At 61.9% G+C, this 56,893-nt stretch carries 51 protein-coding genes and 1 tRNA gene (1 of these 52 running past the window's edge); 42 read left to right on the top strand and 10 right to left on the bottom strand.

Annotated features, from left to right (window positions below; all coding sequences use genetic code 11):
- The 5 genes in view from CAF63_RS07210 to CAF63_RS07230 are tightly spaced (at most 48 nt apart) and all read left to right on the top strand, a layout consistent with a single transcriptional unit that may run on beyond the window.
- A protein-coding gene (locus CAF63_RS07210; protein WP_085684336.1) for an Ig-like domain-containing protein crosses the window boundary here: on the top strand, positions 1-6,050 show its 3' portion. Its footprint begins 343 nt before the window's first position; the window shows 6,050 of its 6,393 coding nt (coding positions 344-6,393); its start codon lies beyond the left edge, outside the window; it ends in the stop codon at positions 6,048-6,050.
- A 48-nt stretch (positions 6,051-6,098) separates the two neighbouring features.
- Positions 6,099-7,613, top strand: coding sequence for a TolC family protein (locus CAF63_RS07215; RefSeq protein ID WP_007957681.1), 1,515 nt, complete (start codon positions 6,099-6,101; stop codon positions 7,611-7,613).
- On the top strand, positions 7,597-8,202 hold the full coding sequence (gene cysC / locus CAF63_RS07220) for an adenylyl-sulfate kinase (RefSeq protein WP_085684334.1): 606 nt from the start codon (positions 7,597-7,599) through the stop codon (positions 8,200-8,202). Before CAF63_RS07215 ends, cysC begins: the two co-directional genes overlap by 17 nt.
- Positions 8,199-8,984 (top strand): aspartyl/asparaginyl beta-hydroxylase domain-containing protein, encoded by a 786-nt coding sequence (locus tag CAF63_RS07225; protein WP_085684332.1) that lies wholly within the window; start codon positions 8,199-8,201, stop codon positions 8,982-8,984. The genes cysC and CAF63_RS07225 overlap by 4 nt, the downstream gene beginning before the upstream one ends.
- Positions 8,972-9,946 (top strand): sulfotransferase family protein, encoded by a 975-nt coding sequence (locus tag CAF63_RS07230; RefSeq protein WP_085684330.1) that lies wholly within the window; start codon positions 8,972-8,974, stop codon positions 9,944-9,946. The genes CAF63_RS07225 and CAF63_RS07230 overlap by 13 nt, the downstream gene beginning before the upstream one ends.
- On the opposite strand, the gene CAF63_RS07235 is transcribed toward CAF63_RS07230, so the two are convergent.
- Both CAF63_RS07235 and CAF63_RS07240 read right to left on the bottom strand, forming a co-directional pair.
- Complete coding sequence (locus CAF63_RS07235) at positions 9,912-10,670, bottom strand: slipin family protein (protein ID WP_085684328.1); 759 nt, start codon at positions 10,668-10,670, stop codon at positions 9,912-9,914. The two genes, CAF63_RS07230 and CAF63_RS07235, sit on opposite strands and share 35 nt — an antisense overlap.
- Before the next feature lie 2 nt (positions 10,671-10,672).
- A complete protein-coding gene (locus tag CAF63_RS07240) occupies positions 10,673-11,200 on the bottom strand; it encodes an NfeD family protein (protein ID WP_085684326.1) in 528 nt (175 codons plus the stop codon).
- Positions 11,201-11,396: 196 nt separating this feature from the next.
- Here CAF63_RS07240 and CAF63_RS07245 point away from each other — a divergent pair, with 196 nt between their 5' ends.
- From CAF63_RS07245 to pgaD, 14 genes are all read left to right on the top strand, one after another.
- Complete coding sequence (locus CAF63_RS07245) at positions 11,397-11,858, top strand: aminoacyl-tRNA deacylase (protein WP_085684324.1); 462 nt, start codon at positions 11,397-11,399, stop codon at positions 11,856-11,858.
- 129 nt (positions 11,859-11,987) lie between these two features.
- The gene (locus CAF63_RS07250; protein ID WP_085684321.1) at positions 11,988-12,233 is read left to right on the top strand and encodes a DUF2789 domain-containing protein; all 246 of its coding nucleotides are present in this window, start codon (positions 11,988-11,990) and stop codon (positions 12,231-12,233) included.
- A gap of 101 nt (positions 12,234-12,334) precedes the next feature.
- On the top strand, positions 12,335-13,810 hold the full coding sequence (locus CAF63_RS07255) for a Fic family protein (protein WP_085684319.1): 1,476 nt from the start codon (positions 12,335-12,337) through the stop codon (positions 13,808-13,810).
- Between the two features lie 130 nt (positions 13,811-13,940).
- Positions 13,941-14,369, top strand: coding sequence for a MarR family winged helix-turn-helix transcriptional regulator (locus CAF63_RS07260; protein ID WP_011331882.1), 429 nt, complete (start codon positions 13,941-13,943; stop codon positions 14,367-14,369).
- Positions 14,366-16,429, top strand: a complete 2,064-nt coding sequence (locus tag CAF63_RS07265) for an FUSC family protein (RefSeq protein ID WP_085684317.1) — start codon at positions 14,366-14,368, stop codon at positions 16,427-16,429. Before CAF63_RS07260 ends, CAF63_RS07265 begins: the two co-directional genes overlap by 4 nt.
- Positions 16,426-16,635: a DUF1656 domain-containing protein gene (locus CAF63_RS07270; RefSeq protein ID WP_007957657.1), complete on the top strand. Its 210-nt coding sequence runs from the start codon at positions 16,426-16,428 to the stop codon at positions 16,633-16,635. The genes CAF63_RS07265 and CAF63_RS07270 overlap by 4 nt, the downstream gene beginning before the upstream one ends.
- Positions 16,632-17,519, top strand: a complete 888-nt coding sequence (locus tag CAF63_RS07275) for an HlyD family secretion protein (RefSeq protein ID WP_085684315.1) — start codon at positions 16,632-16,634, stop codon at positions 17,517-17,519. Before CAF63_RS07270 ends, CAF63_RS07275 begins: the two co-directional genes overlap by 4 nt.
- Complete coding sequence (locus CAF63_RS07280) at positions 17,516-18,958, top strand: efflux transporter outer membrane subunit (protein ID WP_085684313.1); 1,443 nt, start codon at positions 17,516-17,518, stop codon at positions 18,956-18,958. Before CAF63_RS07275 ends, CAF63_RS07280 begins: the two co-directional genes overlap by 4 nt.
- 93 nt (positions 18,959-19,051) lie before the next feature.
- Positions 19,052-19,687 carry an NADH:ubiquinone oxidoreductase subunit N gene (locus CAF63_RS07285; RefSeq protein WP_085684311.1) on the top strand — a complete coding sequence of 212 codons (636 nt, stop codon included), beginning with the start codon at positions 19,052-19,054 and terminating at the stop codon, positions 19,685-19,687.
- Positions 19,688-19,886: 199 nt separating this feature from the next.
- On the top strand, positions 19,887-21,392 hold the full coding sequence (locus CAF63_RS07290) for a YdgA family protein (protein WP_085684309.1): 1,506 nt from the start codon (positions 19,887-19,889) through the stop codon (positions 21,390-21,392).
- A gap of 259 nt (positions 21,393-21,651) precedes the next feature.
- On the top strand, positions 21,652-24,132 hold the full coding sequence (gene pgaA, locus CAF63_RS07295; RefSeq protein ID WP_085684307.1) for a poly-beta-1,6 N-acetyl-D-glucosamine export porin PgaA: 2,481 nt from the start codon (positions 21,652-21,654) through the stop codon (positions 24,130-24,132).
- Between the two features lie 12 nt (positions 24,133-24,144).
- Complete coding sequence (gene pgaB / locus CAF63_RS07300) at positions 24,145-26,142, top strand: poly-beta-1,6-N-acetyl-D-glucosamine N-deacetylase PgaB (protein ID WP_085684305.1); 1,998 nt, start codon at positions 24,145-24,147, stop codon at positions 26,140-26,142.
- Between the two features lies 1 nt (position 26,143).
- On the top strand, positions 26,144-27,499 hold the full coding sequence (gene pgaC / locus CAF63_RS07305; protein WP_085684303.1) for a poly-beta-1,6-N-acetyl-D-glucosamine synthase: 1,356 nt from the start codon (positions 26,144-26,146) through the stop codon (positions 27,497-27,499).
- On the top strand, positions 27,496-28,029 hold the full coding sequence (pgaD, locus tag CAF63_RS07310; RefSeq protein WP_085684301.1) for a poly-beta-1,6-N-acetyl-D-glucosamine biosynthesis protein PgaD: 534 nt from the start codon (positions 27,496-27,498) through the stop codon (positions 28,027-28,029). The genes pgaC and pgaD overlap by 4 nt, the downstream gene beginning before the upstream one ends.
- Here pgaD and CAF63_RS07315 read toward each other — a convergent pair.
- Entirely contained in the window at positions 28,022-29,551 is a 1,530-nt protein-coding gene (locus CAF63_RS07315) for an FAD-dependent oxidoreductase (RefSeq protein ID WP_085684299.1), read from the bottom strand. The genes pgaD and CAF63_RS07315 overlap by 8 nt on opposite strands.
- Positions 29,552-29,690: 139 nt before the next feature.
- Here CAF63_RS07315 and CAF63_RS07320 point away from each other — a divergent pair, with 139 nt between their 5' ends.
- From CAF63_RS07320 to CAF63_RS07340, 5 genes are all read left to right on the top strand, one after another.
- Complete coding sequence (locus CAF63_RS07320) at positions 29,691-30,251, top strand: YbhB/YbcL family Raf kinase inhibitor-like protein (RefSeq protein WP_085684297.1); 561 nt, start codon at positions 29,691-29,693, stop codon at positions 30,249-30,251.
- An 88-nt stretch (positions 30,252-30,339) separates the two neighbouring features.
- Positions 30,340-32,031 (top strand): VWA domain-containing protein, encoded by a 1,692-nt coding sequence (locus tag CAF63_RS07325; RefSeq protein WP_085684295.1) that lies wholly within the window; start codon positions 30,340-30,342, stop codon positions 32,029-32,031.
- A gap of 29 nt (positions 32,032-32,060) precedes the next feature.
- Entirely contained in the window at positions 32,061-32,642 is a 582-nt protein-coding gene (locus CAF63_RS07330; RefSeq protein WP_178081277.1) for an RNA polymerase sigma factor, read from the top strand.
- The gene (locus tag CAF63_RS07335) at positions 32,639-33,241 is read left to right on the top strand and encodes a hypothetical protein (protein ID WP_085684291.1); all 603 of its coding nucleotides are present in this window, start codon (positions 32,639-32,641) and stop codon (positions 33,239-33,241) included. Before CAF63_RS07330 ends, CAF63_RS07335 begins: the two co-directional genes overlap by 4 nt.
- A 20-nt stretch (positions 33,242-33,261) precedes the next feature.
- Positions 33,262-33,531, top strand: a complete 270-nt coding sequence (locus CAF63_RS07340; RefSeq protein ID WP_256574496.1) for a hypothetical protein — start codon at positions 33,262-33,264, stop codon at positions 33,529-33,531.
- 67 nt (positions 33,532-33,598) lie between these two features.
- Here the strand turns inward: CAF63_RS07340 and CAF63_RS07345 are convergent.
- Positions 33,599-33,675: transfer RNA gene (locus CAF63_RS07345), tRNA-Arg, on the bottom strand.
- 198 nt (positions 33,676-33,873) lie between these two features.
- On the opposite strand from CAF63_RS07345, the gene CAF63_RS07350 reads away from it, so the two are divergent.
- From CAF63_RS07350 to CAF63_RS07375, 6 genes are all read left to right on the top strand, one after another.
- Positions 33,874-34,101 carry a RebB family R body protein gene (locus CAF63_RS07350; protein WP_085684289.1) on the top strand — a complete coding sequence of 76 codons (228 nt, stop codon included), beginning with the start codon at positions 33,874-33,876 and terminating at the stop codon, positions 34,099-34,101.
- The gene (locus CAF63_RS07355) at positions 34,101-34,640 is read left to right on the top strand and encodes a hypothetical protein (protein ID WP_085684287.1); all 540 of its coding nucleotides are present in this window, start codon (positions 34,101-34,103) and stop codon (positions 34,638-34,640) included. Before CAF63_RS07350 ends, CAF63_RS07355 begins: the two co-directional genes overlap by 1 nt.
- Before the next feature lie 43 nt (positions 34,641-34,683).
- The gene (locus CAF63_RS07360; protein WP_085684285.1) at positions 34,684-35,001 is read left to right on the top strand and encodes a RebB family R body protein; all 318 of its coding nucleotides are present in this window, start codon (positions 34,684-34,686) and stop codon (positions 34,999-35,001) included.
- 317 nt (positions 35,002-35,318) lie between these two features.
- On the top strand, positions 35,319-36,761 hold the full coding sequence (gene gabD / locus CAF63_RS07365) for an NADP-dependent succinate-semialdehyde dehydrogenase (protein ID WP_011331898.1): 1,443 nt from the start codon (positions 35,319-35,321) through the stop codon (positions 36,759-36,761).
- Between the two features lie 186 nt (positions 36,762-36,947).
- Positions 36,948-38,225: a 4-aminobutyrate--2-oxoglutarate transaminase gene (gene gabT / locus CAF63_RS07370; protein ID WP_085684283.1), complete on the top strand. Its 1,278-nt coding sequence runs from the start codon at positions 36,948-36,950 to the stop codon at positions 38,223-38,225.
- 141 nt (positions 38,226-38,366) lie between these two features.
- A complete protein-coding gene (locus CAF63_RS07375; protein WP_085684281.1) occupies positions 38,367-39,578 on the top strand; it encodes a response regulator in 1,212 nt (403 codons plus the stop codon).
- A gap of 138 nt (positions 39,579-39,716) precedes the next feature.
- Here the strand turns inward: CAF63_RS07375 and CAF63_RS07380 are convergent, their stop codons facing one another.
- Both CAF63_RS07380 and desA read right to left on the bottom strand, forming a co-directional pair.
- The gene (locus CAF63_RS07380) at positions 39,717-40,706 is read right to left on the bottom strand and encodes a sensor domain-containing diguanylate cyclase (protein ID WP_085684279.1); all 990 of its coding nucleotides are present in this window, start codon (positions 40,704-40,706) and stop codon (positions 39,717-39,719) included.
- 146 nt (positions 40,707-40,852) lie between these two features.
- Complete coding sequence (gene desA / locus CAF63_RS07385; RefSeq protein WP_085684277.1) at positions 40,853-42,037, bottom strand: delta-9 fatty acid desaturase DesA; 1,185 nt, start codon at positions 42,035-42,037, stop codon at positions 40,853-40,855.
- 146 nt (positions 42,038-42,183) lie between these two features.
- On the opposite strand from desA, the gene dibA reads away from it, so the two are divergent.
- The 6 genes from dibA (at position 42,184) to CAF63_RS07415 (ending at position 48,483) form a co-directional block, all read left to right on the top strand.
- The gene (gene dibA, locus CAF63_RS07390) at positions 42,184-44,103 is read left to right on the top strand and encodes a phosphodiesterase DibA (protein ID WP_085684275.1); all 1,920 of its coding nucleotides are present in this window, start codon (positions 42,184-42,186) and stop codon (positions 44,101-44,103) included.
- Between the two features lie 190 nt (positions 44,104-44,293).
- Positions 44,294-44,476 carry a sulfur starvation response protein OscA gene (gene oscA / locus CAF63_RS07395; RefSeq protein WP_039772974.1) on the top strand — a complete coding sequence of 61 codons (183 nt, stop codon included), beginning with the start codon at positions 44,294-44,296 and terminating at the stop codon, positions 44,474-44,476.
- A 139-nt stretch (positions 44,477-44,615) separates the two neighbouring features.
- On the top strand, positions 44,616-45,629 hold the full coding sequence (locus CAF63_RS07400; protein ID WP_011331904.1) for a sulfate ABC transporter substrate-binding protein: 1,014 nt from the start codon (positions 44,616-44,618) through the stop codon (positions 45,627-45,629).
- Positions 45,630-45,785: 156 nt separating this feature from the next.
- Entirely contained in the window at positions 45,786-46,604 is an 819-nt protein-coding gene (cysT, locus tag CAF63_RS07405; protein WP_007952818.1) for a sulfate ABC transporter permease subunit CysT, read from the top strand.
- A gap of 13 nt (positions 46,605-46,617) precedes the next feature.
- Positions 46,618-47,490 carry a sulfate ABC transporter permease subunit CysW gene (gene cysW / locus CAF63_RS07410; RefSeq protein ID WP_085684273.1) on the top strand — a complete coding sequence of 291 codons (873 nt, stop codon included), beginning with the start codon at positions 46,618-46,620 and terminating at the stop codon, positions 47,488-47,490.
- A 3-nt stretch (positions 47,491-47,493) separates the two neighbouring features.
- On the top strand, positions 47,494-48,483 hold the full coding sequence (locus CAF63_RS07415) for a sulfate/molybdate ABC transporter ATP-binding protein (RefSeq protein WP_085684271.1): 990 nt from the start codon (positions 47,494-47,496) through the stop codon (positions 48,481-48,483).
- Between the two features lie 95 nt (positions 48,484-48,578).
- Here CAF63_RS07415 and CAF63_RS07420 read toward each other — a convergent pair whose 3' ends face one another.
- Complete coding sequence (locus tag CAF63_RS07420; RefSeq protein WP_085684269.1) at positions 48,579-49,103, bottom strand: DUF962 domain-containing protein; 525 nt, start codon at positions 49,101-49,103, stop codon at positions 48,579-48,581.
- 85 nt (positions 49,104-49,188) lie between these two features.
- On the opposite strand from CAF63_RS07420, the gene CAF63_RS07425 reads away from it, so the two are divergent.
- Positions 49,189-49,872, top strand: a complete 684-nt coding sequence (locus CAF63_RS07425; protein ID WP_085684267.1) for a Crp/Fnr family transcriptional regulator — start codon at positions 49,189-49,191, stop codon at positions 49,870-49,872.
- A 122-nt stretch (positions 49,873-49,994) separates the two neighbouring features.
- Here the strand turns inward: CAF63_RS07425 and uraH are convergent, their stop codons facing one another.
- Together uraH and CAF63_RS07435 are read right to left on the bottom strand one after the other, a co-directional pair.
- Positions 49,995-50,405 carry a hydroxyisourate hydrolase gene (gene uraH / locus CAF63_RS07430; protein ID WP_085684265.1) on the bottom strand — a complete coding sequence of 137 codons (411 nt, stop codon included), beginning with the start codon at positions 50,403-50,405 and terminating at the stop codon, positions 49,995-49,997.
- Positions 50,406-50,421: 16 nt separating this feature from the next.
- Entirely contained in the window at positions 50,422-50,904 is a 483-nt protein-coding gene (locus CAF63_RS07435) for a heme-binding protein (protein WP_085684263.1), read from the bottom strand.
- A 136-nt stretch (positions 50,905-51,040) separates the two neighbouring features.
- On the opposite strand from CAF63_RS07435, the gene CAF63_RS07440 reads away from it, so the two are divergent.
- From CAF63_RS07440 to CAF63_RS07455, 4 genes are all read left to right on the top strand, one after another.
- Positions 51,041-51,721, top strand: coding sequence for a heavy metal response regulator transcription factor (locus CAF63_RS07440; protein ID WP_085684261.1), 681 nt, complete (start codon positions 51,041-51,043; stop codon positions 51,719-51,721).
- Positions 51,711-53,099, top strand: coding sequence for a heavy metal sensor histidine kinase (locus CAF63_RS07445; RefSeq protein ID WP_085684259.1), 1,389 nt, complete (start codon positions 51,711-51,713; stop codon positions 53,097-53,099). The genes CAF63_RS07440 and CAF63_RS07445 overlap by 11 nt, the downstream gene beginning before the upstream one ends.
- Before the next feature lie 114 nt (positions 53,100-53,213).
- Positions 53,214-53,462 (top strand): helix-turn-helix domain-containing protein, encoded by a 249-nt coding sequence (locus CAF63_RS07450; RefSeq protein ID WP_011331913.1) that lies wholly within the window; start codon positions 53,214-53,216, stop codon positions 53,460-53,462.
- On the top strand, positions 53,455-54,678 hold the full coding sequence (locus tag CAF63_RS07455; protein ID WP_085684256.1) for a type II toxin-antitoxin system HipA family toxin: 1,224 nt from the start codon (positions 53,455-53,457) through the stop codon (positions 54,676-54,678). The genes CAF63_RS07450 and CAF63_RS07455 overlap by 8 nt, the downstream gene beginning before the upstream one ends.
- 15 nt (positions 54,679-54,693) lie before the next feature.
- Here CAF63_RS07455 and CAF63_RS07460 read toward each other — a convergent pair whose 3' ends face one another.
- Positions 54,694-55,698, bottom strand: coding sequence for an AraC family transcriptional regulator (locus tag CAF63_RS07460; RefSeq protein ID WP_085684254.1), 1,005 nt, complete (start codon positions 55,696-55,698; stop codon positions 54,694-54,696).
- A 100-nt stretch (positions 55,699-55,798) separates the two neighbouring features.
- Between CAF63_RS07460 and CAF63_RS07465 the strand changes: the two genes are divergently transcribed.
- Positions 55,799-56,875 carry a fatty acid desaturase gene (locus CAF63_RS07465; RefSeq protein WP_085684252.1) on the top strand — a complete coding sequence of 359 codons (1,077 nt, stop codon included), beginning with the start codon at positions 55,799-55,801 and terminating at the stop codon, positions 56,873-56,875.
- Positions 56,876-56,893 lie beyond the last annotated feature (18 nt).

Below are 56,893 nucleotides of genomic sequence, written 5' to 3' on the forward strand. Positions count from 1 at the left end.
TCGATGCGGGCAAGGACGGTTTGCAGCAGATCGCCGATTACCTCGACCAGCATCAGGGCGTGAGCTCGGTGCAGATCATCGCCCACGGCAACGCCGGTGACCTGTGGCTGGGCAACAGCTATCTGTCGGCCGACAACGTTGCCCAGCGCAGCGCGATCCTGGCGGAAATCGGCAAGGACATGAACGTCGGCGGCGACATCCTGATCTACGGCTGCTACACCGCCGAGGGCGATCGTGGCTTGAGCTTTGTCGATTCGCTGGCGCAATTGACCGGCCGCGACGTGGCCGCTTCGAACAATCGCACCGGGGTGGGCGGCGACTGGGAACTGGAGATCGCCACCGGCACCATCGAGAGCGCCAATGTGCTGTCGACCAAAGCGATGAGCGAATACCAGTGGGGCCTGGCCACCTGGACCGCCACCAACAATGCGAATACCGGGGTCGGCTCGTTGCGCGCAGCGCTGGCGTCGGCGCAGAACGGCGACATCGTGACCTTCAGCTCCGGCATGACGGTGCAGCTCACGTCCGAATTGCTGATCAACAAGAACATCACCGTCGATGGCGACCTGAACAACGACGGGGTTGCCGACGTCACGCTCGATGGCCAATACCGGACGCGGGTGGTGGAAATCACCTCCGGCAGTACGGTGACCCTGGATGGTCTGGTCATTACCCGGGGCCTGGTTTCGGGCAACGGTGGTAATGGCGGCTACGGGGCAACCGGCGCCATGGGCGGCGGGATTTTCAACGCCGGTATCCTCACATTGAACAACGTCTCGGTTACCAGCAACGCGGCGGCCGGTGGTGGTGGCGGTGGCGGTGTTACCAGTACCTACTCCGGCGGTGCTGGCGGTGGCGGTGGTGGTCTCGGTGGCCAGGGCGGCGGTCACGGCGGTTCTACCGGATCGGGGATTGGTACTTATGGTGGTCAGGCCGGTAGTGGCGGGGTCGGTGGTTATGGCGGCGGCTTCGATGCAACGCACATGGGCGGGCGTGGAGGCTCCAGCACTGGCGGTGCTGGTGGGCTGGGTACTTACAACTACAGCAATGGCGGCAACGGCGGCACGGCCAGCAACGGCACGATTTCCATCGGTGGCGGCGGTGGCGGCTCGGGGTGGGACAAGGTCGGCGGTGCGGGCGGTAATGCCGCTGGCGGCATTTACAATGCCTCGACCGGCACCCTGAAAATCGTCGGCACTTCGGTGATCAGCAACAACCTCGGCGCCGGTGGCGGCGGGGGTGGTGGTGGCGGTTTTGGCAGCAACGCTTCCAACGGCGGCATCGCCGGGCGCGGCGTCGGCGCGATCTGGAACCAGGGCGGCACGGTGCTGATTACCGCCGCCAACTTCGCCGCCATCAGCGGCAACGCCGCCGGCAGCGGTGCCGGTGGTGTGGCATTGGGCGGCGGCACGAACGGTACGTCACCGACCGCTGTCGCGGCGATTTTCAACAATGGCGGCACGCTCAACACTGCCTACGTGGAACCGCCGACCGCGACCATCGTGATGTCGGACACGGCCCTGAAAATCGGCGAAACCTCGCTGGTGACCATCACCTTCAGCCGGGCAGTCACCGGGTTTACCAACGCCGACCTGACCATCGCCAACGGCACGCTGACATCGGTCAGCAGCAGCGACGGCGGCCTGACCTGGACGGCGACCTTCACCCCGACCAACAACATCACCGACGCCACCAACCTGATCACCCTCGACAACACCGGAGTGACCGCAATCAGCGACGGCGTGGCGGGCGTCGGCACAACCAACTCCACCAACTATGCGATCGATACCGTACGGCCGACCGTGACCATCGCGATGTCCGATACGGCGTTGAAGATCGGCGATACCTCGACGGTGACTTTTACCTTCAGCGAAGCGGTGACCGGTTTCACCAACGCCGACCTGACCATCGCCAACGGTACGCTGAGCGCCGTGAGCAGCAGCGACGGCGGCATCACCTGGACGGCGACGTTCACGCCGAGCGCCAGTATCACCGACACCACCAACGTCATCACTCTGGAAAACACCGGTATTGCCGATCTGGCCGGCAACGCCGGCAGCGGCACCACCGACTCGACCAACTACGTGATCGATACGGCGCGCCCGACCGCGACCATTGTCGTCGCCGACAGCAATCTGGCGGCGGGCGAAACCTCGCAGGTGACCATCACCTTCAGTGAAGCGGTCAGCGGTTTCACCACTGCCGACCTGACGGTGGCCAACGGTACGCTGACCGGCTTGAGCAGCAGCGATGGCGGCATCACCTGGACCGCCACGCTCACGCCGACCACCAACATCACCGACACCACCAACCTGATCACTCTGGACAACACCGGGGTCGTCGATCTGGCCGGCAACGCCGGCAGCGGCACTACCAACTCCAACAACTACGCCATCGATACCGTACGCCCGACCGCGACCATCGTGGTGGCGGACAACGCCCTGAAAATCGGCGAGACCTCGCTGGTGACCATCACCTTCAGCGAAGCGGTCAGCGGTTTCACCAACGCCGACCTGACGGTCGCCAACGGCACATTGACGGCGGTCAGCAGCAGCGATGGCGGCATCACCTGGACGGCGACGTTCACGCCGACCGCCAGCATCACCGACGCGACCAACCTGATCACGCTGAACAATACCGGCATTGCAGACCTGAACGGCAACACCGGCAGCGGGACCACCGACTCCAACAACTACGCCATCGATACCGTGCGCCCGACCGCGACCATCGTGGTGGCCGACAACAACCTGCGGATCGGTGAAACCTCGCTGGTGACCATCACCTTCAGCGAAGCGGTCAGCGGTTTCACCAACGCCGACCTGACGGTCGCCAACGGCACGTTGAGCGCGGTCAGCAGCAGCGACGGCGGCATCACCTGGACGGCGACGTTCACGCCGAGCGCCAGTATCAACGACACCACCAACCTGATCACCCTGGACAGCACCGGCGTTGCCGACCTGGCGGGCAACGCCGGCAGCGGCACCACCGATTCCAACAATTATGCGATCGATACGGTGCGGCCAACCGCGACCATCGTGGTCGCCGACAGCAACCTCACTGCTGGCGAAACCTCGCTGGTGACCATCACCTTCAGCGAAGCGGTCAGCGGTTTAACCAACGCCGACCTGACGATTGCCAACGGCACGCTGACGGCGGTGAGCAGCAGCGATGGCGGCATCACCTGGACGGCGACCTTCACGCCGAACCTGGGCGTCAACGACGCGACCAACGTGATCACGCTGGCCAATACCGGCATCGCCGATCTGGCCGGCAATGCCGGCAGTGGCACGACCAATTCCAACAACTACACCATCGACACCGTGGTGCCGACTGCGACCATCATCGTGTCCGACTCCAGTCTGAAGATCGGCGAAACCTCGCTGGTGACCATTACCTTCAGCGAAGCGGTCACCGGTTTCACCAATGCCGACCTGACGATCGCCAACGGCACGTTGAGTGCGGTCAGCAGCAGCGACGGCGGCATTACCTGGACCGCCACCTTCACGCCGACCAGCAACATCACCGACACCACCAATGTGATCACCCTGGACAACAGCGGTGTCCAGAACCTGTCCGGCAACGCCGGTGTCGGCACCACGAATTCCAACAACTACGCCATCGATACCCAGCGCCCGACCGCAACCATCGTGGTCGCCGATACCGCACTGGGCGTCGGCCAGACCTCGCTGGTGACCATCACTTTCAGCGAAGCGGTGACCGGTTTCACCAACGCGGACCTGACCATCGCCAACGGTACATTGAGTGCAGTCAGCAGCAGTGACGGCGGTATCACCTGGACGGCGATCTTCACGCCAGCGGCGGGGATCACCGACACCACCAACCTGATCACCCTGGACAACACCGGCATCACCGACCTGGCGGGCAACGCCGGCAGCGGCACGACCGACTCCAACAACTACGCGGTCGACAGTCAGCGCCCGACAGCCACGATTGTGATGAGCGACAGCGATTTGCGCCCCGGTGAAACAGCGCTGGTGACCATCACCTTCAGCGAGGCCGTGACCGGTTTCGACAACGCCGATCTGAGCGTCGCCAACGGCACCCTGAGCAATGTTTCGTCGAGCGACGGCGGTATCACCTGGACGGCCACCTTCACGCCGAACATCGGTGTCACCGATCTCACCAACCTGATTGTCTTGAACAATACCGGCATCGCCGACCTGGCCGGCAACACCGGCACCGGCACCACCAGTTCGGCCAACTATCAGGTGCAGACCCAGGTGCCGACCGCCACCATCGTCGTGGCCGACACTTCGCTCAAGGCCGGGGAAACCTCGCTGGTGACCATCACCTTCAACGAAGCGGTGAGCGGCTTCGACAACAGCGACCTGACCATCGCCAACGGCACATTGAGCAACGTCAGCAGCAGCGACGGCGGTATCACCTGGACCGCGACATTCACCCCGACGGCCAATGTCACTGACGCTACCAACCTGATCAGCCTGAACAATGCCGGCGTGACCAACGTCTCAGGCAACAGCGGTATCGGCAGCACGGATTCCAACAACTTTGCCATCGACACCGCGCTGCCAACCGCCACCATTGTGGTTGCCGACAACCGCCTCGGTATCGGTGAAACCACCACCGTTACCATCACCTTCAGCGAAGCGGTGATCGGATTCGATCTGGGGGACATCAGTGTCGCCAACGGCTCGTTGTCGAACCTGGCCAGCAGCGACGGCGGCGTGACCTGGACCGCGACCTTCACGCCGACAGCCAACGTCAACGACCCGACCAATCTGATCCTGATCGACACCGCTGGCGTCCAGGATCTGGCCGGCAACCTCGGCACGAGCATCGCGATCTCCAACAACTACATCCTCGATGCGACCCGGCCGACGGTGAGCATCGTGGTCGCCAACCCGCACCTGGGCATCGGCCAGAGCACTACGGTGACTTTCACGTTCAGCGAGGCGGTGAGCAATTTCGACCTGTCCGACTTGAGTGTGACCAACGGTGACCTGAGCAACCTGACCAGCAGCGACGGCGGCAAGACCTGGACCGCGACCTTCACGCCGAACGCGAATGTCACCGACCCGAGCAACTTCATCGCGCTGGACACCAGCAACGTCACCGACCTGGCGGGCAACGCCGGCAGCACGGTGGCGGTGTCGAACAACTACGCCCTCGACAGCGAACGGCCGACCGCCACGGTGGTGATCGCCAATCCGAACCTGGGCGTCGGCCAGACCTCGCAGGTGACCATCACCTTTAATGAAGCGGTAAGCGGTTTCGACCTGTCGGACCTCAGCGTGGCCAACGGCACCTTGTCCAACCTGAGCAGCAGCGACGGCGGCAAGACATGGACCGCGACCCTGACGCCGAACGCCAACGTCAACAGCGCCAGCAATGCGATCAGCCTCAACACCGCCGGGGTCAGCGACCTGTCGGGCAACAGTGGCAGCAGCGTCAGCAGCTCCGGCAATTACGTGATCAACACGGTGCCGCCGGTTGTGCCTCCGGTGACACCGACTTCTCCGCTGATCGTGGTAACACCGGATCCGGAATTCCGCAGCAGCGATCCGGTCGCGCCGACACCACCGCCGAACATCCCGCTCCAACCGGTCGTCTTCACGCCGCCCACCGGCGACCTCGGTTCACCGCTGACTTTCGCGCCGTTGTTCGAGCAACGGGTGATCGGCAACGGCATCCGTCCGCTGGGGGATATCTTCATCAACCGCGGTGCGCTGAGCCCAAGCTTCATTGCCCAGGTCTTCACCAGCAGTGACAACGGCGGTGACGGTTCCGGTCATGGTTTCCTCGGATTTGGCGGCGGCGATGGCGGAGTGTTCGGCAGCAGCACGCTGTCGAGCCTGTTCAATCAGGACAGCAGCACCGAGCGCGACTCGCTGAACGCCTTCGACCGTCACTCGATCAAGGGCGGTGATATTTCCCAAGGCCTGCGCGGTGTGTTCGGCGCGCCGACCCTGGGCCAGCAACTGCAACAGATCAAGGACAGCGAGCAGCACCGGGTCGACAACCTGGCGGCAGCACTGCAACAGGTTGGCATCAGCGAAATGCCGGCCTGACAACACACAACAACTCACATATGTGCGGGACCTAGGGGCGATCCAGGGATGAAGAAAAGTCAGAAGTTGTTCGGCGCCAGCTTGCTGGCGCTGGCGATCAGCGGATGTGCAGTGACCAGTGAACCGATCGAACGCAGTGTCAGTGAACAACGGGCCCGGGCCGACTTGCAAAGCATGTACAAGGGCCAGGAACCGCTGAGCGGTCCGCTGACCCTGCACCAGGCCATGGCCCGCGCGGTGAAATACAACCTCGAAGGTCGCTTGAAAATCATGGAGGAAGCGCTGGCCAAGCGGCAGCTCGACCTCGCCAGTTTCGACATGCTGCCGCGCATGGCGCTGGACGCCGGTTACGTCGGGCGCAACAACGTCAGCGCCTCCAGCAGCCAGAGCGTGCGCACCGGCACCCAGTCCTTGGAACCGTCGACCTCCCAGGACCGCGACCGCGACGTCGCCGACCTGACCATGGTCTGGAACGTTCTCGATTTCGGCGTCAGCTACATCAGCGCCAAGCAACAGGGCGACCAACGCCTGATCGTTCAGGAACGCCGGCGCAAGGTGATCAACACCATCGTTCAGGACGTGCGCTCGGCCTATTGGCGGGCGATGGCCGCCGAACGCCTGCTCAAGCAGATCGACAGCCTGATGGCGCGGGTCGACACCGCCCGCCGCAACAGCGAAAGCATGAGCGAACAGCGCATCGGCGATCCGGTGCAGTCCCTCGGTTATCAGCGTTCGCTGATCGAAGCGACCCGGCAACTGGAAGAACAGCGCCGCGCGTTGTCGCTGGCGAAAACCGAACTGGCGACCCTGATCAACCTGCCGCTGGGCACCAACCTGACCCTGGCCACCGATGACGGTTATCAGATCCCGGAACTCAAGGTCGATCTGAGCAAACTCGAACAGGAAGCCCTGACCAGCCGTCCGGAACTGCGCGAGCAGGATTACCAGACCCGGATCAGCGCCGCCGAAACCCGCAAGGCCATGCTGCGTCTGCTGCCGGGCCTGGAGTTCTCCGCCGGCGGGCATTACGACAGCAACTCGTTCCTGGTCGAGCAGGGCTGGGCCGACTATGGCGTCAAGGTCACCTGGAACCTGTTCAACGTGATCTCTGCCCCGGCGGCCATTGATGTGGCCAAGGCTGGCGAAGAAGTCGCTGCTGCGCGGCGTCAGGCGATGTCGATTGCGGTGCTGGCGCAGCTCTACGTGGCCAACGCCAACTATCAGGAGGCGCTGCGCCAGTTCAAGACCAACCAGCAACTGTCGGACATCGACGGGCAAATCGTCGGTCAGTTGCGTAACCGTCGTCAGGCCGACGGCATTGGTGAGCTGGATCTGATTCAGGGCGAACTCAATACCTTGCAGGCGGATCTGCGGCGCGATCTGTCCTACGCCGATCTGCGCAATGCTTACGGCCAGATTTTCGCCAGCGCTGGTCTCGACCCGCTGCCGGATCAGGTGCAGTCGACCGAAGTGCAGTCGATCGCCACTGCGCTGGCCAATCGCGAAGCGGCGTGGGCCTCGGGGAATATTTCGGTTCCGGTGGCCCATGCCTCCGCGCAGTGACGTATTGGCGCCGACCGCCAGCATCAGCCGTGCCCAACGCGAGGCCCGCAACGGCCATCGCGGCACGGCGATGCTGCTGACCGGCTTGCCGGCGGCGGGCAAATCGACCCTTGCCCAGGCGTTACATGCCGAGTTGTTCAGTCGCGGTCTGCAAAGTGTGGTGCTCGATGGCGATGGCCTGCGCGTCGGGCTCAACCGTGACCTGGGTTTTACCGATGCCGACCGCCTGGAAAACATCCGCCGTGCCAGTGAGCTTGCAACGTTGCTGGTGGAGAACGGGCAGATCGTGATTCTGGCGATGATCGCGCCGCTGGCGGAGCTGCGCGAAGTGTTTGCCCGCCGTTTGGGCGAAGACTATCGCGAGGTCTGGTGCAGCGCTGCGCTGGCGGTGTGCGAGCAGCGCGATCCGAAAGGGCATTACGCCCGGGCCCGACGCGGCGAGCTGGCCGGGTTCACGGGTGTGTCGGCGCCTTACGAAGCGCCGGCCCAGGCTTCGCTGGTGCTCGACACCGGCACGCTGACGGTCGAAACCTGTCTGGACCGCTTGCTGACCTGGCTCGGAGAAACAGCGGTGTTGCCCAAGGTATGAGCCGACCGGCGTTCTCGCGGTTGCCGGTGACGGTTGACCTGCCGTTGCTGTTGCAGGCGCTGTCGGCGATTGACGACGCTGCCTGGCGCGGCCATTTCAACACCGCTTATTTCGCCGGCGACTGGAGCGGCGTGGCGCTGATTTCCGCCGCCGATGCGCTGACCGAATTGTCCCCCGGCAGCGCCGAACCCGTCCAACGCGCCCCTTGGCTGAATGATGAGCGCTGGCAGCAGGCCCTGCGGGATCTGCCGCTGGAAATCGTCAGTGCGCGGTTGTTGCGACTGGGGCCCGACGGGCAGATTCATGAGCATCGCGACTACGATCTTGAGGGCCCGGACGCCGATTTGCGCCTGCACATTCCGCTGCTCAGTCCGCCCGCCGTGGACTTCTGGCTCGACGGCCAGCGGATGCCGATGACGGCGGGGGAGTGCTGGTTTCTCGATCTCGCCCGACCGCATCGGGTCGACAATCGCGACCGCACGGCTCGGGTACATCTGGTGCTCGATTGCCGCCCTGCGCCCTGGCTGGAGCAGATGATCGCTGACGGTTTGCCGAGTACTCCGCTGCCTGATGGCGCGGAGACGGCGCTGCAGCGATTTCAACGGTTGCTGGTCACGGATCCGTTGCTGTCCGCAACGTTGCAGGCACTGCACGACCCTGAAGCATTCACCGCTCAGACGCTGACGCTGGCCGCTGAACGCGGTCTGCATTTTTCCCGTGAAGAATTGCTTGCGGCGATGCGCAACGGTCGCCGGTCATGGAACGAACAATGGCGTCTGTGAATTTCGACGGCTGGTTGCCGATCCGCATCTGGAAAACCGCCGGGCAATGGCAGGTCGACTGGTGCTGGTTTGGTGACACACCGCTGCATCAGCCGTTCTTTCGTGAGGCCGTCGAAGACGCGTTGCGTCTGCCGTTCAATCAGGCGTTCCGCCGGCAAACACCCTTGTCGGCGCTCATGGATTGGCAAGCGCTCAGTCCGGGTCTGCCGCCGAGTGCCTTCATCCTGCACGCCTCGCGGTGTGGTTCGACGCTGATCAGCCAGATGCTTGCCCGGCTCGACGATCACATCGTGGTCTCGGAGCCGCCGCCCCTTGATGCCTTGCTGCGCAGCGATCTGCCGGACGAAGAACGCCGCACGGCCATCGCCGGGCTGCTCTCGGCGTACGGTCAGCGCCGGCGCGATACGGAGCAGCGGCTGGTGATCAAGCTCGACGCCTGGAACATCGGCGAATGGCCGTTGCTGCACGAGTGTTTTCCCGATACGCCGTGGCTGTTTGTCTATCGCGATCCGCTGGAAATTGCCGTCTCGCACCTGCGCCGTCCCGGCCTGCACATGGTGCCGGGTGCGCTCGGCGATTGTGTGCTGGACGATGATTTGCCGTTCGAGGGCCGTGAGGATTTCATTGCCCGGCGGCTGGGGCGCCTGCTGGAGGCGGGGTGGGTGCATTGCCGTGATTCTGCCGGGTTGGTGCTCAATTACAACGAATTGCCCGACGCGATGAGCGGGCGGCTGGCGCGGTTTTTCAAGTTGAGTGCCGCGCAGAGTGAACAGGCGTTGGCGGCGACGGCGCAGCACGTGAAGCAGCCGTCACAACCCTTTGTCGTCGATGGCGAACACAAGCGCCGCGAGGCTTCGGTGCTGTTGCAGGCACGGGTTGAACATTGCGCCCGTGCCACTTACGTTGCGCTGGAACGCTTGCGTGCGCTCACGATTTCGCCGACAGATCCGCCATCCCCTTGAGCAGTTCGATCGGCAACGGAAAGACGATGGTCGAGCTCTTGTCGCCGGCAATCGAACTCAAGGTCTGCATGTAGCGCAACTGCATGGCACCGGGCTGGCGGCCGAGCATTTCGGCGGCCTGCATGAGTTTTTCCGAGGCCTGCAATTCGCCTTCGGCGTGGATCACCTTGGCGCGCCGTTCCCGCTCGGCTTCGGCCTGCCTGGCGATGGCGCGCACCATCGACTCGTTGAGGTCGACGTGCTTGATCTCGACGTTGGCAACTTTGATCCCCCAGGTGTCGGTCTGGGCGTCGAGCACTTGCTGGATGTCGATGTTCAGGCGTTCGCGCTCGGCCAGCAATTCGTCCAGCTCATGTTTGCCGAGCACTGCGCGCAGGGTGGTCTGGGCCAGTTGGCTGGTGGCCATGAGGAAATCTTCGACCTGGATGATCGCTTTCTGTGGGTCGAGCACGCGGAAGTACAGCACCGCGTTGACCTTGACCGAGACGTTGTCGCGAGTGATCACGTCCTGTGGCGGCACGTCGAGGACGATGGTGCGCAGATCGACCCGGACCATTTGCTGTACCACCGGGATCAGCAGGATCAGCCCCGGCCCCTTGACCTGCCAGAAGCGTCCGAGCTGGAACACCACGCCGCGCTCGTATTCGCGCAGGATGCGGAACGTCGAGCCGGCCAGGGCGATCAGCAACAGCAGCAGCGCGACAAAACCGATTTGCAGACCCATGATCACTCTCCGAGCGGTGCCGCGTCAGTCGCGGCCACTTGCAGCAACAGGCCCTTGCGCCCGACCACCCGCACCGGTTGCCCGGTGTGCAGCGGCGTGGCGCTCAGCACCTGCCAGCGTTCTCCCTGCAATTGCACCCAGCCGTTGCGGCTGTCTTCCGGTTGCACCACCGTCACCGCCGTCACACTGCCAAGCAAGCCGGCATCGCCGCTGACCGGGTGGCGCGGTCGGGTTTTCAGGGCGCGGATCAGCAGCGCGATCAGCAGCAGGGCGCTGACCAGGCCAAGGCCGATCATCATCGGCACCGGCAGTTCGGCGTTGCTCAGGATCAGTGCGCCGATCACAAACATGACGATGCCGCCGAGGCCGATCACCCCATAGTTGGGCAGCGCGGCTTCGGCGATCAGAAACGCGATGCCCACGGTGATCAGCCACAGACCGACCGGGCTGACAGCGGTAAACGGGGTGTCCGCCGCAACCACCGATCCACTCAGCAGCAACAGGGCAAACGCACAGCAACGGATGTTCACGTGACCCTCCGCGAGAGTCAGGGCTTGTTCTTACAGTCTAGGTGAGGCTGTGGCTGGATGAATTTTGATCAATTCTCCCGCCCCGCCAGTGGGCGGATTTCCCGGTGCTCGCGGCTCGCCGGACTAGACTTTCAAGGACAGCCACAGCGTTTCATTACCGTCCGCCGCGCAGCGTCGGCGGGCACCGAGGTGCATCATGCGTATGGCCAAGAAAGTGCAGAGCAGCCTCAACCGGGCGCAATGCGAATATGACATCGTCACCCACCCGCACTCGTCCAGCAGCCTGGAAACGGCGCGGGTCTCCGGAATTGCCGCAGAACGGGTGGCCAAATCGGTGATCCTGGACGACCGTCACGGGCACTACCTGATGGCGGTGCTGCCCGCCAGCCGCCACCTGGACTTGAGCAAGGTGCGCAGCAGCGGCGAATGGCAAATCACTCGCGAAAGCAATCTGGCGCATATTTTCGACGACTGCGAACGCGGCGCCGTACCGCCACTGGGCGATTCCTACGGGTTGGACATGGTCATCGACCCGCTGCTGACCCGGCAGAAAGACATCTACTTGGAAGCCGGCAACCCCAACAACCTGCTGCACATGAGCATGCCCGAATTCCTGAAGATGGTGCCGCATGCGCAGGTGCGGGAGTTGAGTCAGTAGCTTTTTTAGCGTCTGTGCCGACGCCAATCGCGAGCAAGCTCGCTCCCACAGATTCTGCGCTAAACCTGTGGGAGCGGGCTTGCTCGCGAAAAATCTTTCACACCCTATAAATCTCGCAGGAGTTCCGACATGGAAAACCCGACGCACAGCCTCCCATCCCTGTTCAAGCAACTCGGCCTGGACAACGACCCGGTCAGCATCGACCAGTTCATCGCCACCCATTCCCCGCTCAAACCCGAACTGCACCTGTGCGACGCGTTTTTCTGGACCAAGAGCCAGGCAGATTTCCTGCGCGACGAGATTCTCGATGATGCGGATTGGGCGGAGGTGGTGGATCAGTTGGATGTGATGTTGAGAAAAGGAAGGAATGTGTAAAAAAATCTGTGGGAAATGGCTGAAATGTAAAAAAAACATGCGTCCAGTAAAAAAAACTGAGCTTTAATCGCCTCAGTGAATTTTTCCTGAGGATGTTTCCCATGCCGACTGTTGGATATGCGCACCTGCATGAGGCGCTGAACATCCAGGCGCTTGTGCCAAAGCGAACTGCAATGGTGAAGCCCGTCACCCGAATCACCTTGATCGGAGATTGCTTGGCTGTTCCACAGACTGTCGCCCCCGCCCAAGGCTCTACACTGGAGCACATCCTCTTTGCCCTTAAACACGAGGGTATCAATTTGGGCATTCTGGCTCAGGCGCTTGAAACTGTAGCGGCTGAGCAATTGCTCGCAGAATTGGCCAAATCACCAAACGGCGTTTTTATTCGAAAAGCATGTTTTCTGTGGGAAAGCTTTACGGGTCAGCAACTGGAATATCAGGTACCGGTTCGGGGGAGCGTCGTTGCACTTTTCGACCCAAAACTCTACGTCACCGGACCGGCGATACGAAACAGTCGTTGGCGTGTCGATTTCAATGGCTTGGGTTCGTTGCGCTACTGCGCAACCGTCGAAAGAACTGCAGAGCTGCAGGCCTTGCTTGACCTAGACATTATTGGCCGAGCGCAGGCATTCATGGCGACACTCCCGCCGGAGATGATGGATCGCGCCATCAATTGGGCTTACCTCCACGAAACCCGTGACTCCTTTGCCATCGAGAAAGAAGAGCCCAGCGAAGAGAAATCCCGCCGGTTTGTTCATTTGCTGCGCCAGGCTCATGAGCGAACCGAGTTGAGCGAAGACTATCTGGTCGAGCTGCAGAACAGCACTGTTTCGAACCCGTTCGACAAAGCGGTGTTGTTTCGTCATGAGCAAAATCATCTGCATAACGGTTTGAGAGGGGCCGCTGGGGTCAGCTATGTCCCACCGGCGCCGGATTTGTGCCGTGAGTTGATGGAGGAACTCATGCGTTTTGCCAATCAGTCTGCCCGGCAAGTCGACCCACTGGTTGCGGCTGCCGTCGTGGCTTTCGGTTTTGTCTTTCTCCATCCGTTTATGGATGGCAACGGCCGTCTTTCACGTTTCCTTATTCATCAGACGCTCTGTCATTCAGGTGTCCTGCAGAATGGTTTGCTGTTGCCTGTCTCCGTGGCGATGAAACACGAAGAGTCAGGTTATCTGGAGGCCTTGAAAGGCTTTTCAAAACCTGCACGCGAATTCTGGAATGTCACTTGGCTGGACGCCGATCTGATGGCATTCGAGTTTGTGGGGCACCCGTCAATCTATCGCTACTGGGATGCCACCCAATGCGTCGAATTCACACTGCAAATGGCTCGTCGGGCCCTTGAGGTGGAGCTTCGCGAAGAAACGCAGTTTCTAGAGCGGTATGACATTTTGGTTAAGGCGGTGAACGACCGATTTGATGTGCGAGGAAGTGATTTGTCCAAACTGGTAATGATGTGTCTGGACAATGAGGGCAAGGTTTCAAAAAACCGGCGCAAGCAGTTTCAGTACAGCGTGCCCGAGCAGGTGTTTGAGTTTATTGAGCAGCTTGCCGCTGAACTCGGGCGAGAGTCGTAAGCTTTACTTTGTCCGGGAGCATGAATTTGTTTCAAAACTTGACTGAATTTCCCCACCAATGCGATATTGATAGTTAGCAAACTAACAGTGTGTGCATTCCCTCGTGCCGAATAACCTCGACGCTCTCCAGATGAACATCAGCAGTGCCATGGTGGTGGCCGCCAGGCATTGGCGGAAGATCTGCCAGACCACGCTGGTCAACTATGGAATTTCCGAAGCCTGCGCCGTCCCGTTGTTGATGATCGGGCGGCTGGGCGAGGGTGTGCGCCAGGTACAGGTGGCGCAGGCGGCGGGGATGGAGTCGCCGTCGCTGGTACGCCTGCTCGATCAGTTGTGTCACGCCGGGTTTGTCTGCCGCACCGAAGATGCCCAGGACCGTCGCGCCAAATGCCTGAGCCTGACCGACACCGGCCGTGAGCTGGTGCAAGCGGTGGAGGCGCAACTGGTGCGTCTGCGTCATGAAGTGCTCGAAGGCATCGACCAGCGCGATCTGGAGGCTACGCTTCGAGTACTCAGAGCTTTCGAGGCGGCCACTCCGCCAACGGTGATCAATCCGTGAACGGGTTCTTTTCCGGCATGCCCCCCGCGCGCGACTGGTTCTACGGGATCCGCACGTTCGCGGCCTCGATGACCGCGCTGTACATCGCCTTGCTCATGCAGATGCCTCGTCCGTACTGGGCGATGGCCACGGTGTACATCGTTTCCAGTCCGTTCCTCGGCCCGACCAGTTCCAAGGCGCTGTATCGCGCGATCGGCACGTTTCTCGGTGCGGCGGCGGCCGTGCTGTTCGTGCCGATGTTCGTCCAGAGCCCGTATGTGCTGGTGGTGGTCATCGCCTTGTGGACGGGGATTTTGCTGTTCCTGTCCCTGCATCTGCGCACGGCCAACAACTACGCGCTGATGCTGGCCGGCTACACCTTGCCGCTGATTGCGCTGCCGGTGGTGGATAACCCGCTGGCGGTATGGGACGTGGCCGAGTCGCGGACTGAAGAGATCTTCCTCGGCATCGCCGTGGCGGCGGTGGTCGGTGCGATGTTCTGGCCACGACGCCTGGCGCCGGTGTTCAACGATGCCGTGGGCAAATGGTTCGCCGACGCCACGACCTACAGCCTTAAATTCCTAAGCCGTGACGTGCAGCCCGAAGAAGTCACCGCCCTGCGCATGGCCATGGTTGGCAGTTTCAACAGCCTGGAGTTGATGATCGGCCAGTTGCCGCACGAAGGTGCGCGGCCGCAAACCGTGCGCAACACCAAGGAACTGCGCGGGCGGATGATCCACCTGCTGCCGGTGATCGATGCCCTCGAAGATTCACTGTACGCCCTCGAACGGCGTACGCCGGAGCTGGTGGAAAAGTTCGCGCCGCTGCTCACCGCGACGCGCGAATGGCTCGGCCACAAAGACGCCGATCTCGGCCGCTGGCAAGCCCTGCGGGATCAGCTCGAAGCGCTGCAACCGAGCGCCGAAGCCCTGGAAGATCGCAAGCAGTTGCTGTTTTCCAACGCGCTGTATCGCCTCGGCGAGTTCATCGATTTGTGGCAGGACTGCCGCAGCCTGCAGGACGCGATCCTGTGCGAGCGCCAGGACAGCTGGCGCGCGGTGTATCGTCACTGGCGCCTCGGTCGCCTGACGCCATTCATCGACCGTGGGCTGATGCTGTATTCGGTGGTCTCGACCATCCTGGCGATCATCGTCGCCTCGGTACTGTGGATCCTGCTGGGCTGGACCGACGGCGGCAGCGCGGTGATTCTGGCGGCGGTGTCGTGCAGCTTCTTCGCCTCGATGGACGACCCGGCGCCGCAGATCTACCGGTTCTTTTTCTGGACCGGGATGTCGGTGCTGTTCGCCAGCCTTTACCTGTTTCTGGTGTTGCCGAACCTGCATGACTTCCCGATGCTGGTGCTGGCGTTCGCGGTGCCGTTCATCTGTGTCGGTACCCTGACGGTGCAGCCCCGTTTCTACCTCGGCATGCTGCTTACGCTGGTCAACACCTCGTCGTTCATCAGCATTTCCGGTGCTTACGACGCGGACTTCTTTGCCTTCGTCAATTCCAACCTGGCGGGCCCGATTGGGTTGTTGTTCGCGTTTATCTGGACGCTGATAGCCCGGCCGTTCGGCGCGGAACTCGCGGCGAAGCGCCTGACCCGTTTCAGCTGGAAAGACATCGTCAGCATGACCGAACCGGCCAACCTCGCCGAACACCGGCAACTGGGCGTGCAACTGCTCGACCGCCTGATGCAGCACCTGCCGCGTCTGGCGCTGACCGGTCAGGACACCGGCATCGCCATGCGCGAAGTGCGCGTGGGGCTGAACCTGCTCGACCTGCTCGCCTACACACCACGGGTGACGGGCGCGCCGAACGCGTTGCTGAAACAAGTGGTGGCAGAGGTCGGCGAGTATTTCCGGGCCTGTCTCAAGGCCGGCGAACGCCTGCCGGCGCCAAGCGCCTTGCTGATGACCATGGATCGCACCCGCCGCGCGCTCAACGGCCACGGCGATGAAGAAACCCGACTAAACCTCTTGCACGCCTTGAGCGGTTTGCGCCTGGCGCTGTTGCCCGGCGTGGAATTCGTCTCCAACGCAGAGCCCGAAGAACCGCTGCCCGAAGGAGCGCCCCTATGATCGGTGATCTGGACATCAGCGGCATTTTCCTGCCGACCCTGCTGGTGTTGATGGGCATCACTTATGTGCTGTTTGTGCTGGTACACGGCGTGCTTACACGCCTGCATTTCTACCGTCTGGTCTGGCACCGGGCATTGTTCAACGTGGCTCTCTACGCCGTGATGCTGTACGGCGTGGATTCACTCAGTCGATACCTGATGACATGAAAAAACCGTTTCTGACCCTCGGTCGCGTCGTCCTGACGCTGCTGATCGTGACTTTCGCCGTCGTCGTGGTCTGGCGCATGGTGATGTATTACATGTTCGCGCCCTGGACCCGCGACGGCCATATTCGCGCCGACATCGTGCAGATCGCCCCGGACGTGTCCGGGCTGATCCAGCAGGTCGAAGTGAAGGACAACCAGCTGGTGAAACGCGGCCAGGTGCTGTTCAGCATCGACCAGGACCGTTTCAAACTGGCGTTGCGCCAGGCCAAGGCGGCGGTCGCTGATCGCGAAGAAACCCTCGCCCAGGCGCAGCGTGAAGCCAAGCGTAACCGTGGCCTGGGCAATCTGGTGCCGGCCGAACAGCTGGAAGAAAGCCAGTCGAAAGTGGCCCGCGCGCAATCGGCCCTGGCCGAAGCGCTGGTGGCGGTGGACAGCGCTCAGCTCAACCTCGACCGCTCGGTGATCCGCAGCCCGGTGGACGGCTACGTCAACGACCGTGCGCCGCGCTCGCAGGAATTTGTCACCGCCGGGCGTCCGGTGCTCTCGGTGGTCGACAGCAATTCGTTCCACATCGACGGCTATTTCGAAGAGACCAAACTCGACGGTATCCACATCGGTCAGTCGGTGGATATCCGCGTGATCGGCGACCGCGCCCGCTTGCGTGGGCATGTCGAAAGCATCGTCGCCGGTATCGAAGACCGTGACCGTTCGAGCGGCAGCAACCTGCTGCCCAACGTCAACCCGGCGTTCAGCTGGGTGCGCCTGGCGCAACGGATTCCGGTGCGCATTGCCTTCGACGACGTGCCGGAGGACTTCCGCATGATCGCCGGGCGTACCGCCACCGTGTCGATCATCGACGATCAACCGCAGGAGCCCGCGAAATGAGCAGGGCTCTGATGATCGCCGGTTTGGGCATGATGCTGTCGGCCTGCTCGATGGTCGGGCCGGACTATCACGTGCCCGAAGACGCGGCGATCCAGCGCAAGGATTTCCAGGGCGATCTGGCGGTAGCCGGCAAACCGGTGGTGTCGGCCCCGGTGCCGGCGGACTGGTGGCGGCTGTATCAGGATCCGCGTCTGGATCAACTGGTGCAGCAGGCCATGGCGTCCAACACCGATCTGCGGGTGGCGGCGGCGAACCTGTCGCGGGCCCGTGCGCAGGTCGATGAAGCCGAAGCGGCCGGTGGCTGGAGCGGCGGCGTGAAGATGGGCGCGCAACGCTTGCAGGAATCCGGCGAGGCATTCCTGCTGCCGGAGAAAGTGCCGGTGGCCAACATCGGCGATATCGGCATCAGCGCGTCCTACCAGTTCGACCTGTGGGGCACGCTGCAACGCGGGATCGAAGCGGCGAAGGCCAACGCCGACGCGACCCAGGCCGCTGCCGACACCGCGCGCATCACTCTGGTCGCCGACGTGGTGCGGGCCTACACCCAGGTCTGCGCGGCGAACGAGGAGCGGGAAATCGCCCAACATTCCCTCGACCTGCAATCCCAGAGCACCACCCTGATTCAGCGCCTGCGCGACGCCGGGCGCGGCGATGAAACTCAGGTCACCCGTTCGCAGACCCAGTTCAAATCCCTGCGCGCTGACATGCCGCGTTATGAGGCGGCGCGTCAGGCCGGGTTGTTCCGTCTGTCGATGCTGCTGGCCAAGCCTGTCGATCAATTGCCGGCCGGCACCGCGACCTGCGCTGAACTGCCGAAAATCGCCCAACTGGTGCCGGTCGGCGATGGCGCCGCGCTGCTCAAGCGCCGGCCGGACATCCGTCAGGCCGAGCGACGTCTGGCGGCCGCGACGGCTGGAATCGGCATCGCCACCGGCGAGCTGTACCCGGACATCAGTTTCGGTGCGACAATCGGCACCGTCGGTATTCTGGATAACCTTGGCAAACCGTCCACCAATCGCTGGGGCTTCGGCCCGTCGCTGAGCTGGAGCGTGCCGACCAACGGCGCCCGGGCCCGCATCCGCGAAGCCGAAGCCACGACCCAGGGCGCGCTGGCGCATTTCGACGGCGTAGTGCTCAACGCCATCCGCGAAACCCAGACCGGCCTGTCCCAGTATTTCGCGCTGTTGCAACGTCGCGATGCGCTGGCCGATGCCGAGCAATCGGCGAAACTGGCTGCGGACCAGACGCACCGCTTCTTCCAGGCCGGCCGCGAGTCATTCCTCGCCGACCTGCAGGCCACCCGCACCTACACCGACGTCACCGCGCAACTGGCCGCCGCCAACACCCAGGTTGCCATGAGCCAGATCGATTTGTTCCTCGCCCTGGGCGGCGGTTGGGAAAGCGGACGAACGCAAGCCTCGAGCGCCAGCAAACCCTGAGGCCGTTGCTATGCTTTGAAGTATTGAAAGGGCGCCCCGAACCAGGCGCCTTTTCAGTGCACATCGCTAGCGCAGGTCTAGGGGAAACCAATAATGAAAAACCCTTACGCTCTCGGCTTCTGGTGCGCCCTGGTAGCCCTGGTGCTGCTGTCGGCCACCTATTTCTACGGCATCATGCTGGCCCACCAGATCGACAAGGCAATGGTCTTCCTCGACAGCACCGTGGCGCTGATCGCGGTCATGGCGATCGTGGTCGTGGCGTCGGCCCTGGTGCAAAGCCAGCGACTCAAGAAACGCCAACTCGAGCAAAGCAAGACGCTGCTGCTGATCTGGGACACCAAAGTCGCGCTGCGCAAAGTCGAAACCGTGTTCGACCGCTACTTCTGGGGCAGCTACTGGCAACCGGGGCGGACCTTCGCCGAAGTCATGGGCGAACTCACCGGCACGCCGCTGGAAAAAAGCCTCGAAGCCCTGAAAAAACAATGCCTGGCGCTAGACCGGCAAGTCGCCGACGACGGCTGGCACTGGCTCAACAATGCCCGCGAACTGTCGGACGTCGCTAACGCCATGGCCCGCGAGCGTTATCAACTGGACTTCTGCGACCCGCGCAGCGACGGGCCGGGCGGGGCAGTGATCGACCGGGATTTCGAAGTGCTGGTGTACACCTGGACCGCACGGCTGAAAAGCTTCGACCATCAGCTCGATGAGATCGAGGTGCAATATTCCTGATCCTTAAAAGATCGCCGAACCCGGCGATCTTTTTGTTTGTCCATGACTTGTCGACACTCTTTAACCTTTAATCGTTGGGCCGCGTCGCACTGCCAGTGCTAATCTCCACCGCTAAATTCAGCGGAGTCGCGCCACGGCCCGGTCACGGGTTCAGGGAAGACGACCACACTTTCAGCCACGGAAATCGATCAGGTCATTCATGAATAAATCAGCAGGCGTGCTTCTCGGAATTGTTGTGGCCATTGGCGCCATCAGCGTAGGCGGGGCCTGGTACACCGGCACCAAAATCGAAGGCGTGCTGAACAACGCCGTCGCCAACGCCAACAGCGAGTTGCAGACCGCCATGGCCGGCTCCAACGGCAGTGCGTCGCTGGAACTGGTGTCGCTTGAGCGCAACACCTTCAGCAGCACCGCGCACTATCGCCTCAAGGGCGAGGGTGAAATGTTCGGCGAGGCGCCGGTCGAGTTGCTGTTCGTCGACCATATCGAACATGGCCCGCTGCCGTTTTCGCGTCTGGTGTCACTGAAATGGCTGCCGGTCATGGCCACCAGTCACTACGAACTGGAAAAGACCCCGATCACCGAAAAATGGTTTGCCGCCACCAAGGGCGCCGCGCCGCTTAAAGGCGTAGTCAACATCGGTTACGACCAGTCGACCACCGGCAACCTTGAGCTACTGCCGCTGGAAGCCGCACTGGATGACAAGTCGAGCCTGAAGTTTTCCGGCCTGAACATGGACATTTCCGCCAGCGCCCAGGCCCAGAAGGTCAAGGCCAACGGCTACATGGACAGCCTGCACCTGACCACGGTCGCTGAAGATCAGGCGCCGGTGCAGATCGAACTCAATGGCCTGACCCTGGCCAGCAACCTCGCCAAGAGCACCTACGGCTACTACACCGGCGAAAACACCCTGGAACTGACCAGCAGCAAGACCACCTTCGGCGCCAAACAGTCGGTGCTGGGCGTGAAGAACTTCGAAATGAAGAACCGCACCGAAGAGAACGGCAGCAACGCTTCCGGCCGTGCCGACTACAAGGTCGGCGAAGTGACCCTCAACGACAAGAAGATCGGTTCGGCCAACCTGGCCATGAGCCTGAAAAACCTCGATATCCCGTCGGCCATGTCGCTGATGCAGATCTACCAGACCAAGCTGCAGCCGTACGAGAAGGCCGCTGCCGAAGCCACCGCCGCCGGCCTGCCGGCTCCGGAGCTGAACCTCACCGAGGCCGAGTCCACCCAGGTCAAGGCCGACCTGCAGAAACTGCTGGCAGCCGGGCCGCAACTGGCGCTGGAAGACCTGTCGCTGAAAACCGCCAACGGCGAAAGCCGCGCGAGTCTGGTGCTCGACCTGACCAAGCCTGCGTCGATGGACCTGCCACCGGACCAGTTGAGCAAACAGCTGATCGCGCTGCTTGACGTCAATGTGCTGGTGTCCAAACCGATGTTGGTCGATCTGCTCAGCGTGCAGGCGCAAATCGACGGTCAGACCGATGCCAAAGCCATTGTTGACCAAGCCAGCGCTGGCGCCGACATGTTCGCCGGCATGGCCGTCGGTTCGCAGTTGGCGACGCTGGATGGCACCAACGTTGTCACCAAATTGCATTACGCCGCCAATCAGGTGGAATTCAACGGCCAGAAGATGACCGTCGAGCAGTTCGTCGGCTTCCTGATGAGCAAGTTCGGCAGTATCGAACAGCCTCAGTAAACGCCCCGCGCGACACCGAAACGCCCGGCCTCTGCATACCGCAGACGCCGGGCGTTTTGCTGTCTGGTGTCCGGGCTTGCGGCTCGCCGGGAAAGTCTTCGTCACGAATCTGAACAATTATTGTGTTCTGAATATTGGTCTACGCTTGCGTGCAAGACTGCTTGGATAAGCTTGGCTGAGCGTTTTTTGCTTGGCCTCCGTCACGAAATGGGCAAGGGGGAGCACTGCTACCCGGCTGGCCATGTAAGGATGCTGACGAATGCCGCGTATTGATGTTCCCGTATTACATCGTGGTTTACGCCCTTTGTTTCGAGTCGCGCTGTGCAGCCAGTTGCTCTGGCCGGCGCTCGCGTTCGCCGATACGGCCTACGATCAAATGGTGCTCGACGCCCGGGCCGGGCATTACACGCCCGCGCTGACCGTTTTGCGGCAGGTGCCGCCGGCCCAGGCCACCACCGGCCAGGTCAGCGATCACCTGCAAATCGCCGGCTGGGCCGGGCTCGACGCTGAAGTGGTGCAGGTCTACGAGACCCAGGGCCTTGGCCGGGCATTGCCGGTTCAGGCGCTGACCGCCACCGCCCGGGCCTATCGCAATCTCAAGCGTTGGGAGCAGGCGATCCAGGTCTACAACAAGGCCCTGATGCTGGAGCCGGACAACGCCGACCTGCAACTCGGTCTGGCGCTGACCCAAGCCGACTCCAGCAAACCTGATGAAGGGGTGATCCGCGCCCGTTCGCTGGTCGCCGCCAAACCCGATGATCCTTCCCGCCGACTGGCGCTGGGCTACGCTCTGAATCGCGCCGGCAAGCCGTACGACGCGCTGTTCGAGTACGATCAGGCCTTTATTCGCGCCGGCAACAAACCGGAAGTCGCCCGCGAATACGTGGTCGCCCTGCAAAAGGCACGTCTGCCGGAACCGGCGCTGCGTCTGGCGAAGCAGCGTCCGGGGCTGATCGATCCTGTCACCTTGCGACGTCTGGAAGGCGATCTGGCCGCCGAACGCGTGCGTCTCGCCGAACTGGCCACCCGCAGCGAAAAAGAACGCTACGTGATCGCCGATCGTGCCCTGGCCGACTACGACCAGTTGCTCGCCACCTGGACCCCGGACGCCACTGCCCACGACGACGTGACCCGCTGGCGCATCGACCGCATGGGCGCGCTCAAGGCGCGGGCGCGCACCGCCGAAGTCATCAGCGAATACCAGAAGCTCCAAGCCGAAGGCGTGAAGATTCCGACCTACGCCCTGCGCTGGGTGGCGGCGTCCTATCTGGACCAGCGCCAGCCGGAAATCGCCACTGATCTTTATCGTCAGGTGCTGGCGGCGCCGGACGCCGATGTCGGCGACCGACTCGAAGACACCACGGCGCTGTATTACTCGCTGCTGGAAAGCGATCGCGCCGAAGAGGCGCGCAAGGTTGCCGAAGATCAGGCGAAGACGCAGAAACCGCGCATCGAACTCAAGGGCCTGCCGATCGGCAACCCCAACGACGAATGGATGGACGCCCAGCAACTGGCGGCGCAGGCCGGCACCTACGGCTCCGACCTGCCTCACGGCGAAGAGCGCTTGCAGACCCTGGTGGATCAGGCGCCGGGCAACATCGGCCTGCGCCTGGCCCAGGCCGATCTGTACCTGGCCCGCAACTGGCCGCGCCGTGCGGAAAACCAGCTCAAGGAAACCGAGAGCATCGCGCCGCGCGACATGGGTCTTGAAGTCGCGCAGGCCCGCACCGCCATGGACCTGCAGGAATGGCGGCAGATGGACGCGCTGACCGATGACGTGGTGGCGCGTTTCCCCGACAACCGTCAGGTCCAGCGTCTGGCCCGTGAGCGCGAAGTGCACGACATGTCCGAGCTGCGCGTCGAAGCCTACGGCGGCAAGGCCAACGGCGGCAGCGGTGGCGATGCCGGCGCGGTCACCGGCAGCCGGGATTTCGGCATCCAGACCACCCTCTACAGCCCGCCGATCGATGAGGACTGGCGAGTGTTCGCCGGGGCCGGATACGCCACTGGCGATTTCGCCGAAGGCACCGGCCACCATCGCTTCCAGCGTGTCGGTCTGGAGCGTCGCACCCGCGACATGACCCTCGAAGCCGAAGTGTCGAATCATTCCTATGGTTTTGGCGACAAGCAGGGCGCGCGTCTGGCGATTGCCCGCGACATCGACGATCACTGGCAATACGGCGGCAGCCTCGAATACCTGTCGGCCGAGACCCCGCTGCGGGCATTGAACAGCGACATCAAGGCCAACGGCGGCAGCGGTTTCATCCGCTGGCGCGCCAACGAGAGCCGCGAGTGGCGGCTGGCGGTGAGCCCGTCGCACTTCAGCGACGGCAACAACCGCGTCGAAGCCTTGCTGACCGGAAAAGAGGGCGTCTACAGCGCGCCGAACCTGCAAGTCGATGCGGGCCTGGAAGTGAGCACCAGCCACAACTCCAAGTCCGATGACGTGCCGTACTTCAACCCGAAGTCGGACTTCAGCGTCATGCCATTGCTGAACGTCAATCACGTGCTGTACCACCGCTACGAAACCGTCTGGAGCCAGCAGTTCCAAGCCGGTGCGGGTACTTACAGCCAGCGTGATCACGGCACCGGCGGCATGGCATTGCTCGGTTACGGCCAGCGCTACGCCTGGAACGACGTGTTCGAGGTGGGCGGTTTGTTCAGCGTGATCAACCGGCCCTACGACGGTGACCGGGAAACCGATCTGCGTCTGCTCGTCGACCTCACTTTCCGCTTCTAGAAGAGTTTGAAGATGCCTTTGATTTCGCGTTTCATCCTTCTGCTGGGAGTGCTGCTGGTCAGCGCCTGCGCCCAGCAAGCCCCGGCCTTTGTGCCGCCGTCCGAGCGACCGGTGGCAGCCAATGAAAAGCCCTGGCCGAAAAACCACGTGCTGGGCATTGCCTACCACGACGTCGAAGATCGTGACCCCGATCAGGCGGTGGTGGCGGTGCGCACCGAGCGCCTGCTCGAACAGCTCGCCTGGCTGCGGGAGAACAACTACAAACCGGTGACGGTCGATCAGATCATGGCCGCACGCAAGGGCGGACCGGAACTGCCGCCCAAGGCGATCCTGCTCAGCTTCGACGACGGCTACTCAAGCTTCTACACCCGCGTGTTGCCGGTGTTGCGCGCCTATAACTGGCATGCGCTGCTGGCGCCGGTTGGCACCTGGATCGATACGCCGCTGAACCAACCGGTGGACTTCGCCGGCACGCCGCGTGCGCGCTCGGACTTCCTGACCTGGGCTCAGGTGCGAGAAATCTCGCAATCGGGCCTGGTGGAAATCGCCGCCCACACCGACGCCAGCCACAAAGGCATCCTCGCCAACCCGCAAGGCAACATGCAGCCGGCGGCCGCGACCCGACGTTACGATCCGGTGAGCAAACGCTACGAATCCGAAGCCGACTTCCAGGCGCGGATCCGCACTGACGTGCAGGCGATCTCGGAGAAAATCCGCAAGAACACCGGTAAAAAACCGCGCATCTGGGTCTGGCCTTACGGGACGGCGGACGGCACGTCGCTGACCGTGGTCAGCGAAGAAGGCTATGAAATGGCCCTGACCCTCGATGACGGTCTCGATGCCCTCGACAACCTGATGAGCGGGCCGCGTTTCCTGGTGGCTTCCGACCCTGACGGCGAGCACTTCGCCAACAGCGTGGTCGGCGTGCAATCGGATTTCACCATGCGCGTCGTGCATGTGGACCTGGACAACGTCTACGACCCGGATCCAGCGCAGCAGGAAATTAACCTCGGCAAACTGATCCAGCGCATGGCCGACATGGGCGCCAACACGGTGTTCCTGCAAGCGTTCGCCGATCCGAAGGGCGATGGCCTGGTGCATTCGCTGTATTTCCCCAACCGTCATCTGCCGATGCGCGCCGACCTGTTCGACCGCGTCGCCTGGCAATTGCGCACCCGGGCTCACGTGAAGGTCTTCGCGTGGATGCCGGTGCTGAGTTTCGAGCTGGATTCGAAGCTGCCACGGGTGACGCGCTGGGATCCGAAGACCGGCACGACCGCTGTCGACCCGGATCAATACAAACGCTTGTCGCCGTTCGATCCTGAAGTGCGGCGGATCATCGGCGAGATCTACGAAGACGTGGCACGCTTGACTTCGGTGGACGGCATTCTCTACCACGACGATGCGGTGCTTTCGGACTTCGAAGACGCCGGCCCTCAGGCGCTGAAGGCCTATGCCGCGAACGGCTTGCCGGGCTCGATTGCCGCCCTGCGTGATGATCCGGCGGCGATGCAGCGCTGGACGCGGTTCAAGAGCCGTTACCTGATCGACTTCACCAACGAACTGACCGCCAAGGTGCGCGCGATTCGTGGCCCGCAAGTGCTTACCGCACGCAACATCTTCGCCGAGCCGGTGCTCAATCCGCACAGCGAAGCGTGGTTCGCGCAGAACCTGGACGACTTCCTCGTGAGCTACGACTGGACGGCGCCGATGGCCATGCCGCTCATGGAAAAACAGACCCATGCGCAATCTGGCCCGTGGCTCGAAGAGCTGGTGGCGAAGATCAAACAGCGCCCCGGCGCGCTGGATCGCACGGTGTTCGAACTGCAGGCCCGGGACTGGACGAAAAAGGAACAGGCTGACATCGACGGTGCGCAACTGGCCGACTGGATGGGCCGCCTCAAGCGTCAGGGCGCCACCAGTTTCGGCTATTACCCGGACAACTTCCTCGAGAACCTGCCGGACCTGAAAACCGTGCGGCCTGCGCTCTCCAACAAATGGAACCCATGACATGCTGGATAGACTGCTGGCCCTGCTTGTTCTGGCGATCGTTCTCGGCGTTCCGCTGGGGCTGATCTTCCTGGTCACCGGGCAATTCCTGATGGACTTCGTGTTCTTCTACCCGCTGTTCATGTCCGGGTTGTGGATTTCCGGTGGCCTGTATTTCTGGCTGCACTGGGAACGGCACTGGCCGTGGAAGGACGACACCCTGCCGCCACCGCTGGAAGGCGAACCGCTGATTTCGATCCTGATTCCTTGCTACAACGAGGGCGACAACGCCGCCGACACTATCCACGCGGCGCTGGCGCAGCATTACCCGAACATCGAAGTCATCGCGATCAACGACGGCTCCAAGGACAACACCGCCGAAGTGCTGGATGCGCTGGCCAAGGAAGATCCACGACTGCGGGTGCTGCACCTGGCCGAAAACCAGGGCAAGGCCGTGGCCCTGCGCATGGGCGCCATCGCTGCGCGCAGCGAATATCTGGTGTGCATCGACGGTGACGCGCTGCTGGCGCCGAACACCGCCGCTTACCTTGTGGCGCCGATGCTCGACAACGCACGACTGGGTGCGGTGACCGGCAACCCACGAATCCGCACGCGTTCGACCCTGGTCGGGCGCGTTCAGGTTGGTGAGTTCTCGTCGATCATCGGACTGATCAAGCGCACTCAGCGGGTGTTCGGGCGGATCTTTACGGTGTCGGGTGTGATCGTCGCGTTCCGCCGCACGGCGCTGAACCGGGTTGGCTACTGGAGCCCGGACATGATCACCGAAGACATCGACATCAGCTGGAAGCTGCAACTGGACCACTGGAGCATCTTTTACGAGCCCCGTGCCCTGTGCTGGATCCTGATGCCGGAAACGCTGCGCGGTCTGTGGAAACAGCGCCTGCGCTGGGCCCAGGGCGGTGCCGAGGTGCTGTTCAAGAACATTCGCGGGATCTGGCAGTACCGCCACCGTTACCTGTGGCCGCTGCTGTTCGAATACTGCCTGTCGACCGGTTGGGCGTTCACCTTCCTGTTGTCGGTGATCTTCTGGGCCGTCGGCAAGTTCGTGGTCATGCCCGAAGCGATTGCAGTGCATCACTTGATGCCGCCGGCGTTCACCGGGTTGCTGCTGGCGTTTGTCTGCCTGGTGCAGTTCGCGGTCAGCATCATCATTGACCGGCGCTACGAGCCGGGCCTGGGCAAGACCATGTTCTGGGTGGTCTGGTATCCGATCGCGTTCTGGTTCGTCAGTCTGCTGACCACGCTCGTCAGTTTCCCCAAAGTACTGTTCGGCCAACACCAGAAGCGTGCGCGCTGGGTCAGTCCCGACCGGGGTATCAAGCCGCTCGGAGACGATGAAGAGGAGGTTATCAAATGAAAATCATCCGGACCCGCCAACGGCCGTTTCTGGTGGTGGTCGATGCGTTCTTCACCGTGCTGGCCTGGATCGGTCTGCTGTATCTGCTGGCGCGCGGTTTATGGCCGCTGATCGAGACCCATGAAGGCGGGCCGCGTATCGACAACTCGGCATTCGAAGCCCTCGGCACCTTGCAGATTTACCTGTGGGTGGCATTGGTCAACGCGGTGATCCTGATCGGCTGGGCGCGCTATCAGCAACGCAAGAGCCGAAGTTTCGCCCAGCGCCGCTTGCCGTCCCCGGTGGTCGACGATGAGGGGCTGAGCCGCAGCTTCAAACTGTGCGACGAGCGCTTTCAGAAACTGCGCGGGCCGGGCGTGATGACCATCCACAACGATCCGGACGGTGACGTCAGCCACGTGGTGCCGCATTTGTGGCCGGTCCAGCCGGAAGAACTGCCACCACCGCTGGCGCCACTGGAGCATCCTCGGGTGATTTTTTTGCACGCCGAGGACGACGACAATCGCGAGCCGCTGAAACCGCTTACCTGAAAGACCGGATCAGCCGCCAGGCTTCTTCCATCGGCAGCGGCTGTTTCATGCGTTCGGCCAGCAGCGCCATCGCCCGTTCCTGTTCACAGGCCACCGCTGCCACCACGACACCCTTGCAACCGAACAGCCCGATAAACGGCGGCTGTTCGGGTTCGCCGATAAATTCGACCGCATCCCACGCCTCGGCGTGACCGAGATAGTCGTAGTTGCGGCCGAAATGCCAGGTCCAGAAGTACGGCACGTCAAGGTAATGCTCATCGCCACCGAGCAGGTTCGCGGCGGCAATCCGCGCGTGCTGCTGGGCCAGGCGCCAGTGTTCGATTCGCTGTGGCTCGCCGTTCAACGGGAAGGTGGCGATATCGCCAATGGCCCACAGGCTGTCGGCGACGCGCAGGCTGGCATCGACCAGCAGTGATTGATCCTCCTCGCGCGGCAGATTGCCGAACGCTTCGGTGGCCGGGTGTACGCCGATTCCCGCCAACACCAGATCCGCCGACAGGCGCAGGCCGTTGTCGAGCAACACCGCCTCGACCTTGCCGTCGCCAGTGATCTCCCTGGCTTCGTGTTCGGTGATGAATTTCACGCCGTTTTCTTCGTGCAGCGCACGGATCGCCTTGCCGACGGCTTCACCGAATTGCGCCGCGAAGGGAATCGCATGCCGCGCCAGCACCGTCACCTCGAGACCGTGCTGGCGCAGGGCCGAAGCGCATTCGAGGGCAATGAAGCTGTCGCCGATGATCACCACGCGCTGGCCCGGTTGTGCGGCGTCCATGATGGATTGCGCCTGGGCTTTGGAACGCAGGACAAACACCTGGGGCAAGTCGGCGCCAGGCAGTTCCAGCATGTTCGGCGTTGCGCCGGTGGCCAGCACCGCCGCGCTGTAATTCAGTGTGCGGCCATCGCTCAGGTGAAAGGTTTTGGTATCGACATCAAGCCTGCTGACCTCGCCCGAAACTCGGTTGATGTGTTGTTCGCGGTAAAAGTCGTCTTCGCGCAGGGGCGGGGTTTCCGGCGTCGGCATTTCCCCGGACAGCACGAATTTGCTCAGCACCGTGCGGTCGTAGCCGGCGTCCGGTTCGCGGTCGATCAGCACGATCCGCCCGCCGAAGCCTTTCTCCCGCAGGGCGGCGGCACAGGCGGTTCCCCCGGCACCGGCGCCGACGATGACAAAGGTGCGCGGATCGTCCTGGGGCGGGGTGTGCGGATCCGGCAGCGGCTGGTCATCGACCCACACCTCGTCGCCGCGCAATTCCAGCGGATAACGCTTGAGACTGTCCAGCGCCGGAGGCTCGCACAACGCGCCGTCCTCGGCACGAAAGGCTGCCTTGTGCCACGGGCAGATCAGTCGACCATGGCACAACGCGCCTTCCGCCAGCGGCGCGCCGGCGTGCGGGCATTTCCCCTGAAAGGCGCGCAACTGGCCGGCGGCGCGCAGCAGGACGATCTTGCAGTCGCCGATCTGCACCTCCAGCCCACGGTCTTCAGGCACATCGGCGAAACGGGCGACACGGTGCAGGGTCATGGTCGTGCTCCTCACAGGCATTTCTCTTACGAGTTTGGGCCGCATTGCGAGGTTCAGCCATTTCCCACTGCCACGGCACGAACGGTACGGCTATAGTTTGCAGGCCGACGAAGGCCCAACTGCACAAGGTGCTCCCGGAATGACCCGATTGACCTCTCTAAACCCTTGGCTGGCGGCCGTTGCCGTCGCCCTTTGCGTGCAGTTTCCGGCGCAGGCCCAGGAGCGTTTCACCCTCAGCATTCCCGGTGTGTCGGATAACCGTCTGTTCACCTCGGCGGCGGCCAGCGATGCGGCCGGCTGCGGCGGCAAGAACCAGTCGCCGGCCCTGAGCTGGAACGCAGGACCCAGCGGAACCCTGAGCTACGCCATCGTCATGCATGATCCGGACGGCCAGAAAGGCGCGGGCGTCGATCACTGGATTCACTACGGGATCAAGGCCACGACCCGGCAGATTCCGGCCGGTGTCGGCGCCAAATCGGCCCTTGAAGGTGTCGGTGGCACCAACAGCAAAGGCACCACCAGCTACATCGGCCCGTGCCCGCCGGTTGGCGACAGCGCGCACCACTACATCATTCAGATCTACGCCCTGGATCTGGCCCCGGACGCCTTGCCCGCCGGCCTGACCCGCACCCAGCTGATGGAAAAGATCAAAGGCCACGTGCTGCGCAACAGCAGTGCGGTACGGCGTTATCACCGCTGAAAAAATTTTCGGCGAGGTTTAACCCGAACTGAAAGGGCTGCCCGTCTCAGGGGATGAATGGATCAATTCTTCCCCGAGGTCAGCCCCCATGTCCCTTCCTTCCACGCTTCTGCGACCCCTTGCTGCCAGTGTGTTGCTGGCGGTTGCCGGTTGCGGTGTTTCATCCAGCCCGGAAACCACCGTCGCGCCGCCTCCGGGGCAGACCGAACTCAAATCCTCCGTGCAGCCCGAAGCGGTCATGGCCGATAGCGCGATGGCCAAGCGCAGTGCACTGGCGGCGCCGATCGCCCGTTTTGCACCGATGCCGGCCGGTGAAAGTTATCCACAAGGCTATCGCGACGAACAGCGCGAGCAGTACGCCAACCTGGCCGACAACCCGATCCACAGCGTCGCCGAAACCCCGGTCTCAACCTTCAGTGCCGACGTCGACACCGGCGCCTACGCCAATGTGCGACGGCTGCTCAATCAGGGTCGGCTGCCGCCGGATGGCGCGGTGCGGCTGGAAGAGATGGTCAATTACTTTCCCTACGACTACGCGCTGCCGAGCGATGGCTCGCCCTTCGGCATGACCACCGAACTGGCCGCTTCACCGTGGAACCCGCACACCCGCTTGCTGCGTATCGGCATCAAAGCCTCCGACCGCGCAGTGGCGGAACTGGCCCCGGCCAATCTGGTGTTTCTGGTGGATGTGTCCGGCTCGATGGACCGCCCCGAAGGCTTGCCGCGGGTCAAAAGCACCCTGAAGTTGCTGGTCGATCAATTGCGTGAGCAGGATCGAGTGTCGCTGGTGGTATATGCCGGCGAATCCCGAGTGGTGCTGGAGCCGACCTCCGGACGGGAAAAAGCGAAAATTCGCACGGCCATCGAGCAATTGACTGCCGGTGGCTCGACCGCCGGCGCTTCAGGCATTGAGCTGGCTTATCAGATGGCGCAGCAGGCGTTCATCCCCAAAGGCATCAACCGCATCCTGTTGGCCACCGACGGTGACTTCAACGTCGGCATCAGCGACTTCGACAGCCTGAAACAAATGGCTGTGGATAAACGCAAGACCGGTATCTCCCTGACCACCCTGGGTTTCGGTGTGGATAACTACAATGAGCACCTGATGGAACAACTGGCCGATGCCGGTGACGGCAACTACGCCTACATCGACAACCTGCGTGAAGCGCGCAAGGTGTTGGTGGATCAACTCGGTTCGACCCTCGCCGTGGTGGCGAAAAACGTCAAGTTGCAGGTCGAGTTCAACCCGGCGCAGGTCAGCGAATACCGGCTGCTCGGCTACGAAAACCGCGCGTTGAAGCGTGAGGACTTCAGCAATGACAAGGTCGATGCGGGTGAAATTGGTGCAGGCCACACGGTGACGGCGTTGTATGAAATTGTCCCGACAGGCGAGAAGGGCTGGCTGGAGCCGCTGCGCTACGGAAAAAACGACGCGGTTGTTTCCGAGAAGAAAGGAGAATTGGCAATGCTGCGTGTGCGATATCAAAAGCCTGAGGGTGGGAAAAGTCTGCTGATCGAGCGGCCGATTGCCAGTCAGGTTGCGCCGGCCAGTGAGGATCTGCGTTTCGCTGCCGCCGTCGCCGCGTTTTCCCAACAACTCAAGGACGGCCGCTACACCGGTGATTTCAGCCTCAAGGACACCGAAACCTTGGCGCGAGGTGCCCGTGGCGATGACCGCTTCGGCCTGCGCAACGAGTTCGTGCAACTGGTGGAGCTGGCGCAGAGCCTGCGTACGTCCACCGCCTCCAACGCACTTTCCACTGAGCGACGGATTGAATAGTGAGCCGCCTCAAAGGCTTCATCACACAGCTGTTTGCTTCTGCAGACAGCCTCGAGGCCAGCAGCGACGAATCGCTGCTGGTCCGTTATCGCGAGGGTGACAGCAAGGCGTTCGAGATCCTGTACGCCCGTCATCGCCAGAGCCTGTACCGGTTTCTGCTCGGGTTGAGCGGCAAGCCTGAGCTGGCCGATGAGGTTTTCCAGGAGACCTGGTTGAGCCTGATCCGCAGTGCCAGTCAGCCACAGGGCCGGGCGACCTTTCGTACATGGCTGTTCCAGATTGCCCGCAATCGCCTAATTGATCACTGGCGCAAACACGGGGCCCGGCAACCGCTGCATGACAGTTACGACGAGCAAACCCACGCCATCAGCGACGACGCCTCCGATCCCGAGCAACTGCTAAACCTCAGCCGCGACAGCCAGCGCCTGGAAAGCGCTCTGCAATCCTTGCCCGCCGACCAGCGCGAAGTGTTCCTGCTGCGCGCCCACGGCGACCTCGACCTGGCGCAAATCGCCAGCCTCACCGAAACACCGCTGGAAACCGTCAAGAGCCGCTTGCGCTACGCCCAGCAAAAACTGCGTCGGCTGCTGGCCGAGGAGGTACTGACATGACGGACGCCCGCCCGACACCCGAAGAGCAAGTGCTCAAGCACGTGCGCGAACAGCACACCGCCGAACCGCCGGCGCATCTCGATGCGCTGATCCTCGACGCCGCCCGCCGTGAAACCTCGGCACCACGGCAGACTCTGTGGCAACGCTGGCTCAAGGCCTGCCAGCAACCGCGCTACCAGGTGGCTTTTGCCAGTCTGGTCGGCATCGCGCTGATGCTGTCGCTGGTGCAACGCGCGCCGGAACCCGTGGCTCAATACGATTTCGCCCCCGCCGCGAAACCGGCTGCGCCAGTGGCCCGCCAAGAGGCCCGATCATTGTCGGCGCCCACCGGCGCGCTTTCTGCGCCAGCTCCCGCGCCAATGGCGGAAATCGCCGCACCAATGCAGAGCGAGTCGATCAGCGCCGACACGGCGGACGAAGCCAAGGTCAGCAAGCGCGCCGCCGCGCCGGTCAACGGTCTCGACGAGCAACTGCGCGAAGTCCTGCGCCTGCGCGAGTCCGGCCAGTCGCAAGCGGCCGACAGCCTGTTCAACAACCTGCACAAGCGCTACCCGAACGTGAATCTCGACCTGCGACTGGAAAAAATCCGCAAGAACTGACCGTATCAGCCATCCGCCATTTGGCATTGACCCGCAAAAACGCGCACTATCGGGTCATTGCCGATGCGCTGGAGGATGCCGTGGCCCAAAAAATCGACCGCATCGCCCAAATGCTCAACTGCCCGGTGAAGGGTGAGGAACTGCGGCGGGCAGTGACGGAGAGTCGCAAGGAGTTTCTTCTGGCCAAACAGGCCGAAGGGGATCTGGAGGAAGACGTTCTCGATGATGACTTGATCGAGGACGAAGAAGACGATGATGAATATGACGAGTTTGACTGGACGACGGAGTGAGTCGCCAGTCGGCAGGTACAAAAAAGCCCCGGACCATCACAGTCCGGGGCTTTTTCGTTTAAATCAATGGCGCACCAGGCGGGATTCGAACCCACGACCCCTGCCTTCGGAGGGCAGTACTCTATCCAGCTGAGCTACTGGTGCAGCGGGCGACATCATACCTAGGTCGGCTCGGGGCGTCCATGCCGGTTTTTGCCGGGTCATTGTCAGTGTTTGTGTCGGTGCAGGGCGCATTCCAAAAGGCTGTAACGTCCTGCAAAACGCTCTCGTGGCAGTTTGGCGCAGCTGTTCTATTGTTTTCCTGCGGCGGGTTCCTCGATCGTCTTATTCAGGGAGAAAAGCATGAGCGTCGTCAATCCTCAAATCACCGACTCTGTCACCCAATCGACCGTGCAGGTCGTCGGTTCTGCACCGGCCACGGCCATTGCTACGCTGACTCAGGTCAGCAGTCATGCGGTCAGTCTGGCGTTGCAGAACGCGGTCAGTCATCAGCAGGCGCTGAACATCATCGGCAACGCCACCGTGGCGGCGGCCGTGCAGCAGATTCTGGCGGTGGGAGGGCGATCCTGATGGCCAGGGAAAAGGCGCAGACCGACGGTGCGCAACAGCCGGCCGTTGATCCGGCCGCCGCTGCGGCTTCATTGCTCGAATCACTCAACGAGCATCTGCTCCAGCAATCGTCTGAGGGCGTGGGTGCCGACGCCTTGAACCGACAGATCGTCGAAGCGGTGAACCTGCTCAACACTCAGTTGGCGGCCAATGCGCCCGCACTGGCGTCGCTGGGTTCGGAGCTGTTGATTCGTCAGGCCAGCGGATTGGTGGCGCAGTCGGCGGCGAGCTACTTCGACGGTGTCACCAAGCTCGCTCTGGCTTCTCAAGGTGTGCTGCTGCGCAAGATGACCGAGAGCATCATCAAGGATGACCTCGACGCCGCCACCGAAAGTGCGCTCGGCGCGTTGAATACCCATCTGCTGGTGGGCGGGGCCGCAGCGGTGGTCGCGGCGAGTGGGGTGCTGGACGCCGACGGAGTGGACCAGGCACTTGAGCGAATCAATCAGAGCATTGCCCAGTTCAGCGCCAGCCAGCCTGAGCGGTCGTCCGGCGCCTGAGCAATATTTGCAACACCCACTGTCCCTTGAAAGGAGTCGGAACATGGCAACCGTGAATGATCAGATTACCGATGCAGTCACCCAGACCAGCGTCAAGGTTGTGGCCGAAGCGCCGGCCATGGCGATGGGCAGCCTTTACCAGAGCCTGGCGCACTCGACCGGCATCCTGTTCGAGAACGCCGTCAGTGCCCAGCAGCAACAGAACACCTTGGCGCAAGCAGCGACCAATCAGGGCGTGATGCAGATTTACAGCGTTGATACCACAGCCGGCGCCGCGGCCACGGAGAAAGTCGCGCAGACGGGGGTGGCCGACAACCTGACCAGTCTGTTGACGGTGCTCAAATCGTTTCAGGATAAGTAGTCGCTATCCTCTGTTCCCTGCCGTTCGACGGTGGCAGGGAACAGAGGCACTTGTACGTTGATCTGAAATGTTCAGCAATTGCGGCGTTTTTGTTCTTTTTTTCGAACGCCCTATTGTCCTTCAACCCCTTTGAACCTAGGATTCGTTTGAGATTTCAAACGCTCCTTATCCAGGTGCTGAGCCGCACACGTTTTGAGTCGTGCGCTATCTATATGCCAGCCCGGTAAATGATTTCCCTGACGGCAGCCTTGCGAGGCGCCTTTCTACAATCATAATTTTGCTCCGCGCCTTGCGCGGTGCTGTTAAGGAAAGCCGACATGCAGCTTAAAGACACCCAGTTGTTCCGCCAGCAAGCCTTTATCGATGGCGCATGGGTCGACGCGGACAACGGTCAGACGATCAAGGTCAACAACCCGGCCACCGGCGAGATTCTGGGCACCGTGCCAAAAATGGGCGCTGCCGAAACCCGTCGTGCCATCGAAGCCGCCGACAAGGCGCTGCCGGCCTGGCGTGCACTGACCGCCAAGGAGCGTGCAGGCAAGCTGCGTCGCTGGTTCGAACTGATGATCGAGAATCAGGACGACCTCGCTCGCCTGATGACCCTCGAGCAAGGCAAACCACTGGCTGAAGCCAAGGGCGAAATCGTTTACGCCGCTTCTTTCATCGAGTGGTTCGCCGAAGAAGCCAAGCGCATCTACGGCGACGTGATTCCGGGCCACCAGCCGGACAAGCGCCTGATCGTGATCAAGCAGCCGATCGGCGTGACCGCTGCCATCACCCCGTGGAACTTCCCGGCGGCGATGATCACCCGTAAAGCAGGTCCTGCGCTGGCCGCCGGTTGCACCATGGTGCTCAAGCCTGCTTCGCAAACCCCGTTCTCCGCCTTCGCCCTGGCCGAACTGGCCCAGCGCGCCGGCATTCCCAAAGGTGTGTTCAGCGTGGTGTCCGGCAGCGCCGGCGATATCGGCAGCGAGCTGACCAGCAACCCGATTGTGCGCAAACTGTCCTTCACCGGCTCGACCGAAATCGGTCGTCAGCTGATGTCGGAATGCGCCAAGGACATCAAGAAAGTCTCCCTGGAACTGGGCGGTAACGCGCCGTTCATCGTGTTCGACGACGCGGACCTGGATAAGGCCGTCGAAGGCGCGATCATTTCCAAGTACCGCAACAACGGCCAGACCTGCGTCTGCGCCAACCGTCTGTACATTCAGGATTCGGTCTACGACGCGTTCGCCGAGAAGCTGAAAGTGGCGGTCGCCAAGCTGAAGATCGGCAATGGTCTTGAAGAGGGCACCACCACTGGCCCGCTGATCGACGAGAAAGCCGTGGCCAAGGTGCAAGAGCACATCGCTGACGCGGTGAGCAAAGGCGCAACCGTTCTGGCCGGTGGCAAGCCGATGGAAGGCAACTTCTTCGAGCCGACCATCCTGACCAACGTGCCGAAAGACGCAGCTGTCGCCAAGGAAGAAACCTTCGGTCCGCTGGCGCCACTGTTCCGCTTCAAAGATGAAGCCGACGTGATCGCGATGTCGAACGATACCGAGTTCGGTCTGGCCTCGTACTTCTACGCTCGCGACCTGGGCCGTGTGTTCCGTGTGGCTGAAGCCCTGGAATACGGCATGGTCGGCGTCAACACCGGGCTGATCTCCAACGAAGTCGCGCCGTTCGGCGGCATCAAGGCCTCGGGCCTGGGCCGTGAAGGCTCCAAGTACGGCATCGAGGATTACCTGGAAATCAAATACCTCTGCCTGGGCATCTAAGCCTCGGTAGAAGATCGCTGTAAACGCAAAGGGCACGAGAGCGCTGTCCCTTTGCGTCGTTTCAAACCGGAATTTTCTCTGCGGCCGGGAACGCCGTGGCAGTCGATCATCGCATGCTGCCACCGCCGATTCCTCCCGCTTTATCCTTGAACCACGCCGCCCGATGAGCGGCGAATGAGGACTGTAATGAGCAAGACTAACGCTGACTTGATGGCCCGCCGTACCGCTGCTGTTCCACGTGGTGTTGGCCAGATTCACCCGATCTTCGCCGAGTCCGCGAAGAACGCGACCGTGACCGACGTTGAAGGTCGCGAGTTCATCGACTTCGCCGGCGGTATCGCCGTACTGAACACCGGCCACGTGCACCCGAAAATCATCGCCGCCGTGACCGAGCAGCTGAACAAGCTGACCCACACCTGCTTCCAGGTACTGGCCTATGAGCCGTACGTCGAGCTGTGCGAGAAAATCAACGCTCGCGTACCGGGCGACTTCGCCAAGAAAACCCTGCTGGTGACCACCGGTTCCGAAGCCGTTGAAAACGCCGTGAAAATCGCTCGTGCCGCCACTGGCCGCGCTGGCGTGATCGCCTTCACCGGCGCTTACCACGGTCGCACCATGATGACCCTGGGCCTGACCGGTAAAGTCGTGCCTTACTCGGCCGGCATGGGCCTGATGCCAGGCGGCATCTTCCGCGCGCTGTACCCGAACGAACTGCACGGCGTGAGCATCGACGACTCGATCGCTTCCATCGAACGCATCTTCAAGAACGACGCCGAGCCGAAAGACATCGCCGCGATCATCATCGAGCCTGTACAGGGTGAAGGTGGTTTCTACGTCGCGCCGAAAGAGTTCATGAAGCGTCTGCGTGCCCTGTGCGACCAGCACGGCATCCTGCTGATCGCTGACGAAGTGCAGACCGGTGCTGGCCGTACCGGCACTTTCTTCGCCATGGAACAGATGGGCGTCGCTGCCGACCTGACCACTTTCGCCAAATCCATCGCTGGCGGCTTCCCGCTGGCCGGTGTGTGCGGCAAGGCCGAATACATGGACGCCATCGCTCCAGGCGGCCTGGGCGGCACCTACGCCGGTAGCCCGATCGCTTGCGCCGCGGCCCTGGCCGTGATGGAAGTGTTCGAAGAAGAAAAACTGCTGGACCGCTGCAAGGCTGTCGGCGAGCGTCTGGTCACTGGCCTGAAAGCCATCCAGGCCAAGTATCCGGTGATCGGCGAAGTCCGTGCCCTGGGCGCAATGATCGCAGTCGAGTTGTTCGAAAACGGCGACAGCCACAAGCCAAACCCGACCGCCGTCGCGGCTGTCGTGGCCAAGGCGCGTGACAAGGGCCTGATCCTGCTGTCCTGCGGCACCTACGGCAACGTTCTGCGCGTCCTGGTACCGCTGACCTCGCCGGACGAGCAACTGGACAAAGGCCTGGCGATCATCGAAGAGTGCTTCTCGGAGCTGTAATCCGTAGCACCGTGTGATCGGATCGACAAAAAACCCGCTTCGGCGGGTTTTTTCGTGCCTGGAGAAACACCTGCGCGGTTTTCAGGTTGTACCGAAACGCCAGCATTGGCTAAGGTTCAAGCATTGCAAGGGAGGGCGAGCATGACTGCCGTCGAATTACCCGCTGTACCCCGAGTGCTGATTGCCGAGGCCGACCCGTGGTCTCGTGACCTGCTCAAACAAGTGTTGCTGAATGTGCGCTGCGATGCGCGGCTGGATCTGTGCGCCGATGGCCAGGAGGCAATGACGCTGCTCAGCGAAGTCCCCTATGACCTGGCGATCGTCGATTGGGAGTTGCCCGGTGTCGATGGCTTGAGCGTGTTGCGCAGTGTCCGTCAGCGCAAACGCAATCCGCCGCTGCCGTTCATTCTGATGAGCAGTCGCAACGACAGCGCCAGCGTGCGCGAAGCCTTGCCGCTGGCGCCGACCGCCTACCTGGCCAAACCCCTGAACATGGAAAGCCTGACCGAGCGTTTGCAGGGACTGCTGCTCAATGCTGGCGAAGAAGTGTTCTGCGAAGTGCCCGCATTGGCGCCAGGTATGACCTTGTCTGTGTTCCTCGAACGACGCCGCGAGCAGGCCGATGGTGCGCCGCTGATGACCGACGTGCAGGTGGCGGTCAAACGCAGCCTCAATCCCAATGGGCTGGATCTGAAGCTGCTGGAAGAGGAAATCCGCACCGATCCGCAGATCACCGCCGTGTTGATTGCTGCCGCCAACAGCGCCGCGCAGCACCATGGTGCGCCGGTGCAGACGCTGGCGCAGGCGTTGCATCGTTTGGGCACCGGGCAGAGCATGAACCTGATTCTTGGCCTGGCACTCAAGCGCAGCGCCCGACTCAGCGACCCGTGCCTGGCCGATTACGCCGAGCGCTATTGGGGCCTGTCGCTGCACACCGCCGAGTACGCCCGCACGCTGGCGCGGCTGCTCGATCTGGATCAGGAGCGCTGCTATTGCGCCGGGATGCTCCATCGCCTTGGCGATCTGGCGTTACTGCGTTGTCTGCAGGAATGGAAGCAGGCCGGCGGCGAGCTGGATGAACTGGAGGAAGTCGGCGATGCGCTGGCGGAATTCGGTGCGGCATATGGTTCAGCGTTGCGCACCCGTTGGCGCTTGCCGCTGGAGTTGCGCGAGCTGATTGCCTCGGTCTACCAGCTCGGTGGCGGGGTGTATTCCCGCGAAGCGCTGGTGATGAACATGGCGGCGCAGATGGCGAGGTTGACCGAGCATGAAGGCGTCGAGGAACTGGCCAAGAGCCGCACGGCGCGTTTGCTCAAGATCGGCTTGCCGGAGCTGATGCGGATGCGTAAATAACCGCGCGCACTACGAATCCCTGTGGGAGCGAGCTTGCTCGCGAAAGCGGTATGCCAGTCAGCGCTATGTTGACTGACAAGACGCCTTCGCGAGCAAGCTCGCTCCCACAGTAGTCTTGTGTTGGGCTGAGGTCTTGAATCAGGCGGAAATGATCCGGTTCTTGCCCTGCCGTTTGGCCTCGTACATCGCTGCGTCCGCGCGGGCGAACAGGGTGTCGAGGCTTTCGTCTTCCGCGGTGAGGCTGGTCAGGCCCTGGCTGACGGTGATGCCGAACGTCTGATCGGCGTGATTGAAGCTCAGCCGCTGGATTTCCCGTTGCAGCCGTTCGGCCACCTGCATTGCCATGTCCGGCGCACAACCCGGGAAAACCGCAGCAAACTCCTCACCACCAATCCTCCCGAACAGGTCGCCCCGGCGTAACGAGGCACGACCGCATTCGGCGATCCGTTGCAGCACGTTGTCGCCTTCGGGGTGGCCGTAGGTGTCGTTGATCACCTTGAAGTCATCGATGTCCAGTAGCAGGAACGCCAGTGGCGCGCCTTGCAGGCGGGCGTCTTCGAATTCACGGTGAGCGCATTCGAAGAAGTGTCGGCGATTGCTGCTCTGGGTCAGCACGTCGGTGGTGGCCAGGCGTTGCAGCTCGGTTTCCATCTGCTTCTTGTCAGTAATGTCTTCGGCGATGCCGACGATGATCACCGGTTGCCCCGGTTCGTCCTGACGGTTGATGAAGCACTTGTCACTGATCCAGCGCACCTGGCCGTCGGCGGCGATGATCCGGTATTCGCGGTCTTCCACGGCGCCTTTGTGCAGCACTTCGGCGAGGCTGCGTTCGGCGTATTCCAGATCGTCCGGGTAGATGCTGTCGCGCCACTGGTTGTAGTCGGCCAGCAGCAGGGCGGCGGAGCGGCCGAAAATCCGTTCATAGGCGGGGCTGACGTACAGCACCTGACGGGTTTCCCAGTTGAAGGCCCAAAGCACGGCGTTGACGCTGACCAGCAGCGAACTGAACAGCTGCTCGCGTTCGCTGAGCCGGGCGACTTCGCCCTGGGCGTGCATCAATGCCATCAGGGTTTGCGCGGCCTCGGGCCACTGGGGAGGGGATGAGTCTTTTTGATTGTTGTTGACCATCGACACGAATCTCAAAAGGCGTGCCGATCAGTCGACAACGGCCACGGGAAAACCCGCCGGGGGTGGCGAAGTGTCTTTGAGATAGGGGATCGAGGGTGAAGTTCCGAAGGGTGCGCCCGGGAACCGGGCGCACCGATCAACGGCACTCAGGCGGCGACAGGGCGCAGCGAGTAGGTTTTCAACTGGTCGGCGAATTCACGCAGGGACTGGATGCCGCTGGCCTCGGCCTCGTGTACCCATTCCTTGATGGCGGCGAGCATGTCGTGGCCATTTGCGCTGGTCTTGACCCAGATCTGCTGCAGGGCCAGGCGTTTCTCGTAGATTACCTTCAGCGCCTGGCTGTGCTCGAGCATGTTCTGGATGCGCGCGTGGTGGCGATCTTCCAGCAGGCTGGTTTCCCGCGACAGCAGGCGTTTGGCACGGTGAAACTGGTGGCGTACCGAGTGATCGACCTTGGCCAACTCCTGCTTCACCAGTGGCCCGATCACCAGCTTGCGGTACTGGGCCATGATCTGGAAGCGGTTGTTGAGGATCGCCATGGCGGTGTCCATGTCCAGGCTGCCCTTGCCTTCGACGCGGTGGGCGATCGGGGCAACACGCTGAACCTTGGCCAGACGCAGGAAGCTGAAGACCTGGATCCAGGCCCAGCCGAGGTCGAACTCCCACTTCCTGACCGACAGCTTGGCGGAATTGGGGTAGGTGTGATGGTTGTTGTGCAGTTCTTCGCCGCCGATCAGGATGCCCCAAGGCACCAGATTGGTCGCCGCGTCGCGGCATTCGAAGTTACGGTAGCCGACGGCATGGCCGAGACCGTTGACCACACCGGCCGCCCAGACCGGGATCCACATCATCTGGATCGCCCAGATGGTGATGCCGATGGTGCCGAACAGCAGCAGGTCGACGACGGCCATGATCGCCACGCCCAGCAGCCGGTAGCGGCTGTAGAGGTTGCGCTCGATCCAGTCTTCGGGGCAGTTCTTGCCGTAGATGCGCAGGGTTTCCGGGTTCTGCGCTTCTTCGCGGTACAGCTCGGCACCTTTGCGCAGGACCGTGGACAGACCCTTGACGACCGGACTGTGCGGGTCATCTTCGGTTTCGCATTTGGCGTGGTGTTTGCGGTGGATGGCGGTCCACTCGCGGGTGTTCTGTGCCGTGGTCAGCCACAGCCAGAAACGGAAGAAATGCTTCAGGCCGGCATTCAGCTCCAGGGAGCGATGGGCCGAGTAGCGGTGCAAGTAGACCGTGACGGCAACGATCGTCACGTGGGTCATCACCAGGGTGACGGCGACCAGTGACCAGGCCGACAAGCCAAGAAAACCTTCGTACCACATAGGCTATAGGGCCCTCGATAAAGAAAAAACAGCCGTTGCATTATCACCAAGCACACAGATAAAACCAGTCGCCCTTTCAGATAAGAGATGGCTGGATGTTTCTTGACCTATAATCCCGACATTTTTGTAGGGACATGGACGGCCGAATGTCTGCCACTTACCGCGATGCCTTGCGTGCAGCGCTGCTTTACCTGGTCCTTGCCGTTGTCTGGCTGCAAGGTACTGGCTATTTATTGAACAGTTTCTTCGATAACTCAGACGAACTGCTGCGCTGGCAACTGATCAACGGCTACGTGTTCGTAGCGCTCAGCGCCGGGTTGATCTTCCTGGCCCGGGCGCGGCTGTTCGAATGCCTGGGGATCGGTGCCCGATTGCGTGAACGCCAGGCGGATCGCGAACGCCTGCGTCAGGCTGCTGCGGTATTCGATTGCACCCGCGAAGGCGTGCTGGTCACGGACCGGCAGGGGCTGATCGTGCACGTCAATCGCGCCTTCATGGAAATCACCGGTTATCAGCGCGAGGAAGTCATCGGCCAGCAGCCCAGCCTGTTCAAGTCCGGACACCATCCTCCGGGGTTCTATCAGGCGATGTTCGCCACCTTGCAGACGAAGGACGAGTGGAGCGGCGAAATCTGGAACCGGCGCAAGAGCGGCGAGATTTATCCACAGTGGCAAACCATTCGGGTGATCCGCGACGAGGACGATCGGCTCAGCCATTACGTCGCGGTGTTTTCGGACATCAGCGCGATCAAGGATTCCGAACACGAACTCAAGCACCTGGCTCACCACGATCCGCTGACCGACCTGCCCAATCGCCTGCTGTTCAGCGACCGCGCCGAACAGGCGCTGGCATCGGCGCAGACCCACAAGCGCGGCTGCGCGCTGCTGATGATCGATCTGGACCATTTCAAACTGATCAACGACAGCCTCGGCCACACCATCGGTGACCGTTTGCTCAAGGCGGTCGCGGCGCGTTTGCAGGCGCTGTTCGGGCCGGGCATCACCCTGGCGCGGCTGGGCGGCGATGAATTCGCGGTTCTGCTGGAAAGTTGTCCACAGCCGGCGCAGGCGGCGGCGCTGGCTCAGCGCATTCTCGATGCGCTCAAGGAGCCGTTCTGCCTCGACGGCCATGAACTGTTCATCAATGCCAGCCTCGGCATCAGTCTGTTTCCCAGCGATGCGTTGAGCGCCGAACAGCTGTTGCGTAACGCCGATGCGGCGCTGTTCAAGGCCAAGAGCAGTGGCCGCAACGGTTACGCGCTGTACACCGAAGAGCTCACTGCCCACGCCCAGCAGCGGGTCGAAATCGCCTTCGAATTGCGCCGCGCGCTGGAGCAGCAGGAGCTGCGGGTCTACTACCAACCGGTACACGACCTGAAAACCAGCCGCCTGATCGGCGTCGAGGCGTTGGTGCGCTGGGAACATCCACAACGGGGCCTGGTGTCGCCGGCGGAGTTCATTCCTATTGCCGAGCGTACCGGGCTGATCTCGGAAATCGATGCCTGGGTCATGCAGCACGCCTGCCGGCAGATGTGCCAATGGCAGCAGGCCGGGGTGGTGCTGTCGTTTGTCGCGGTGAACGTGTCGTCACGCCTGTTCGCCCGCCGCGAGTTGTACGAGCAGGTTGCGCAGGTGCTGCACGACACTGGCCTGGATCCGGCCTACCTTGAGCTGGAAGTCACCGAAAGCGCGGTGATGGACGATCCGGAAGTCGCGCTGGAACAGATGCATCGCCTGCGCGAGCTGGGCATTCGTCTGGCCATCGATGACTTCGGTACCGGTTATTCGTCGTTGCTGCGGCTCAAGCGCCTGCCGGTGCAGAAGCTCAAGATCGATCAGGGTTTCGTCGCCGGCCTGCCGTGGGACGAGGACGACGCGGCGATCGTCCGGGTGATCATCGCCCTGGCCCGCAGTATGGGCATGCAGGTGCACGCCGAGGGCATCGAGCAGGCGGAACAGGCGGCGTTCCTGCTGGGCCAGGCCTGTGATCTGGGGCAGGGCTACTGGTTTGGGCGGCCGGTTCCGGAAGCGCAAATCGACTGGAACCGGGCGCCCTTGATCGAATGAGAGTGGCGTACGGCGGGTTTGCCCACGGTCAAATCCGCCGCAAACCCTTGCTGCATCACATAATGTTTTCCAGTTATATAAACATTCTTAAATAGTCTTTTTAAGAATATCCGCGCCTCTCTTATATTGCTCCCACGCCGAACGCAGTGCCGCCCACTGCCAGGCATATCCCATACAAAGGAGCAGCACCATGAGCGCATCCCTGCGTAGCGTTGACGGTCAGGACGAAAGCACCATTTTGCGCGAAATCCAGAGCGCCTTGCGCGACCTGCGTTTCGGCGCGGTGGAAATCACTGTGCATAACGCCCAGGTGGTCCAGATCGAACGCAAAGAAAAATTCCGCTTGCAGCAACCGGGCAACAAACCGAGCTGAAACCGAAAAGATTCCAGCCTGCGCCCGCTCTTGCCGGGGATCAATGCAAGAGTGGGCGCAGGCGGTGATCTTTACAGGCAACCCGATTTTCGAAATTCATAAGAAAAAGCCACCACCAAGAATTCCAGGAGCTTTCACCATGTCGTCGATTCGCCGTTACGCTTTGGCCGCCCTGGCCAGCGCTGTGTTTGCCGGTTCCGCGGTTGCCAAGGATTACGAACTGCTCAACGTGTCCTATGACCCGACGCGCGAGCTGTATCAGGATTACAACGCCGAGTTCGTGAAGTACTGGCAGTCGGAGCACGCCGGCGACACCGTGAAAATCCAGCAATCCCACGGCGGTTCGGGCAAGCAGGGCCGTGCGGTGATCGATGGTCTGCGCGCCGACGTCGTGACCCTGGCCCTGGCCGGCGACATCGACGAAATCGCCAAACTCGGCAAAACCCTGCCGGCTGACTGGCAGAAGCGTCTGCCGGACGCCAGCACTCCTTACACCTCGACCATCGTGTTCCTGGTGCGCAAAGGCAACCCGAAAGGCATCAAGGACTGGGGCGACCTGATCAAGAACGACGTCTCGGTCATCACCCCGAACCCGAAAACCTCCGGCGGTGCGCGCTGGAACTTCCTCGCGGCATGGGCCTACGGCCTGAAAGCCAACGGCGGCAACGAGGCCAAAGCCAAGGAATACGTACAGACCCTGTTCAAGCACGTTCCGGTTCTGGACACCGGCGCCCGTGGCTCGACCATCACCTTCGTCAACAACGGTCAGGGTGACGTGTTGCTGGCCTGGGAAAACGAAGCCTTCCTGGCGCTGAAAGAAGACGGCGGCAAGGACAAGTTCGACATCGTCGTGCCTTCGCTGTCGATCCTCGCCGAACCACCGGTGGCCGTGGTCGACAAGAACGCCGAGAAGAAGGGCAACGAGCAGATCGCCGAAGCCTACCTCAAGCACCTGTACAGCCCGGCCGGCCAGGAAATCGCGGCGAAGAACTTCTACCGCCCGCGTGACAAGGACGTGGCTGCCAAGTACGCCCAGCAGTTCCCGAAACTGGAACTGGTGACCATCGACAAGGACTTCGGTGGCTGGAAAACCGCGCAACCGAAATTCTTCAACGACGGTGGCGTGTTCGACCAGATCTATCAGGCGCAGTAATCTCAAATGAAACGAGCCTGATGCTCAGGCACGAAACCATGTGGGAGCGGGCTTGCTCGCGAAGAAGGTGTGTCAGACGACGTAAATGTTGAATGATAGGGCCCATTCGCGAGCAAGCCCGCTCCCACATTGATGCGTTTTTAACCAAGGACTTTTATGTCGCGTCGTATCTCCCCCGTCATACCCGGCTTCGGGCTGACGCTGGGCTACACCTTGGTGTACCTCAGCCTGATTGTGCTTATCCCGCTGGCGGCGATGTTCGTCCACGCCGCCCAACTCACCTGGGATCAGTTCTGGACGATCATCTCCGCGCCCCGCGTCCTCGCCGCACTGAAGCTGAGCTTCGGCACCGCGCTGTGCGCCGCGATCATCAACGGCATCATCGGCACGTTGCTGGCCTGGGTGCTGGTGCGCTACACGTTCCCGGGGCGCAAGGTGATCGACGCGATGATCGATCTGCCGTTCGCCTTGCCGACCGCGGTGGCCGGTATTGCGCTGACGGCGCTGTACACGCCGACCGGGCTGGTCGGGCAGTTCGCCGCCGACCTTGGTTTCAAGATCGCCTACACCCCGCTCGGGATTACCCTGGCGCTGACCTTCGTGACCCTGCCGTTCGTGGTGCGCACGGTACAGCCGGTGCTGGCCGACATCCCGCGTGAAGTCGAAGAAGCGGCCGCGTGCCTGGGTGCCAAACCGTTGCAGGTGTTCCGTCACATTCTGCTGCCGGCGCTGTTGCCGGCCTGGCTGACCGGTTTTGCCCTGGCGTTTGCCCGGGGCGTTGGCGAGTACGGTTCGGTGATTTTCATCGCCGGCAACATGCCGATGAAAACCGAGATCCTGCCGCTGCTGATCATGGTCAAGCTCGACCAGTACGATTACACCGGCGCTACCTCCATCGGCGTGTTGATGCTGGTGGTTTCCTTCGTCCTGTTGCTGCTGATCAACTTGCTGCAGCGGCGCATCGAAACCCCATAAGGAGGCGCGAACCATGTCCCAATCGTCTATTGCGGCCGCGTCCTCGGCCAACGCCGCCCGCCGTGGCAGCGCCACTTCGCGCAGAGTCCTGATCGGCCTCGGCTGGTTGATTTTCTTCCTGTTTCTGCTGCTGCCGCTGTTCATCGTGGTGTCGCAGGGATTGAAGAACGGCCTCGGCGCATTCTTCACTGCGATCTTTGAACCGGATGCCTTGTCGGCGCTGAAGCTCACCGTGATCGCGGTGCTGGTGTCGGTGCCGCTGAACCTGGTGTTCGGTGTCAGCGCCGCGTGGTGCGTGAGCAAATACTCGTTCCGCGGCAAGAGTATGTTGGTGACGCTGATCGACCTGCCGTTCTCGGTGTCGCCGGTGATCGCTGGTCTGGTCTACGTGTTGATGTTCGGTGCCCAGGGCCTGTTCGGGCCGTGGCTGCAGGATCACGACATCCAGATCGTCTTCGCCCTGCCGGGCATCGTGCTGGCGACGATCTTCGTCACAGTGCCATTCGTGGCCCGTGAGCTGATCCCGCTGATGCAGGAACAAGGCACTCAGGAAGAGGAAGCCGCGCGCCTGCTCGGCGCCAATGGCTGGCAGATGTTCTGGCACGTGACCGTCCCCAACATCAAATGGGGCCTGATCTATGGCGTGGTGCTGTGTACCGCGCGGGCCATGGGTGAGTTCGGTGCGGTGTCGGTGGTCTCCGGGCACATTCGCGGGGTGACCAACACCTTGCCGCTGCACGTCGAGATCCTCTACAACGAATACAACCACGTGGCCGCGTTCGCCGTGGCGAGCCTGTTGCTGATCCTGGCGCTCTTCATCCTGCTGCTCAAGCAGTGGAGCGAAAACCGTATCAACCGCCTGCGCGCCAGCGCCGCGGAGGAATAATTCATGTCGATCGAAGTGCGTAACGTCAGCAAGAATTTCAATGCGTTCAAGGCGTTGGACAACATCAGCCTGGACATCCACAGCGGTGAACTGGTGGCGCTGCTCGGCCCGTCCGGCTGCGGCAAGACCACCCTGCTGCGCATCATTGCCGGTCTGGAAACCCCGGATAACGGCAACATCGTGTTCCACGGCGAGGACGTGTCCGGCCACGACGTGCGGGATCGCAACGTCGGTTTCGTGTTCCAGCACTACGCCCTGTTCCGCCACATGACGGTGTTCGACAACGTCGCGTTCGGCCTGCGCATGAAACCGAAAAACCAGCGCCCGAACGAAAGCCAGATCGCGACCAAGGTTCACGAGCTGCTGAACATGGTGCAACTGGACTGGCTGTCGGATCGTTATCCGGAGCAACTGTCCGGCGGCCAGCGTCAGCGTATCGCCCTGGCCCGCGCCTTGGCGGTAGAGCCTAAAGTGCTGCTGCTCGACGAGCCGTTCGGCGCCCTCGACGCCAAGGTGCGCAAAGAGCTGCGTCGCTGGCTGGCGCGCCTGCACGAAGACATCAACCTGACGTCGGTGTTCGTGACCCACGACCAGGAAGAGGCGATGGAAGTGGCTGACCGCATTGTGGTGATGAACAAGGGGGTGATCGAGCAGATCGGCTCACCGGGCGACGTCTACGAAAACCCGGCCAGCGATTTCGTCTATCACTTCCTCGGCGATTCGAACCGTCTGCATCTGGGCGATGACAACCACGTGCTGTTCCGCCCGCACGAAGTGTCGTTGTCGCGGCATGAGCTGGAGGATCACCACGCCGCTGAAGTCCGCGATATCCGGCCGCTGGGCGCGACCACGCGGGTGACGTTGAAGGTTGAAGGTCAGCCTGATCTGATCGAGGCGGAAGTGGTGAAAGACCACGACAGCCTGACCGGGTTGGCCAAGGGGGAGACGCTGTTCTTCAAGCCGAAGGTCTGGCAGAAAGTCGCGAGTCTTTAAAATCAAAAGCTTCGTCGGATCGCCGCCCGGAGCAAGCTCGCTCCCACATTTGGAACGCATTCCATTGTGGGAGCGAGCTTGCTCGCGAAAGCGGCTTACACAGCAGCCCTGTTCGGATTGACCCGCACCACGCCCGCCCGCGCCTCGATCTGCTCTTTCAGCTCATGCCGCATCCCGAGCATGAACGCCAGTTCGGCCACCACAAACAGCGGCCCGACAATCAACCCGCTCAAGTCATCCACAAACGCCGGTTTGCGCCCCTCGTAATGGTGCCCGACAAACTGGATTACCCAGCCGATCACGAACATCGCCAGACCGCTGCTGAGCCAGACCATGGTGCTCTGCTGCGCCAGAACATGCCCGGCCCAGACCGATAGCCCCATCAACACGGTCATCAGAACCCCTAGCTTCAGCTCCAGGCGCAGGTAAAACCACGCCGAAGCAAGGGCGGCAATCACCGCCGGGGAAATCCACAATCCACCCACCGACCATTCCGGCCGCGACAACAGCACGGCCACCGCCACCACAATCAGCGGAATCCCGATAAAGTGGCTGGCGATGTTGCGCGGGTCACGGTGGTAAGCGGCGTATTGACTCAAATGATCGACGAGGCTTTTCATTGTTGTTCCTCCTGTAGGGTGATCGAATCATGCCCCGGGCAGACGGCTCGCTCTGTCAGGCAGGCGACAATCTTTAGGAGAACGCATGGATAAGGTCTGGCGCGAGCGCCTGCTGACCGGGCAATGGTTCAGTCATCTGCCTTCGTCCTTTCAGGATAGTCTGCTGGCGGCGGCCCGGGAGCGGCGGCTGGTGGCGGGGCAGCGGCTGTTCCAGCGCGGTGATGCGCCGTGCGGGCTGTACGCGGTGCTCGAAGGCGCGGTACGCATCGGCGCGGTCAGCGAGCAGGGCAAGGAGGCGTTGCTGAGTCTGGTGGAGGCGCCGCACTGGTTCGGCGAAATCTGCCTGTTCGACGGCCAGCCCCGCACCCATGATGCCTACGCGGTCGGGCCTTGCACCTTGCTGAACATTCCTCAGGCCACGCTGCTGAAACTGCTCGACGAGCAGCCCGTCTACTGGCGGCATCTCGCTCTGTTAATGAGCCACAAACTGCGCCTGACCTTCATCAACCTCGAACAGCTGAGCCTGCTGCCGGCCCCGGCGCGCCTGGCCCATCGCTTGCTGATGATCGCCGAAGGCTACGGCGAACTCGACCCGCCACGCCGGGTGCTGCAACTGCCCCAGGAGCAGCTGGCGTCGATGCTGTCGCTGTCGCGGCAGACCACCAACCAGATCCTCAAGGAGTTGCAGGGGCAGGGGATTATCGGCTTGAGTTATGGCGAGATCGAAATCCTCGACACTGATCGCCTGCGGGCACTTGCCACACTTTAGTGTTCACTACTATCCCTGTGGGAGCGGGCTTGCCCGCGATTGGGGCTGTCAGTTGTCCTCTATGTCGATTGACACGACGCCATCGCGGGCAAGCCCGCTCCCACAGGGGAATTGTATGTGGCTTACGAGCCGCGATAGGTCGAGAAGCCATAAGGGCTCAGCAGCAGTGGGATGTGATAGTGCTGATCCGTCTGTTTCACTTTAAAAATCACCGGAATCTCCGGAAAGAAAGTCTCGTGCTTCGCCTTTTCGAAGTACTCGCCGGTCTTGAATACCACCCGATATTCACCCGCTTCGAACGGTTTGTTCGCCGGGAACAGCTCGGCGATCCGTCCCTGTTCATTGGTGGTGCCCTGCGCCAGCGGCTGCCAGTCCTGGCCGATATGGCGTTCCAGTGTCACGTTGATGCCCGGCGACGGCAGGCCGTTTTCCAGATTGAGCACGTGCACGCTCAACGGGTTGCCGGCGGCCAGCGCCAGGCTCGAAAAAGCGCTCAAGCCAAGCGCGGCGAAAGTCATGCGCAGTGGGGTCATGGTGATGCTCCGGGGTTCAAGTACGGTTGATGGACAGGCCGACGATTTCGGCAGCCTTGATCGCGCAGTTCTCGTCCTGCTCGCCGCCGCCGGAACCGGCCACGCCCATGGCGCCGACCAGTTCTTTCCCGGCAAACAGAGGGACGCCACCGCCGAGCAACAGCAACTCATCGAGGGTGTTGAGGTTGGCGGTTTCCGGGTTACTTCGGGCGCGCTCGGCGAACAACCGGGTCGGGGTTTTCGTCGATAGCGCGGTGTAGGCCTTGCGTTGGCTGGCGACGGTGTTGTGCGGGCCGATACCGTCGCCGCGCAAGGTCACCAACAGGTTGCCGCCACGGTCGAGCACCGACACCGTGCCGGTGCAGTTTTCCAGCGCTGCATCGGCCAGCAGCCGTGCGGTTTTCAGATCGAGATCGGCGTGACGGGGCAGTTCAGGCGCGGCGATTGCGGCAGTGCCGAAGCTGATTGCCAGGCTGGCGATCCAGTATTTTGCGGACATGGGCAGGCTCCAGAAGCGAAGGCCGCCACCTTATCCGTCGGTCCCCGTCGAAACCTCGTCAGTCGGATTACAAGTTTGTAATGGGCAACGCGGCCGAAGGGGCCTAGCCTGTGCCTCTGATCAATCGAGGTGTGCCATGCGTTTGCTGGTTGTAGAAGATGAAGCCAAAACCGCGAATTTCCTCGCCAAAGGGCTGGGTGAGTCGGGTTTTGCCGTGGATGTGGCACTGAATGGCCTCGACGGGCGCTACTTCATCGAGCAGCAGGAATATGACTTGATCATCCTCGATGTAATGCTGCCGGGCCTCAACGGCTGGCAATTGCTCCAGCTGATCCGTCAGCGTGGCGCCACGCCGGTACTGTTCCTGACAGCGAAGGACGCTATCGAAGACCGCGTGCGTGGCCTCGAACTGGGGGCCGATGACTATTTGCTCAAGCCGTTCGCCTTCGCCGAATTGCTCGCGCGGGTGCGCACATTGTTGCGGCGCGGGCCGATGCGCGAGGCCGAGTCGTACAACATCGCCGACCTGGAAATCGACGTGTTGCGCCGCCGGGTCAGCCGTGGCGGCCAGCGCATCGCCCTGACCAACAAGGAATTCGCCCTGCTGCATTTGCTCGCCAGCCGTCAGGGTGAAGTGTTGTCGCGCACGCTGATCGCTTCGCAGGTGTGGAACCTGAATTTCGACAGCGACACCAACATGGTCGAAGTCGCAGTGCGCCGCTTGCGTTCGAAAGTCGATGATCCGTATATGCCCAAACTGATCCACACCGTGCGCGGGGTCGGCTATCAACTCGAAGCGCCCGACGATGCGCACTAGTTCCATCGCCTGGCGCCTGGCTCTGGCGTTCGCAGCCGTCTGTGCGCTGGTACTCAGCGCGATCGGCGTGTTCCTGTATCGCTCACTGGCCTCGGAAATCGCCTGGCGCGACGACATGGCGTTGCTCGGTCGTCTGGAACAGGTGCGCGCGCTGCTCGCCGACAGCGACAGCCTCGACGCCTTGCAGGCGCGCCCTCGGCTGTACCAGAACATGCTCGGCAACCTCGACAGTCTGCTGCTGGTGAAACGCGCGGACGGCTCGAATGTGATCACGATCAACCCTCGCCAACGCGCACTGCCGTCCGTGCAGGCCATTCCCCGGGATCAACCGCCGCAACGCCGTGATGTGCTGACCTGGCAGGCGGCGGACGGTATCGAACTCGCCCTGTTGTCAGGCCAGGCCCAAGGGCCGAACGGCGAAGCGCTGACCGTGATCGCCGGCAAGGTCTTGAGCGAGCGCGAGCAGATGCTCGGCAGCTATCGCCTGCGCTTGTATCTGGCCGTCGGACTGGGTGCCGTGCTCGCCTTCACGCTGGGCCTGGTGTTGTTACGCCGAGGTTTGAAGCCTCTGCGCAAGCTGAGTGAAGCGCTGCGCGGCATCGACCTGCGCAGCCTCGACCAACGCGTTCCCACCGCCGGCACACCAGCGGAATTGCTGGAACCGGTGCACGCGCTGAACGGCATGCTCGTGCGGCTGGACGACGGTTTCCAGCGCCTCTCACAGTTTTCCGCCGACCTCGCCCACGAGATCCGCACGCCCCTGCACACCTTGCTCGCCAGCAACGGCCAGGCACTGAACTATCCGCGCAGCAGCACCGAGTATCAGGAAGTGCTGGCCTCGAACATGGAAGAGTTCGAACGGCTCAAGCGCATGGCCGAAAACCTGATGTTTCTCGCCCGCGCCGAGCAAGCTGAGCGAGCGCTCGATCTGCGCACGCTGGAATTGCGCGAAATCGGCGATGAGTTGTGCGACTACTTCGAGGCCTTGGCCTATGACCGTGAAATCCGCCTCGAAAACACGCTCAGCGGAGAATTGCTGGCGGATCAGCAACTGCTGCAACGCGCCTTGGGCAACCTGTTGGCCAACGCCGTACGCCACGCCGACCCGGGTTCGGTCATCAGCCTGTGCCGGCGCGATGAGCCAGGCGTGTGCTGGCTGCAAGTCCACAACCTCGGCCCGGTCATCGCGGAAGAGCATCTGGGCAAACTGTTCGACCGCTTCTACCGCGTTGACCCGTCCCGCGCGGAGCCGGGAGATTCCGGCGGATTGGGACTGGCGATCGTGCAGTCGATCATGCAGTTGCATGGTGGACGGGTGCGGGTTAGCAGTGATGCAGCGGGTACGGTTTTTGAGCTTGGATTTGTAACCAGTCGCTAATCGACCCACACATGCCGTTTCATCTGAACTAAACTTGCCCTCAATCGGCATCAAATACGATGCATTTATTTTTATTAGCGCTTTATTGCACTGCATATAATGCACTGGTGTGTCATGGAACAGTTGGGCGAATTGATCAGAACTCTGCGCAAAGCGCAAAAACTCTCGCAACAGGCGCTGGCGCAACGTTACGGCATGAGCCGCGCCACCATTTCGGGTATCGAAAACAATACGATTTCTGAAATTGGTCTGCGCAAAGTCGAGGCGATCCTTAACGGCTTTGGCTATGAGCTGACAGCGGTTCCCGTGAGAGCGCAACGCCCGACACTCGACGCGTTGCAGAAGGCCAATTTCCATGACTGAGCCGACAGATCGCTTGCACATCACCGTCGCTGATAGCCCGGTCGGAACGCTCGGTCGAGGGCAGCCGGGCATGGACAGTGTGTTCAGTTATCGCGAGGACGCCATCGACGAGAATGCAGTGTCGCTGACAATGCCGACCCGGCTGGAGAGCTACGGCTGGGAGCGGGGCATTCATCCCGTCTTCGAAATGAATCTGCCGGAAGGCGCGCTGCGCGATGAGCTGGTTCGACGCTTCAGTAAGGCCGTGCGCGGTTTTGATGATTTCGCCTTGCTCGCAATCGTCGGACCGCATCAGTTGGGACGGCTGGCGATTACCAGTGAGTCGGCAACCGAACGTCAGCCCGAAACATCACTGGCCGAGCTTCTGGTGCACGACGGTGCCCAGGGACTGTTCGATGATTTGCTACAGAAGTACGGCCAATACTCCGGTGTTTCAGGTGTGCAGCCCAAAGTTCTGGTGCGCGACAGTGCGGCAGCAGTTGATCGCCTGACTCACCGAGGCTCCACACATCTGGTCAAAGCCTTCCGTCCCGAAGAATTTCCCGAGCTGGCGACCAACGAGTACTTCTGTATGCGCGCCGCAGCGCTTAGCGGACTTGAAGTGCCAAAGTTTGAATTGAGTGAGCAGGGCAAATTTCTGGTGGTCGAGCGTTTTGACCTGATTGAGCACGGCTATCTGGGTTTCGAGGACTTTTGCGTACTCAACGGCTGGCCTTCCAGAGCCAAATACGATGGCTCTTACGAAGGCGCTGCCCGACAGATCAAAGCCTTTGTTTCGCCTGCGCTGTTGAGTCAGGCGCTGGAAGCTTTTTTCAAGATCGTAGCGCTGTCAGCGGGACTGAAAAACGGCGATGCGCATCTGAAGAACTTCGGTGTGCTGTATGAACATTGCGGCGCGCAGGCCTCGATCCGACTGGCCCCGGCTTACGACATCATCACCACATCGGTTTACATCAGGAACGACAGCCTGGCCTTGCTGTTGGGCGGGTCGAAGGCATGGCCCAAGCACAAGGCGCTCATCCGCTTCGGTCGTACGGCATGCAATCTCACTGAAGGTCGCTGCAATGAACTACTGCAACAGGTTGTTCATGGCATGCAGACGGCGATGGCGGAAATGCTGGAGCATTGCCGAAGCCATCAGTCGTTCGCCGAGGTAGGTACGGCAATGATCGAGCAGTGGGAATCCGGGATTGAGCGCAGTCTGACCAAGGGTTGAGCGACCCATTTGCGCTCAGCGCAACTGATCCCGAAACTGCCCCGGTGTCATCCCCGTCCAGCGTTTGAACGCGCGGCTGAAGCTGCTGGTGTCGGCAAATCCCAAAAGATAACTGACCTCGCTCAGCGAGCATTGCGGATCGCGCAGGTGCAGCAGCGCGAGGTTTTCGCGGCTTTCATTCAGCAGGGTGTCGAAGCGACAACCCTCGTCCGCCAGGTGCCGTTGAAGGCTGCGCAGGCTCAGGTGCAGGGCCTGGGCGATGCGTTCGGCGCTGGGTTCGCCTTCGGGCAGTTGTTCTTCGATGGCATCGCGCACCTTGCGCTCCCAGGTCAGCGGCTTGAGCTGGGCGAGGGTGCGTTTGAGCACTGCTTCGTTATGTTCGGCCAGTTCCGGGTTGGCGTCGTCGAGGTGGCTGTCGAAGTCGATGAGGGCGAATTCGATCCGGTCTTCTTCGGCGGAAAAATGCACCGGCGAGCGGAACACCTTATGCCATTGATGCGCATCGGCTGGTTCCGGGCGACGTAGATACACCGCCAGTGGTGCGTAGTCGCGGCCCAGGCGATTGCGGCAGGTGCGCACGTAAATCGCGGCGAAGGCGTCGATGGCCTCGAAGGCGGGCGCCGGGTTGTCGGCCGGGATCTTCAGGCGAAACCGATAGCGGTCTTCGGTGCGGGTCAGCTCCAGTTCCAGCGCGTCGCTGACCACCTGGTGATAACGCACGATCCGCTCGAACACTTCCCGCAGGCTGCCGCTGGCCACTAACGCGTAGCCCAATGCGTGAAACGTCGTGGGGCTGACAAAGCGCGACACTCGTAAACCGATCGCCGGATCACCGCTGACCTGTACCGCGATTTCCCACAGGCGGGTGGTGGCGGACAACGGATAGCGGGCGTTCGGGTCGTCCATCAGTTGCGGATCGAGCCCGGCCTGCCGGCACAGGGCAGTGCTGTCCAGCCCCAGCGCGTCGAGTTGCTTGCGCAGTGCACGGGTCCAGCTGGCGAGAGAAGTCGGTTCCTTCATGCTGATTGGCGCTTCCGGTCAACAGGTTGGCGTTCTCGGCTACCGCGTTCGGAATCCGCGCGGGGCAGGATACGAACATCAATAACCAGAGGATGGAAGCATGGACCGTACTTCTGCAAGTCCCCAGCGACACAATGCTGCCCAGCGATCAGCGCATATTCGCGAAGTAGTGCTGGCCAAGGGCGTCGAGCTGCGCGAGCGCTACCCGATTCTCAAGCATCAGGACGCCCTCGGCGCGGGGATTCTGGCGTTTGCTTTGGCCGGGATGATCGGTTCGGCGGCGCTCTATATCACCGGGCACTTGGCGTGGTGGGCGTGCCTGTTGCTCAACGCGTTTTTTGCCTCGCTGACCCATGAGCTCGAACATGACCTGATCCACAGCATGTATTTCCGCAAACAGCGCGTGCCGCACAACCTGATGATGGGTCTGGTGTGGCTGGCGCGGCCGAGCACGATCAACCCGTGGATCCGCCGTCATCTGCACCTCAATCATCACAAGGTGTCCGGCACCGAAACCGACATGGAAGAACGGGCGATCACCAACGGCGAGCCTTGGGGTTTTGCGCGGTTGCTGATGGTCGGCGACAACGTGATGTCGGCGTTTATCCGCATGCTTCGAGCCAAGACCTGGGCGCATAAATTCAACATCATCAAGCGTTCGCTGAAAGTCTACGCGCCGCTGGCGCTGGTGCATTGGGGGGCGTGGTATGTGTTTCTCGGGTTCCACGCGGCCAATGGCATCGCTTACTTGATGGGCTCGCCGATTGAATGGTCGGCGACCACGTTGTCGGTGATGCAAGTGATCGACATCGCCGCCGTGGTGATCATCGGCCCGAACGTGTTGCGCACCTTCTGCCTGCACTTCATCAGTTCGAACATGCATTACTACGGGGATGTGGAGCCGGGCAATGTGCTTCAGCAGTGTCAGGTGTTGAATCCTTGGTGGCTCTGGCCGTTGCAGGCGTTTTGCTTCAACTTCGGCAGCAGTCACGGGATTCATCATTTTGTGGTGAAGGAGCCGTTTTACATTCGCCAGTTGACGGTGCCGGTGGCGCATAAGGTGATGCGGGAGATGGGGGTTCGGTTTAACGATTTCGGGACGTTTGGGCGGGCGAACAGGTTTGTTCGCAAGGATGAAGCAGAGGTGCAAGAAAACGCACGTACAGCCCGGGCTTGATGGTGAGTTTGCGGGCCT

The organism is Pseudomonas sp. B20(2017) (genome assembly GCF_002113125.1).
In the GTDB taxonomy this organism is placed as follows: domain Bacteria; phylum Pseudomonadota; class Gammaproteobacteria; order Pseudomonadales; family Pseudomonadaceae; genus Aquipseudomonas.

Excerpts from the sequence above, each read along its gene's own strand:
- CAF63_RS07215 (WP_007957681.1), top strand. The coding sequence starts at position 6,099 with ATGAAGAAAAGTCAGAAGTTGTTCGGCGCCAGCTTGCTGGCGCTGGCG.
- cysC (WP_085684334.1), top strand. The coding sequence starts at position 7,597 with ATGCCTCCGCGCAGTGACGTATTGGCGCCGACCGCCAGCATCAGCCGT.
- CAF63_RS07225 (WP_085684332.1), top strand. The coding sequence starts at position 8,199 with ATGAGCCGACCGGCGTTCTCGCGGTTGCCGGTGACGGTTGACCTGCCG.
- CAF63_RS07230 (WP_085684330.1), top strand. The coding sequence starts at position 8,972 with ATGGCGTCTGTGAATTTCGACGGCTGGTTGCCGATCCGCATCTGGAAA.
- CAF63_RS07235 (WP_085684328.1), bottom strand. The coding sequence starts at position 10,670 with ATGGGTCTGCAAATCGGTTTTGTCGCGCTGCTGCTGTTGCTGATCGCC.
- CAF63_RS07245 (WP_085684324.1), top strand. The coding sequence starts at position 11,397 with ATGCGTATGGCCAAGAAAGTGCAGAGCAGCCTCAACCGGGCGCAATGC.
- CAF63_RS07250 (WP_085684321.1), top strand. The coding sequence starts at position 11,988 with ATGGAAAACCCGACGCACAGCCTCCCATCCCTGTTCAAGCAACTCGGC.
- CAF63_RS07255 (WP_085684319.1), top strand. The coding sequence starts at position 12,335 with ATGCCGACTGTTGGATATGCGCACCTGCATGAGGCGCTGAACATCCAG.
- CAF63_RS07260 (WP_011331882.1), top strand. The coding sequence starts at position 13,941 with ATGAACATCAGCAGTGCCATGGTGGTGGCCGCCAGGCATTGGCGGAAG.
- CAF63_RS07270 (WP_007957657.1), top strand. The coding sequence starts at position 16,426 with ATGATCGGTGATCTGGACATCAGCGGCATTTTCCTGCCGACCCTGCTG.
- CAF63_RS07275 (WP_085684315.1), top strand. The coding sequence starts at position 16,632 with ATGAAAAAACCGTTTCTGACCCTCGGTCGCGTCGTCCTGACGCTGCTG.
- CAF63_RS07280 (WP_085684313.1), top strand. The coding sequence starts at position 17,516 with ATGAGCAGGGCTCTGATGATCGCCGGTTTGGGCATGATGCTGTCGGCC.
- CAF63_RS07285 (WP_085684311.1), top strand. The coding sequence starts at position 19,052 with ATGAAAAACCCTTACGCTCTCGGCTTCTGGTGCGCCCTGGTAGCCCTG.
- CAF63_RS07290 (WP_085684309.1), top strand. The coding sequence starts at position 19,887 with ATGAATAAATCAGCAGGCGTGCTTCTCGGAATTGTTGTGGCCATTGGC.
- pgaA (WP_085684307.1), top strand. The coding sequence starts at position 21,652 with ATGCCGCGTATTGATGTTCCCGTATTACATCGTGGTTTACGCCCTTTG.
- pgaB (WP_085684305.1), top strand. The coding sequence starts at position 24,145 with ATGCCTTTGATTTCGCGTTTCATCCTTCTGCTGGGAGTGCTGCTGGTC.
- pgaC (WP_085684303.1), top strand. The coding sequence starts at position 26,144 with ATGCTGGATAGACTGCTGGCCCTGCTTGTTCTGGCGATCGTTCTCGGC.
- pgaD (WP_085684301.1), top strand. The coding sequence starts at position 27,496 with ATGAAAATCATCCGGACCCGCCAACGGCCGTTTCTGGTGGTGGTCGAT.
- CAF63_RS07315 (WP_085684299.1), bottom strand. The coding sequence starts at position 29,551 with ATGACCCTGCACCGTGTCGCCCGTTTCGCCGATGTGCCTGAAGACCGT.
- CAF63_RS07320 (WP_085684297.1), top strand. The coding sequence starts at position 29,691 with ATGACCCGATTGACCTCTCTAAACCCTTGGCTGGCGGCCGTTGCCGTC.
- CAF63_RS07325 (WP_085684295.1), top strand. The coding sequence starts at position 30,340 with ATGTCCCTTCCTTCCACGCTTCTGCGACCCCTTGCTGCCAGTGTGTTG.
- CAF63_RS07335 (WP_085684291.1), top strand. The coding sequence starts at position 32,639 with ATGACGGACGCCCGCCCGACACCCGAAGAGCAAGTGCTCAAGCACGTG.
- CAF63_RS07350 (WP_085684289.1), top strand. The coding sequence starts at position 33,874 with ATGAGCGTCGTCAATCCTCAAATCACCGACTCTGTCACCCAATCGACC.
- CAF63_RS07355 (WP_085684287.1), top strand. The coding sequence starts at position 34,101 with ATGGCCAGGGAAAAGGCGCAGACCGACGGTGCGCAACAGCCGGCCGTT.
- CAF63_RS07360 (WP_085684285.1), top strand. The coding sequence starts at position 34,684 with ATGGCAACCGTGAATGATCAGATTACCGATGCAGTCACCCAGACCAGC.
- gabD (WP_011331898.1), top strand. The coding sequence starts at position 35,319 with ATGCAGCTTAAAGACACCCAGTTGTTCCGCCAGCAAGCCTTTATCGAT.
- gabT (WP_085684283.1), top strand. The coding sequence starts at position 36,948 with ATGAGCAAGACTAACGCTGACTTGATGGCCCGCCGTACCGCTGCTGTT.
- CAF63_RS07375 (WP_085684281.1), top strand. The coding sequence starts at position 38,367 with ATGACTGCCGTCGAATTACCCGCTGTACCCCGAGTGCTGATTGCCGAG.
- CAF63_RS07380 (WP_085684279.1), bottom strand. The coding sequence starts at position 40,706 with ATGGTCAACAACAATCAAAAAGACTCATCCCCTCCCCAGTGGCCCGAG.
- desA (WP_085684277.1), bottom strand. The coding sequence starts at position 42,037 with ATGTGGTACGAAGGTTTTCTTGGCTTGTCGGCCTGGTCACTGGTCGCC.
- dibA (WP_085684275.1), top strand. The coding sequence starts at position 42,184 with ATGTCTGCCACTTACCGCGATGCCTTGCGTGCAGCGCTGCTTTACCTG.
- oscA (WP_039772974.1), top strand. The coding sequence starts at position 44,294 with ATGAGCGCATCCCTGCGTAGCGTTGACGGTCAGGACGAAAGCACCATT.
- CAF63_RS07400 (WP_011331904.1), top strand. The coding sequence starts at position 44,616 with ATGTCGTCGATTCGCCGTTACGCTTTGGCCGCCCTGGCCAGCGCTGTG.
- cysT (WP_007952818.1), top strand. The coding sequence starts at position 45,786 with ATGTCGCGTCGTATCTCCCCCGTCATACCCGGCTTCGGGCTGACGCTG.
- cysW (WP_085684273.1), top strand. The coding sequence starts at position 46,618 with ATGTCCCAATCGTCTATTGCGGCCGCGTCCTCGGCCAACGCCGCCCGC.
- CAF63_RS07415 (WP_085684271.1), top strand. The coding sequence starts at position 47,494 with ATGTCGATCGAAGTGCGTAACGTCAGCAAGAATTTCAATGCGTTCAAG.
- CAF63_RS07420 (WP_085684269.1), bottom strand. The coding sequence starts at position 49,103 with ATGAAAAGCCTCGTCGATCATTTGAGTCAATACGCCGCTTACCACCGT.
- CAF63_RS07425 (WP_085684267.1), top strand. The coding sequence starts at position 49,189 with ATGGATAAGGTCTGGCGCGAGCGCCTGCTGACCGGGCAATGGTTCAGT.
- uraH (WP_085684265.1), bottom strand. The coding sequence starts at position 50,405 with ATGACCCCACTGCGCATGACTTTCGCCGCGCTTGGCTTGAGCGCTTTT.
- CAF63_RS07435 (WP_085684263.1), bottom strand. The coding sequence starts at position 50,904 with ATGTCCGCAAAATACTGGATCGCCAGCCTGGCAATCAGCTTCGGCACT.
- CAF63_RS07440 (WP_085684261.1), top strand. The coding sequence starts at position 51,041 with ATGCGTTTGCTGGTTGTAGAAGATGAAGCCAAAACCGCGAATTTCCTC.
- CAF63_RS07445 (WP_085684259.1), top strand. The coding sequence starts at position 51,711 with ATGCGCACTAGTTCCATCGCCTGGCGCCTGGCTCTGGCGTTCGCAGCC.
- CAF63_RS07450 (WP_011331913.1), top strand. The coding sequence starts at position 53,214 with ATGGAACAGTTGGGCGAATTGATCAGAACTCTGCGCAAAGCGCAAAAA.
- CAF63_RS07455 (WP_085684256.1), top strand. The coding sequence starts at position 53,455 with ATGACTGAGCCGACAGATCGCTTGCACATCACCGTCGCTGATAGCCCG.
- CAF63_RS07460 (WP_085684254.1), bottom strand. The coding sequence starts at position 55,698 with ATGAAGGAACCGACTTCTCTCGCCAGCTGGACCCGTGCACTGCGCAAG.
- CAF63_RS07465 (WP_085684252.1), top strand. The coding sequence starts at position 55,799 with ATGGACCGTACTTCTGCAAGTCCCCAGCGACACAATGCTGCCCAGCGA.